Source organism: Halomonas sp. AOP27-A1-41, assembly GCF_052378605.1.
Lineage (GTDB): Bacteria > Pseudomonadota > Gammaproteobacteria > Pseudomonadales > Halomonadaceae > Vreelandella > Vreelandella citrativorans.
In genome coordinates this window covers 1-43,422 of sequence record NZ_JBQSXT010000026.1, presented here as the reverse complement: position 1 = coordinate 43,422, position 43,422 = coordinate 1, and the positions used below count along the sequence as shown (strand labels likewise).

Here is a 43,422-nt window from a genome sequence, read left to right as displayed (position 1 = left end):
CCCAGGCTTTGGGGTCACAAGCTTAATGGTGGTCTTTAATGAGGATTATTGGATGGAAATCCCCGAGGAAGATCAGGCAGTATTTCTCGAAATTGGCCGTGAACTCGAAGACGTCTCTCTCGCCCATTATGAGCGTTTGATTGAAGAAGAAACCGAGCTAATGGAAGAAGTGGGCGCTGAGCTCACTTACCTGGGCGATGAGCAGCAAGCAATGCTAGATCAAGCATTCGCAGATGGGTTATGGGAAGAAGCCATTCGAATCTCAGGTGAGCCTGCTGAACGTATTCGCGCACTCGCGCAAGAGGCTGGCCTTACTCCCTAATCACACGCCGCATCTTACCCGCTGCCGCTTATTAATGAGTAGCAGCGGTGTTTGACGTGTGTCTCGCTCTTAATTGTGCTGACTTTTCGGGGAGTACGATGAACAAGCTATTTTCATACAGCAGTAAAGTTCACGATGCTATTACTAGCATTGGATATTGGTTAGGCGTTCTGGCTTTGCTCGCTATTTTGTGCATGTTTTGCTACGAAATAACAGCTCGTTATTTCTTCCGCAATCCTACCCAATGGATCTCTGACTACACTGGCTACGCACTACTATTTTCAACGTTTCTCCTTGCCCCTCGCGTCACTAAAAATCGCGGCCATATTGAAATTACCTTTATCCGCGATGCTCTTCCACCACTCCCTCAACATATCTTCAATGCGTTGCTCTTCATGTTGGCGGCAGGCGCATGTATTTGGGCGGGCTGGTATGCCGTAGAAGAAGCAATGCGCCAATACGACCGCGGCATCCGCACCATGGCAGTTGTATCAGTGCCACGCTGGTGGATGAGTGCCGCTATTGCCTACGGGTTTATCAATTCAGGTCTCTATTTTATTCGCGCCAGCATTGAAGAACTTCGCGCCAGTAAAGTCGAGCAGGTGCCACGGGCTAATTAAGCACCTTTTAATGGAGAACGTTAATGGAATGGTTTCATACTCTACTGGCTGGCCTAGGCATACTGCTGCTTCTATTTATCTTAGGTGTGCCGGTATTTGTCGCGTTTTTAATTACCAACTTGCTGGGCGCTCTCCATTTCTTTGGTGGGCGCGGCTTCAGCATTTTCACTAACAGCATCTATGACACCCTTTCTTCAGCCTCGCTGGCAACCATTGCTCTGTTTATTCTAATGGGCGAGCTACTGTTTAGATCAGGCGCAACTGATGCGGTCTTCCGCTCCACTGATACTCTGATAGGGCGAGTGAAAGGTCGGGACTTCGTACTCTCAGCAGCGCTAGGCACAATCTTTGGTGCGCTTTCTGGCGCAGCGATGGGTGTTGTCGCAATGCTTGGCCGCTCCCTGCTCCCCCAAATGCTTGCCCGGGGCTGCGACCGTCGACTATCGATCGGCGCCATTCTTGGTGGCGCCAACCTTGCCCCGATCATACCGCCCAGCGTACTCATTATTGTCATCGGCATGCTGGCCAATCTCTCTATTTCACGCTTTCTAATCGCAGGCGTTATTCCCGGCATAGTAATCGCAAGCCTGATACTCGCTTATACAGGCATACGCATTGCCATTAACCCTGCCTTAGCAGGCAAAACCTCGCAGAGCGATATACCCCGTACCACAATGAAGCAAAAAGCCGTCGCTCTAGCACGGCTTATCCCATTTAGTGTCATCATCTTCTTTGTCATGGGCTTTATTCTACTTGGTATTGCCACGCCTTCAGAGTCGGCGGCTTCAGGTGTCGTGGGCTCACTTCTGGCAGCGGCTTATTACCGCAAACTATCATGGAAAATGGTCAAAGAATCTCTCGAGTCTGCAGCCGTGGTATCAGCTATTATTCTGATTATCATGGCAAGCTCCAAGCTATTTAGCCAGCTGCTTTCTCTGAGCGGCGCCACTTCTGCGATTGCTCAAATGGTCGTTAATGCCCCGTTCGATCCATTGTTAATGCTGCTGATCATGATGTTGATTCCTTTCATCTTCTGCATGTTCATGGATCAGATCGCCATTAGCATTGTGATTATCCCTATCTATGTTCCTGTAATCGCAGCGCTAGGCTTCGACCCACTATGGTTCTGGGTACTATTCCTCATCAACGTGACGATTGGCGGATTCTCCCCTCCCTTTGGTTACGTACTGTTCGCATTTAAAGCGGCAGTCCCCGAGCTACGGATCAGCGACCTATACTCAGCGGCATGGCCTTTTGTCGGTGTATTTATCATTGCCATGGTTATCATCGCTATTTTCCCTGCACTAGCCACCTGGCTACCCAGCCTCTTATAACGTGGAGATCACAATGACCGATACCAGTCTGCAACAGAACTACCAAGACACTTTTAAAGGCTCCACGGGGTTTGGCAGCAAGCCTGCTATTCTGGCCATAGATTTCATGAAGTCTTACACCACAGAGGGCAGCGGACTTTATGCGGAGGGTGTTGTCTCAGCGGTGAAGTATGCGGAAGAGCTCTATAACACCGCGCGGGGACTTAATGTTCCTATCATACACACTCGCGTCACTTATCTGCCTAGTGGTGATAACGGCGGTGTATTTGTTGAAAAGCTACCCATCCTACGGGAGATGATAGAAGACAACCCGTTAACTCAATTTGATGACCACGTTATACCCAGCGCTAACGAAGCGGTAATTTGTAAGCAATATCCAAGCGCTTTCTTTGGTACTCCCCTAGTTTCGATGCTTGTAAAGCAGGGTATTGATACCGTGATTATTACTGGTTGCTCTACCAGTGGCTGTGTACGCGCTTCAGTGGTAGATGCGATTTCATATGGGTTTAAAGTGATTGTACCGCAGGAGTGTGTGGGAGATCGCCACCCTGCCCCCCACGAGGCTAACTTGTTCGACATTAATGCCAAATATGGCGATGTAATGAGTATGCAGAATGTGATCTCCCACCTTCAGAGTAACAACCGTGCTTGACCCCCACTTCAACAATTCTGGCACGCCGCAAGGCGCTGCCAGTTCCACCTATTGGTTCCAGGCAGTTAGTGCTAACTATGCACACTATACAGGTGCGCCTGCTCACCCAGGAGATGTGGAGCGAACGGCAGCCATGCTAGCAACGGTGCTCCACGACTTAAGCATTAGTCGATTAAGGGCGGGCAGCACTTTTAATCATGATGAAGGCATGTTTGAAAGGCTCCTTTGTCGCTATCGGCCAACATCCCTGGAGCCATTATGACCAACCCTCGTCACTGGAGCATTCTGACAGCCCAGGAGGCTTTGCAGAAGAAAACCATTAGCCGCCAAGAACTGATTTATGACAGTCTATCCGCCATACGGCACGCTCAACCTAAAGTGAACTGCTGCATTAAAGTAACCGAGCAGCATGCCCAATCGCGTTTGAGCGAACTAGCGCGTACCTCTTTTTCAAGCCCCCTAGCGGGCTTACCTGTCGCCCATAAAGATATGTTTTATCGCCAGGGCGCGGTATGTACGTTCGGTACGGCTCCGCCAGGCCATCACATTCCCGACGAAACCTCACAGGTTCTGAGGCAGTTGGATAAAGCGGGGTCTATTCAAATTGCCACGCTTAATATGGCTGAGTTTGCATTTGGCGCAACAGGACACAATGAGCACTTCGGTGCCTGCCACAACCCATGGCATTTAGACTATATGACGGGAGGTTCCTCAAGTGGCTCGGCCGCAGCAGTAGCAGCCGGACTGGTTGTTGGAGCGCTCGGGTCGGACACAGGTGGCTCTATACGTATACCCGCTGCAGCCTGTGGTGTTGTGGGGCTAAAACCTACCAACGGCTTGGTGCCAACGCGTGGCGTAATGCCTATGGCGCGCTCTCTTGACTGCGTCGGCCCATTGGCTCGTAGCGCTAGAGATGTGGCGATAATGATGGACTGTCTAATGGAAGAGCCAACTACTACCGGCTACCAGTCAAGATTAGGGCATTCGCTACAGGGTCTTAAAATTGGCATACCCAACAATTATTACTACGACGATATCGATAATGAAATTGCCCAGTTAATGCAGGAAAGTCTTGCCCACTTTGAACGCTTAGGATGCGAGCTGGTCGAGGTCACCGTTCCTGATCACGATATTCTTACCAGCTTAGCCTATATAGTACTAGGCAGTGAGGCGGCGGCCTACCACGCGGAGTATCTGGAGGAAGTGCATAGTTACTATGGAACCCAAACCCGTGCACGCCTGCTCAATGGATATTTACTGCCTGCAAGCGCCTATGTGAATGCTAAGCAATTACGCGCCTTTCATACAAAGCGTTTTTTAGACGCAGTTTATCAACACTGCGACCTACTGCATGCACCTGTTCTTCGACAGCCTGTACCCACTCTAAAAGCAGTGGACATGCAAGCAAATCCACAAATGAGTCAAATGATTACTGCACTTAGCCACTGTACTCGGCTGACTAACTACCTAGGGCTTCCGGCTATTGCTCAACCCTGTGGTTTTAGCCGTTCAGGCCTACCTGTTGGGCTTCAGCTTATCGGCAAACCATTCGATGAACGAACTCTGCTGAGTGCTGCGAATGCATTTGAGCAGGCTACTAATATTACCAATCTCGTAGCGCCATTTTAAAGGAAACCAGCTATTTATTCACCGAGTACTACGACGAACGATGGGCACTACTGAGAGTAATTTACTTTCACCCGCTACCAGACCTGTATCGATTTGGCCCAATAGTAATCGGATGGCTTCAATCACCATCTCCTCTAACGGCTGCTCAACAGTGGTGAGCTGATAGCTCGGCCAACTCGCAATAGGCATATTATCAAACCCGACCACCCCCACATCTTCAGGAACACGCAGTCCTAACTCGGCTCTTAGCGTGTCGATAACGGCCACGGCCATGTGGTCGTTAGCAGCAAAGATGGCATCTGGATATGGAGCATTAGCAAACATCGTACGGGTAGCTGCCTGGGCCGTCGCAAACTGATAGTCGCCCTGTGCTTCAGCCCAACAGTGGCTACCATGATCGGCAAGGGCCGCTAAAAAACCTTGACGGCGCTGGCTACTGGTCGAGGATTCCGGCAAGCCTGCAATGAATGCAATTCGCTCGTAGCCGCGCTTAACCAGTAGTTCCCCGACCCAATAGCCACCGCGATAATTATCACTAGCTACTTGGCTCACGCCCTCAAACGCGACGGTGCGATTTATTAGTGTTACCGGAATGCCGCGTTCAATGCACTCCTGAGCAAACGAAGACGAGAGCCTAGCCGCCAGCATCAAAATACCGTCCGCTTGGCTTTGTAAAATATTCGCCATAATACTTGCCGACTGCTCTTCGTCGCTACTCATAAACAGCAGCAAATGATAGCCATACTGCTGAAGTTGGTGGGCAGTACAATTCAACATCTGTGCGTAAAACGGATTATCGAGCTGCGACATAACGACCGCTATCGTGCGAGAGGAGCGGGTGATGAGCGATCGCGCGATGTGGTTGGGCCGATACCCAAGTTGCTTCGCGGCCGCTAGCACCTTTTCACGCGTTTTAGGCGCAATACTGGCATCCGTCGAAAAGCAGCGGCTCACCGCCGACTGCGACACTCCCGCTAACGCAGCCACCTGTTGCGATGTCACCGGCCGCTTTTTCATTTACACCTCATTTGCGTAATAGGGGAAATGCTGGGGTCTAGCATTGGCCAACTACATATCTGGTCATTTCTTTATTGTTAATCCTTCACTTGCTGCTTGTGCGCCATTAATGCCATAAGGCGACGGTCTCTCCATATCTGACGCTCATTCAGCTGACTGACTGGCAGCGCCCTACGACGTTCATCATCTAACTGCTGGAGCGTTTCTGTCGCCCAGGGGTTCGATGTACTCCTCTGGTTATCGACGTCGCGGTAAAGAGGACCATAGCGGCCAGCGTAGTCAACGACACCACTTGGAGCGTTCAGATCTATTGTTTCAAAGGGGCCCATGAATGACCAGCGCAAACCCAATCCATGCTTAACTGTCTTATCGAGATCCTCCGCCGACACGTAGCCGTCACGGAAAAGCCGTAACGCTTCATTAAGCAACGCCCCTTGTAGACGATTCAAAATAAATCCCTGCACCTCTTTCTGTACCAAGATTGGCTCCTGTTGGATCTCTCGCATCAATGCTAGGGTACGCTCCACGACCTGAGGACTGGTCTCAGGGGAAGGAACAACTTCAACTAACGGAATGAGATAAGGCGGATTAACCGGATGTGCGACCAAGCAGCGCTCTGAATGGCGCAAGTGCCCACTAAACTGCGAGGCCACGATCCCCGAGGTAGAGCTTGCAAGAATGGTATTTGGGTCAGATGCGGCTTCAAGCTGCGTATACATCGTTTTTTTAGCGCTTACGTTTTCCGGTCCACACTCTTGAACGTAAGAGACGCCTGCAAGCGCAGCCTCTAAATCAGGCTGTACCGTGATACGCGATAAAACTAACGCAGGCTCATCCAGCAAACCGGCACTCTTTAAATCTTGAAGCGACTTGTCTATTCGGCTGATGACTTGGCCAAGTTGCTCTGCGTCGACATCGTACAACCGTACATCAAGCCCAGCTCTGGCGAACACTATCGCCCAGGCGCGTCCAATGAGCCCCGCCCCAACTACTGCAATTTGCATAGCCATTATGTACCCCTCTTAGTTTGCGGTATTACAAACGTGTAATACGAAAAAAACTTACATGACACATACTATAGCACTCACAAAACTTTTTGCATTCGTATGCAAAAACACCTAGCCTAGTTTTATCTTGCCAGTAAGGTTCGATTCCTTATCTCAAGATTGCCCAGCAAAAACAACGCCAAAGCCAAGATGGAGTTTTTAAAATGATTCGTCACCTCAAGATAGGCGCTTCGGTTGAAACACGTGCTGAAGCTGATCGCCAAGTTCGTGAAACAGTTGAAAAAACCCTCGCCAATATCGAAGCTAACGGTGATAGAGCGGTACGCGAGTTATCGGAAAAGTTTGATAATTGGTCGCCTAACTCTTTTCGCTTAAGCGACGAAGACATTGCTAAAGCAATGAGTGAAGTGCCTGAGCGCGATCTTGCAGACATTCGTTTTGCGCAAGCTCAGATTCGTCGTTTTGCAGAAGCGCAACTCGCCTCAATGCAACCAGTAGAAATAGAAGCTCACCCTGGTGTAGTGCTAGGTCATAAACACCTGCCAGTAAACTCTGTGGGTTGCTATATTCCTGGCGGTGCCTACCCAATGGTAGCATCGGCTCATATGAGTGTGCTTACGGCCAAGGTGGCGGGTGTGAAACGTGTGGTTGCTGCCGCCCCTCCCTATAAAGGTAAGCCCCATCCGGCCATTGTGGCGGCCATGCATTTAGCCGGTGCCGATGAGATCTTGGTGCTTGGGGGTGTACAGGCGGTTGGTACGATGGCAATTGGTACTGACACGATAGAGCCTGTCGATATGTTGGTCGGCCCTGGGAACGCTTTTGTAGCCGAAGCCAAGCGCCAGCTGTTTGGCCGTGTCGGTATTGACCTATTTGCAGGCCCCACAGAGACGCTGGTAATTGCCGATGAAAGTGTTGATGGCCTGCTATGTGCTACCGACCTGCTAGGCCAAGCAGAACATGGGCCAACATCACCGGCGGCACTACTAACCAATTCGGAGAAGCTCGCCAACGATACTTTGGCAGCCATTGAAGAGCTGCTTCAGAAGTTGCCGACAGCCGAGATAGCTCGTAAAGCATGGGAAGCACATGGTGAGATAATTATCTGCGATAGCCACGACGAAATGTTGCAGGTCGCCAATGAGATGGCCTACGAGCACGTTCAGGTAATGACCGAAGATCCCGAATTTTATTTAGAAAGAATGACCAACTATGGCGCACTTTTCCTAGGACCACGCACCAACGTAGCGTTTGGCGATAAAGTAATCGGCACTAATCATACCTTGCCGACCAAAAAAGCCGCCCGCTACACTGGCGGCCTGTGGGTAGGCAAGTTTCTTAAAACGTGTACTTACCAACGTGTACTAACAGACGAAGCTTCGGCGGAAATTGGCAGCTATTGCTCACGATTATGCGCTTTAGAAGGGTTTGTAGGACACGGCGAACAGGCTAATGAACGCGTGCGCCGCTACGGCCATAAAGATGTCCCTTACGCGTCTGCGGTGGAATCATGAAACTACCACAAACACCCAATCAACGATTAGACGGTAAGCGGGCGCTTGTAACGGGCGCAAGCCAGGGGATCGGCCTTGCCGCTGCCTGCGCGCTAGCGCAGGCAGGCGCCAACGTCACATTGCTGGCACGTGGAAAGCAAACGCTCAATGAAGCAGTGGCTGCCCTGCAAAACGCAGGTCACAACGCGGAGGCCTTGGCGTTAGATGTTGGTGATCAAACAGCAGTTACGCAGCATCTAGCCGAACAGACGTTTGATATTTTGGTCAATAATGCAGGCACTAATCGCCCCAAACCGCTTAATGATGTCACCACTGATGACTATGCCGCCGTGATGGATCTCAATGTGCGCGCCTGTTACTTCATAACTCAAACAGTAGTAGCAAACATGCCCGCTGGCGGTAGCGTTATTAATATGTCCTCCCAGATGGGGCATGTAGGAGCGACCAATCGCAGCCTTTATTGCGCATCAAAATCGGCAGTAGAAGGCATGACACGCGCTATGGCAGTAGAGCTTGGTCCGCGTCATATTCGCGTAAACTCTATTTGCCCAACATTTATTGAAACCGCAATGACGCGATCCTACTTTGATGAACCTGGATTCCTAGAGAGCGTCATCGCCAATATTCCTCTAGGAAGATTAGGTCAGGTCGAAGATATGATGGGCCCCGTTGTTTTTTTAGCCTCACCTTCGGCTGCTTTGATAACAGGCAGCGCGTTAATGGTGGATGGTGGTTGGACGGCTCGATAAAAACACAATAATGTACCCGCCATGCTTGACCTGCCAACTCCCCGCTCTCACGCGGGGGGTTTTATATGGATAACGGGTTAGCTGCAGCTGCAGTGTCCAAGTGATACTATTTGCAGCCGTTACTTTTTCGCATTGACGAATGTCAGCGCTGTCCGCCTCGCTCCAGGAGACAACGACGTGCCAATTCCCGCTCGCCGTTCACGATTGGCTCTATTTTCAGATGGTATTTCCCGCTTTACGCTATCACTCACACCCTGGTCATGTGCGTTGTTCTTGATTGCGCTGACGGTGGCATTGCCGATTCTGGTTGTCTTGAGCTATATCTTTGTGCCGACGGAAGGCGTCTGGCAGCACTTGGCGAGCACCGTGTTGAGCCGCTATCTGTCGAATACCTTTTGGCTTGTGCTCTGGGTGGGGCTGGGCACGTTAATCCTGGGCGCCGGTAGCGCCTGGCTGGTGGTGATGTGTCGCTTCCCGGGCAAACGAATCTTTGAATGGGCACTTTTATTACCGCTGGCGGTGCCCACCTATGTCATCGCCTACGCTTACACGGATTTTTTGCAGGTGGCAGGGCCGCTACAGAGTGCGCTTCGCGGGTGGTTTGACTGGCAGTACGGCGACTACTATTTCCCCAACGTGCGCTCGTTAGGCGGCGCCGCGACGCTGATCACGTTTGTGCTGTATCCCTACGTTTATTTGCTCGCCCGCGCCTCCTTTCTTGAGCAATCGGTATGCGTACTCGATGTAGGGCGCACGCTGGGTCGTGGCCCCTGGCACCTGTTTGCAAGCGTTGCCCTGCCGCTGGCGCGCCCCGCCCTGGTGGGCGGCGTTTCGCTGGTACTGATGGAAACCCTCAACGAGTTTGGCGCGGTGCAGTTTTTTGGCGTAGATACCTTTACCACCGGCATTTACCGCACCTGGTTTGGGCTGGGCGAGCCCGCGGCAGCCGCTCAGCTAGCCGCCTGCCTGCTAACGTTTGTGATTGTGCTGGTGCTGCTGGAGCGCTTCTCGCGCGGGAAGCGGCGCTATTTTCATACCACCAACCGCTACCAACAGTTGCCCGAGTACCGCCTGCATGGCTGGCGCGCCCTCGGCGCAACACTCGCCTGCTTGCTGCCTATCGTCATCGGCTTTTTATTGCCGAGCGGCATCTTGCTGAACCTTGCCATTCAGCAGGGTGACGCCCTGCTGGGCACGCGCTTTATCCGCTTCGCTACCAACAGCCTCAGCCTTGCCATGGTCGCGGCGCTGATTGCCGTGGGCCTGGCAGTACTGCTGAGCTATAGCGTTCGGCTACATAACTCACCCGGTGCCCGGCTATTTACCCGAATCGCCGCGATGGGCTATGCCATTCCCGGCTCGGTGGTTGCGGTAGGTATCTTGATTCCCTTTGCCTGGCTGGATAACACGCTGAATACGTGGCTACACGCCCACTACGGAAAAATTATCGGCCTGGTGTTTAGCGGCTCGGCGTTTATTTTAATTTATGCCTATGTCGTGCGCTTTTTGGCCGTGTCATTTAATGCGGTTGAGGCAAGCCTGGGCAAAGTGACTCCCAATATGGACGCCGCCTCGCGCACTTTAGGCCAGACCGCAGGTGGCACGCTGCGCCGTATTCATACGCCGCTGATGCGCAGCAGCCTGCTGGCCGCAGGAATTCTCGTGTTTGTGGATGTGATGAAAGAACTGCCTGCGACGATTATCCTGCGGCCGTTTAACTTCGATACTCTGGCGGTGCGTGCTTATAGCCTGGCGTCTGATGAGCGCTTGGCTGAGGCCTCCACCGCGTCGCTGGCTATTGTGGTGGTCGGCATCTTGCCGGTGATTCTGCTTAGCCTGGCCATGCGCCGGGCGCGGCCCGGCAGCCATACTCAGTAAATCTACGGGGAAGTCTACCTAGGCTTCATCCTGAAAAACAAACACCTGAGAGTGGTCCAGGTCGATATCAATCGGCTGGCCCTCCTGGGGCAGAAAGACGCCAGGCACGCGGGCATGTAGATGCGCCTCCTGGCCATCAGCCCCGTGGGCGCACAAATGAATGAGGCTGGAACGCCCGAGTAGCTTTGCCATGACCACATGGCTATGGCGGTGGGCGGCTGCGGGCAAGTCGCGTTCCTGAAGCCGCAGCGCCTCAGGGCGAATCATAATCCGCGCCTTACTGCCTTCGGGCAGCCAGCTGGCATCTATTTCACCTACCGGGGTCTGCACACGGCCCTGCTTAACCGTGCCGCTGAGTTCATTTACTTCACCAAAAAAGGTCACCACAAACGGGTCGACCGGCGTGCAATAAAGCTCGCGCGGCGTGCCCGTTTGAATAATTCGGCCATCGCGCATGAGGGCAATTCGGTCAGCCATAAACATGGCTTCTTCCGGGTCGTGGGTCACCAGTAACGTGGCTGACCCCAGTTTTTTCAGCACGTGCAGCGTGTCGTCGCGAATGCGGTCACGCAGCCGTGCATCCAGGCTTGAAAAGGGTTCGTCGAGTAGCATCAACTTGGGTGTTGGCGCAAGCGCCCGGGCCAAGGCGACGCGCTGCTGTTGCCCGCCAGACAGCATGTGCGGGTAGGTATCGATGTAATCCGCCATCCCCAACTGAGTCAACAGCTCCACCGCGCGTTCGCGGCGCTGGCGCGCGGGCATCTGTTTGAGCCCAAAGGTGACGTTTTCCAGCACACTTAAGTGAGGGAAAAGCGCCGAGTCCTGAAATGCCAGGCCGACATTACGCTTTTCCGGCGGAAGGTGACGCTGGCCAGGTGATGCGACGGCCTGCCCTTCCAGGCTAACGCTACCTTGTTGAAGGGCTTCCAGCCCTGCGGCAATACGTAATAGCGTGGTTTTACCGCATCCCGATGGCCCCAGCAGGCACACGACTTCTCCAGGGGAAATCTCTAACGAGACACCTTTCACCACTTGGTTTGCTGCATACGTATGGTGGACATCGTGTAGCGAAAGCGCCTGTAACGTGGCGTTATCGGGAGCTGATACGGTTACTGCCATAATGTCACCATTACCTCATTTAATCAGCGTCTCACTTAGCCAGCACTTTTGGCGTGCTGCTAGGCAGGCTGCGTTGAATATCAACACCATTGTATTTTTCATTCGCTTGATATGCACGCAGGGTTGCACAACCACGAACACCTTGTTCTTTTTTCCCTTGACGCGGGTACTGCGAAAGTATTCAATACTAAAACTTAATGCAACTTATTCTCATAATCATTTAGGACGCTAACTATATGAAAACAACACGTCTTTCAGTCTCTATCGCCGCCATTCTTGCGGGCGCTGCTGTATCAAGTACAGCACTTGCCGATGCGGTTAACATTTACTCTGCCCGCCACTACGATTCGGATGAAATCCTCTATAAAGCGTTCACCGACGAGACGGGCATCGAAGTGAACGTTCTGGAAGGCGACTCCGACCAACTGATGGAGCGCATGCAGCGTGAGGGCATTGCCAGCCCCGCCGACGTCATGCTGACGGTCGATGCGGGCCGTTTATGGCGCGCCGAGCAGGACGGCCTGTTCCAAAGCGTGGATTCTGAGGTACTGAGCGAGCGTCTGCCGGAGTCAATGCGCCAGCCTGACAATTTATGGTTTGGCTTTAGCCAGCGTGCACGGGTAATTTTCTATAACCGCGATAACTTCGACCCCAGCCAGATCGAAAGCTACGAAGATTTAGCCGATCCTCGGTTTGAAGGCCAGTTGTGCATTCGCTCCTCCAACAACATCTATAACCAGTCGCTGCTTGCGTCCATGATTGAGCATCACGGTGAAGAGGGTGCAGAAGAGTGGGCCCAGGGCGTGGTTAACAACCTGGCGCGCAACCCGGAAGGTGGCGATACTGACCAGATTCTTGGGGTCGCCAGCGGCGAGTGTGACTTGGCCGTTGCCAACCACTACTACTATGTTCGTATGCTCCATTCCGACAGCGAGTCTGACCGTGAAGCAGCGCGCAAGGTGGGGGTAATTTTCCCCAACCAGAACGACCGTGGCACCCACGTTAACGTTGGCGGTGCTGGCCTGGTAGCCAATGCGCAAAACCCGGAAAACGGCATTAAATTCCTGGAGTTCTTATCGTCTGATGGCGCCCAGGAAATCTTCGCCGAGCGTAACTATGAGTTCCCGGTCGTCGACGGTGTCAAGAAAGACCCGGTATTAGAGTCATGGGGTGACTTCAAAAAGGATGAGCTGAATATTAATGTGCTGGGTGAGAATAACCCCGAAGCCATTCGTATTTTTGACCGCGTCAGCTGGCGCTAAGCCCTCCCCACGCATACAAAACGGCCCGCCACTTGGCGGGCCGTTTTCATGTGAGCACTATTTACTTTTTAATGCGCTTCATCCCAATTAACCCCGCTTTCGGCTTCAACAATCAGCGGTACTTTAAGCTCGGCGGCGGCTTGCATACGCGTTTGCACTTCACCAATAAACGCTTCCACCTGCTCTTCTTTCACCTCAAACACCAGTTCATCATGTACTTGCATGACCATCAGCGCATCGAACTCGCCCTCTGCAAGCCAAGCGTCCACGTCGATCATGGCCTGTTTGATGATATCCGCGGCGGTGCCCTGCATGGGCGCGTTGATCGCGGTACGCTCAGCGCCCTGACGGCGGTTGCGGTTTTGCGAGTGGATTTCCGGCAGGTACAGGCGGCGCCCCAGCACGGTTTCCACAAACCCATCTTCCGCGGCTTGGGTGCGAATCCGGTCCATATAGCGAGCTACGCCTGGGTAGCGGTCAAAGTAGCGGTCGATATAGGTTTGCGCCTGATTGCGCTCGATATGCAGCTGGCGCGCAAGGCCCCACGCGCTCATACCGTAAATCAGCCCGAAGTTAATCGCTTTAGCACTACGCCGCTGATCACTGGACACTTTGTCCAGCGCGGTGCCGAAGACTTCCGCGGCAGTGGCCGTGTGGATATCGCGATTCTCGGCAAACGCTTCCAGCAGGCCCTTGTCTTCTGAAAGGTGCGCCATGATGCGCAGCTCAATTTGCGAGTAGTCGGCGGCAACGATGCGATAGCCAGGCCGAGCAATAAATGCCTGGCGAATCTTGCGCCCCTCTTCGGTGCGAATGGGGATGTTCTGCAGGTTCGGGTCCGATGAAGAGAGACGACCGGTGGCGGTGACCGCCTGGTGATAACTGGTGTGTACTCGGTTATTTGCCTTGTTGATCAAGCGCGGCAGCTTATCGGTGTAGGTGGACTTCAACTTGGAAAGCCCGCGATGCTCCATGATGACCTTGGGCAGCGGGTAATCCAGTGCCAGCTCCTCAAGCACCGCTTCGGCCGTTGACGGCGCGCCTTTGGGTGTTTTCTTGAGAACAGGGATCTTCAGCTCATTAAACAGAATTTCGCCTAACTGCTTGGGCGAGCCCAGATTAAACTCACGCCCGGCCAGGTCAAACGCCTCAATTTCCAGTTCACGAATGCGCTTATCCAGCTGTTGGCTCTGCGCGTGTAGGCGCTCAGCATCTATCGCCACGCCGTTACGCTCAATGCGGGAAATCACCTTGATCAGCGGCAGCTCCAGGTGATCCAGCACCTGGGCCAGGCGCCCCTCTTTATCTACCTGCGGACGCAACACATCGTACAAGCGCAGGGTAATATCCACATCTTCACAGGCATAAGGTGCTGCCTGCTCTAACGCTATCTGGTTGAAGGTCAGCTGCTTGGCGCCTTTACCAGCGATCTCTTCAAACGAGGTGGTTTTCTCGCCCAGGTACTTAAGCGCCAGCGAATCCATGTCGTGGCGCGTTGCCGTGGAATTCAATACATAAGAGGCCAGCATGGTATCGGCCAGCGTTCCAGCAACGATAATGTCGTAGTTGGCCAATACGGAAATATCGTACTTGAGGTTCTGGCCAATCTTGATGGTCTTTTGATCTTCGAACAGCGGTTTAAGCGCAGCTAAAACCTTGGCTCTATCCAACTGAGCGGGAGCATCCAAATAGTCGTGGGCCAGCGGAATATAGGCCGCTTCACCGGCGTCGAGCGCCAGGCCAATTCCCACAATTTCGGCTTCCATGTAATTCAGGCTGGTCGTTTCCAGGTCAAAACAGAACCGCTTGGCGCTTTTTAAGCGCTTGAGCCAAGCGTCCAGTTCGCTTTGCTCAACGATGACATGGTCCTGGCGCTCTTGAGGGCTGGCTGACTGCGCATCACTGGTTTCCTCAGCATCGTCAGATACCGGTTCGCCGCCTTTTACGTCATCCACGCCTTCATCTTTTCCCTCCAGCAGTTCAGCCAGCCACTGCCTGAATTCAAGCTCTTTATAAAGCGCAACCAGCTGTTCGCGATCCGGGTGCGCAATATCTAAATTATCCAGCCCAACCGGCAGATCGCAGTCGACTTTGATGGTGGCGAGCTGATAGGAGAGATAGGCCTGCTCACGGTGCTCTTCAAGCTTTTTGGATAACGTTTTGGCCCCACGAAACGAGAGCGTTTTAACCCGCTCTAAATCCCCGTAAATGGTATCCAGCCCGCCGCCCATTCCCTGCAGCAGCCCCAAGGCGGTTTTCTCGCCCACACCCGGCACGCCCGGGATGTTATCGACCTTATCGCCCATCAAGGCGAGGTAATCGATAATCAGAGCAGGCGGCAAACCAAACTTGCCTTCCACACCGGCCTCATCCAAGGTTTCATCTTTCATGGTATTGACCAGCGTGATATGCGCATTCACCAGCTGCGCCATATCTTTATCGCCGGTGGAGATCACTGCATCCCGACCCGCCTGCGTGGCACGGTGCGCTAACGTACCTATCACGTCATCCGCCTCCACGCCGTCAATGCATAAAAGTGGCAAGCCAAGCGCCTTTACGCAGGCATGCAGTAGGGCGACCTGGCTGCGTAAATCATCCGGCATCGGTGGGCGATGCGCCTTGTAGTCTTCAAAGAGCTCATCACGGAAGGTTTTGCCCGGCGCATCAAACACCACCGCCATTGGGCTTTGCGGATAATCCTTTATGAGCCGTTTGAGCATGTTCAGCACGCCCTTAACGGCTCCCGTCGGTTGGCCATTAGAGGTTGTTAACGGCGGCAGCGCGTGGAAGGCACGATACAAGTACGAGGAACCATCGACGAGCACGATCGGGGCACGGGCCATAACCAATATCCATTGCAAAAAAAGTATAGGGTCATGATACGCGCTAAGCGCCAGCGGCTGAAATAAACTGGCGGATACAAATACGCTTAAGCGCTTAACAACGCTGCCAACTCAGCCAGCAAGCCGCTACAATAATCAGCTTAGCAACCTGGGCGAGACTTTCATGGCTGTATTCACCCCGCTTAGCGACGCACAGGTCGCTACGTTTTTAGACAACTTTGATGTTGGTGGCTTTGTATCTCTGCAAGGAGTCGCGGGCGGCACCGAAAATTCAACGTTTTTTGTTACCACGCAGCGCCGAGAACTGGTGCTCACCCTGTTTGAACAAGGTGAACATGAAGAGCTGCCGTTCTTCGTCGACCTGCTGGACTACCTGGATGAACACCGTTTGCCAGTGCCAGGCCCGGTTCATGACCGCGATGGCATTGCACTGCACAGCCTGGCGGATAAACCGGCCCTGCTATTTCCGCGTATGCCGGGCCGTCATCCCGTCGCCCCCAACCTGGCGCAGTGCCGGGCGCTTGGGGACACGCTGGGGCGTTTGCATGTGATCTCACAGCACTTCTCCGGCCATCGCCCGAACCCCCGCGACTTGCACTGGCTACAGGCCATGCACCATAAAGTATTGGCGTACTTAAGCCCTGATGATCAGGCATTAATGAAAAACGAAGTCGAGGATTTTGAAAGCGCCTTCAGTCAGTACGCCAAGCTGCCCCAAGGGGCTATCCATGGTGACCTGTTTCGCGACAACACGCTGTTCGATGGCGATCAGCTTGGCGGCATCATTGATTTTTATAATGGCTGCACTGGTGACCTACTGTTTGATCTCGCCATCGTGATTAACGACTGGGCATCAAATGAAGACGGCACGCTCAATGCAGAGCGCTATAATGCCTTGCTGGGGGCTTACCTGGCACGCCGACCACTCACCCACGAGGAGCGTGACGTATGGCCGATAATGCTGCGCATGACGGCGCTACGCTATTGGTTATCGCGCCTGCTGGTCGTCTACGTTGACCCACCGGCTCACGATTTAACACCTCACGACCCCGAGCGTTTTCATACCATCTTAAACGCGCGCATTGCGTATGGCGCCTTACCTCTTCCTGAGGCTGACTTATGAGTGCAACGCAAAGTGGGTCAGCACTAAGTGCTCGCCGCACATGGAATATCGACCAATGGGGCAGCGGCTACTTTGATGTAGACGACCACGGCCAAGCGCTGGTGCGCCCCTTGGGCAGCGACGCCGAAGGCCCTACCCTGCCCCTGCGTGAGCTGGTTACTCAGTTGCAGGAGGCGGGCCTACGCTTGCCTGTTCTGGTGCGCTTTAGCGATATTCTGCACGACCGGGTTGAACAGCTGTGCGGCGCCTTTGATGCTGCCATGAGTGATATTGACTACCAGGGCGGCTACACGGCGGTTTACCCCATCAAGGTCAACCAACAGCGCCGCGTGGTCGAGGAAATTCTGGCGACTTCCGAGCGCGGTAATGGCCGAGTAGGCCTGGAAGCAGGCAGCAAGCCCGAGCTTCTTGCCGTGCTTGCTCTCTCGGGCGGCGGGTCATCGCTAATCGTGTGTAACGGCTACAAGGACCGTGAGTACGTGCGCCTTGCCCTGCTGGGTGAGAAGCTTGGCCACCGTGTTTACCTGGTCGTGGAAAAGCTCTCCGAGCTTGCGATGATCATGGAAGAGGCCCGGGAGCTGGGTGTTACACCGCGTATTGGCCTGCGTGCGCGCCTGGCCTCAGTGGGGAAAGGCAAGTGGCAAAATACCGGCGGCGAAAAGTCCAAGTTCGGCCTAACTGCCAGCCAAATTCTGGAAGTGGTGGAAACGCTGCGCGCCCAGGACGCCTTGGCAAGCCTGCAACTGGTGCATTTCCACTTGGGCTCGCAGATCGCCAATATTCGCGACATTCAGCGCGGTCTGCGTGAGTGCGCCCGTTTTTATGAAAACCTCATCACTCTGGGTGCGCCCATTGATACGGTCGATGTGGGCGGCGGCCTGGGCATTGACTATGAAGGCACTCGCTCGCGCAGTTACTGCTCTGCCAACTACTCGATGCGCGAATATGCCCGTAACGTAGTGAGCGCCTTTGCTCAGCTGTGCGAAGAGTCCCATTTACCTCAGCCCCATTTAATCAGCGAATCGGGCCGAGCATTGACGGCCCACCACGCGGTGCTTATTACCAACGTGATTGGCGAAGAGCGCATTGATGATACGCCGCCCGAGAAGGCGCCTCAGGACGATATACAGGTTGATGCCCTGTGGCGCGTGTTCGACCAGCTTGCCACGCCTCAGGAGCCGCGCATGCTGGTCGAGGCCTGGCATGACCTCTTGCAGGCAGTAAGCGAGTTACAGGACAGATTTGTGCTGGGCCTGAGCGATATCAATGCCCGTGCCGAAGGCGAGCGCCTGTATTTGGCCGCCTGTGCGCGTTTGCGCAGTCAATTGGATACTCGTAATCGGGCACACCGCGAAATTATGGACGAGCTGGCCGAGAAGCTGGCTGACAAGCTGTTTGTTAACTTTTCGCTGTTCCAGTCGGTGCCTGATGTGTGGGGCATTGAGCAGATTTTCCCGGTGCTGCCATTAAGCGGGTTGAATCAACCCCCAACACGCCGTGCTGTCATTCAGGATATTACCTGCGATTCAGACGGACGTATCGACAGCTACGTTGATGGACAAGGTGTAGAAAGCACCCTGCCCCTTCCCGAATGGCCCTCGGAAGATGAGCGCTGGCTAGGCTTTTTCCTGGTGGGGGCGTATCAAGAAATTCTGGGTGACTTGCATAACCTGTTCGGCGATACCGACTCGGTTGACGCCGCATTAAACGAGCACGGCGAGTGGGTGCTTTCCAATCCGCTGGCGGGTGATACCGTTGCCGATGTACTGGCCTACGTCAACTTTGACACCAAGGAACTTATGCAAAAGCTGACCGAGCAGATCGTCAATAGCGATTTCTCAGAGCAAGAGCAGGAAAGCTTTGCGGCAAGCCTGCACGAAGGACTGGAAGGCTATACGTATTTAGAGTAACGCTATCGCCTTACTTTTTTGCCTTACTTTTCAGCACCAATAGAAAGCGTCCCCCCTGGACGACCAAGGGGCGCTTTCACTATGCAACGCTGGCTTATTCAGTAACAGTGGTTGTCACTTCCAGACCGCCGGTCAGCGTTAAGCGCAGTGATGTGCCTCGAGTTAACTCACCGACACCGGCGGGGGTGCCAGTTAAAATGACATCGCCCGGCTCAAGCGTGAAATGACGGCTCATTTCCGCGACCAGCGAGGGAATCGCAAAGATCATATCCGAACCTTCCCCATGCTGGCGCGCTTCACCATCAACCTCCAGCGTAAAGGCCAGCGCATTCCAGTTGGGTACTCGGCTTAGCGGCAGGAATCTGGATAGCGGGCAAGACCCATCAAAACCCTTGGCAATCTCCCACGGGTGGCCCTTCTCTTTCAGCTTCGTTTGTACATCGCGTAGTGTTAAATCGAGCGCTAAACCAATACCCACAATCGCACGTTCCGCTTCATCCGGCGTCGCGTGGGTGAGGGTTTCCCCAACTAACAGGGCCAGTTCGGTTTCGTAGTGTACATCGCCTTGAGAAAAAGGCGGGCTCAGCGGCTGCTCTATATCCACGACACTCGTCGCAGGCTTAATAAATAACAGCGGCTCGCTGGGAACGGGATTATCCAGCTCTTTCGCGTGATCAGCATAGTTGCGGCCAACACATACGACTTTGCCCAATGCATGGGGAAATGCCTGACCGTCAGTAAATTGTGGAACAAGACGCATGGCGGGTACTCTCCTTCTCATTATACGTGCCGCGTTCTTAACAACAGACGCAACAGTTTACCCTACCTATGTGCATGTTCCACAACCTAATACGAGGTTATCGTTCATCCTCCCAATCACTTATCGACTCGCCACTCTTGGCCTGGGTCATGGGCCAGAAAGTCCGGACGCTGCTGCGGGGCCGCATACGGCTCGCGGCAGCGATTATCGGGGCGGTTAAAGACGAAGAACACGTTACTGCGCGGGTCCGGCGACAAGTTAGCGTTTGAGGCATGCAGTGTATTGCAATCAAACAGCAATAGCCCACCGGCCTTACCTTTCGGCGCTTCAATACCGTGCTCGGCAACCAGTTCAGTGAGAGCCTCTGGGCTTGGCACGCCCACTTCCTGCGCTTTCAACGAACGCTTATGGTTATCCATTGGCGTCTCCCCCATGCAGGGCACAAACTTCTTGTGCGAGCCAGGAATCAGCATCAGCGGGCCATTAAATTCGTGATTATCGGTCAGGATCAAGGACGCACTCACTGCATGCATGCCAGGCATACCATCCTCAGCGTGCCAGGTCTCAAAATCCGAGTGCCAGTTAAAGCCCTTACCAGCGAACCCCGGCTTGTAGTTAATGCGTGACTGATGCACATAAGGATCATCACCAATCACCTGCCGAGCGGCACCTGCCACGCGCTCATCTCTGGCCAGTGCGCCCAAGCGTTCGGAAAGGTGGTGTACCGCAAACAGTGAACGAATTTCGTTACTTTCAGGCTCAGTAATACTGAAGTCTTTATCGCGGTAAGCATCCGTACTCATAAGTGCCTGCATCTCAGCACGTAGCTCATCAAGCTCACTACCGCTAATCAGATTCGGGATAAACAAAAAGCCTTTACGTTCAAATTCATCCAGTTGAGGTTCGCTTAAAGGCCCTGACAGGTGACGCCCTTTTACAACGGCGTCCTGACGCGCCTGCCAAAGTGCTTGAGGAGGCTGTGCCAAGCGCGATGGATAGGGGTCATAAAATTTCGCATGTTGCGAAGAGGGCGAATCCGCTAACTCGCTGTAATGCTTATGGGCGGTCACATTATGAAAAGATAGATTGCTGACTGTCATCTAATCCACTCCTTGTATGATTAAATTTCAGATCAATGTCATTGCCATAACAAGGTAGCTAACTTATACGTCTCTGCAAGGCATAACACAGCCTTTATAACGTGGATTAAACCAACATCGCTTAAGCGACTTTTAACGTCTCAACCTTCTTAATGGGTTAAAATTTCATCAAACTCGTCAATTACTTACAACACCCAACCAAAGTTGACTAAAAACGCCAACCCTAAAGATAACAAACGTTGAGCTTTCACGAATTATAAAAAAGATCGCTTATTGCTCTATTAAAAGCCGTCTTTCGCTATTAAATGTCTGACCTGCTTTCATACTTGGACTGTGGCGATGGAAAACATCCTTGCCACCACATTGACGCTTTAAGGGATTATTAGCACTGACTTTAAAACACTTTACCAACTCAAATCAGCCATGCGGTTTCATGCTATCCAAGCCATGCCAACAGCCCTCTCCAGTGGAGAGGGCTTTAGAAAGTGGCAATTTCATTCTCAACGACCAACATTCAAACCAAAAAACAACTACGACAACAGCTCAACAAAACCAACCAAAAGAAAATACGACTCACTGATCATTTATCGTAACTCTTTCATTAAAAACCCGTAATATATAGCTACTCAAATACGGATACAGCGCTACTCTATAAGAACATGACCATAAATAAACTCACTATCAAAACCTGTTGCTGCCGCCATTTCCTCCGGCTTAAGGAGCTTAATACTACTCCTCGTTTTACGTATAAACTTCTTTTGCTCCAGCGCGGTCATGCAGCGGCTAACATGGACACTAGTAATGCCTAATAGCTCGCCTACCACGTCCTGAGTAATAGGAAATGCGTAAATATTGGTCTTCAACAACCCTTTAAAGCAGAATCGCGTATAAATTTCTAATAAAAAATGGGCAACACGCTCTTCAGAACGGTGGTGCGTACAGCTTCTTAATCGTTCAATCGTAATATTGTCATTGACCATGATATAGGACATTACCGCTTTTCTAACGTCCATATCGGTTTTAAAAAGTTTATGTATATCTTCGATCGATATTTTTTCAAACTTACAGTTAGTAAGCGCTAGTATAGTAATATCGTGGTTGTCAAAAAAGCTTTCTCGAACACCGATGATATCGCCAGGCATAAATACATTACATATATCCTGGCCTCGCTTATCGGTGGTATGACAAAGGCTCGCCCATCCTTCTTTTACTAGAAACATATCGGCCCGACCATCACATAATGAGAGCATCTTTTGATTTCTCTTTAATTCGACCGGTTTTTTGCGCGTTGACCGCAAGCTTTCTAAAGAGTCGCTGCCCAAATCTCCATACAACCCCAGAACACTCTCTAGTGTTATATCAAAACTCAAGGCATCGAAATCATCAGTGCCACCATTAAAGCTAAAGCTTTTTTTGTCCATAATATCGTAATTTCCTGCCATTACCTTATCCATTTCTACACTCCTTTGTAGTTAGACGTAAGCTATACATGATAGCCAAAAGGTAAAAAGTTTATATAACTAAAATAGGTAAGAGGCAAAAAAATATAGTCAACGAAAAAAAGATAAACAAGGATTATTTATTTGCCCCACTTGGATAAAGGATGCTACTAAACTATTAAGCGATAAAAATTAACAATTGTTAACTTTTTTATATTAATTTGTATCATCAATCATCGATTTACGTTTTTCAGGTAACACAGGTTTGAAAAAAAGCGTTACGTTTACAAACAAAATGAAACTTACCGGGTCATAAACAAAGGTCAGCTAACAATAAGACAACTTATAAGCAAGTTAACTAATAAAGTCAGAGATTGATCTTTAATAAATTACATATATCAAGGATAAACGCTACCAGCTGTCTTACGCTAATGATGCGGCATTAGGAGAACAACCTTATTCACGGAGAGAATAATGATGAAACGTAATATTTTTGTAATTGCTCTAGAAGATAAGCAGCGTCATGCGATGGAGACCTTGCGTGAGGCAAAAGCATTAAATATTCATGAACTGCTGAGTGTGGATACCGCGGTTGAGGCTGAAGAGCTATCGTTTAATCAGCTTTTTGAAGAAATCAAGGCGAAACTAGACAGCTTCTCAGGATCAATAGATGGCATTATCGCGCAGTGGGATTTCCCCACCAGCGTACTCGTTCCTCTCCTCTGCCAGCATTATGACCTTCCTTCTCCTTCTATCAAGAGCGTTTTAACGTGTGAACATAAGCTCTGGAGCCGCCTGGTGCAGCAAAAGGTGATTCCTGATGTGGTGCCTGCCTTCTGTGGTGTCGATCCTTTCAAAGATAATCCGATTGACCAGGTAACCCTCGACTTTCCCTTTTGGATAAAACCGGTAAAGGCCTTCTCTTCTCACTTGGGATTTAGGGTGGAGAATCAGGCGCAGTTTGACCATGCGATTGAAGAAATACGCATGGGTATTCGTCAATTGGGCGACCCTTTTAACGAAGCGCTTGCGTATGCTGACCTGCCCGAGGAGATTCAAGCGCTGGATGGTAACTCCTGCATTGTTGAAGAGATCGTCAAGGGTGTACAAGCCGCGCCTGAAGGTACGGTTTTTAAGGGCGAGTTCAACGTGCACGGTATTATCTCCCAACCTAAATCGGATGGGTCACAAACACTTTTTGACCGCTTGGAGTATCCAAGCAACCTGCCTGAACATGTTCACCACAAAATGGTAGAAACGGCCAAAATGTTTCTTACCCATATTGGCTACGATAATGGCTGTTTTAACGCTGAATTTATGTGGGACGAGGCGACTGACAATCTTTGGCTGATTGAAGTTAATACACGTATTTCTCAGTCACATAGCGAGATATTTGTCCTGGTTGACGGCATGTCCAACCATGAAGTAGCTATCGATATTGCCTTAGGGCAACGTCCTTCACTATTAAACCGCCAAGGCGTGGCGCCTGTGGCGGCAAAATGCTTTATTCCCTACGCCCATGAGGATGGCATCGTGACGCGGGTGCCTAGTCAGGAAAATATACAGGCGCTTCAACAACGCTTACCGCACACCGATGTCTGCCTTGATGTTGCTCCAGGCCAACGCCTTGGCGATTTACTGCATCAGGACAGCTTTTGTTATCGACTAGGCACGCTTTACATCACCGGCAATAACCACGAGGAGATCGAAGAAAACTATAAATTTTGTTTGGATTTTTTAGATTTTGAGATCGAAAAAGTGGATCTTTAAAAGGAGGTAGCATGGAAGTTATCAATGACTTTCCTTATAACGTCCGCGAGATAGAAAACGTCTTTATTCCTATGCGTGATGGCAAGCAGTTGGCCGCGCGTATCTGGCTCCCCGAGGCAAGCCTGGCGTCGCCTCTTCCCGCGATTATGGAGTACATCCCTTACCGCAAGCGCGATATTACGCGAGGCCGCGATGCCTCCAACCACCCTTACCTTGCTGGTCATGGCTATGTGTGTGTTCGTGTGGATATGCGCGGTAGCGGTGACTCTGATGGTGTATTAACGGATGAGTACACCCAGCAAGAGCAGCTTGATGCGGTGGATGCGATCGAGTGGATTGCCCACCAGGCCTGGTGCGACGGTAATGTCGGCATGATGGGTATTTCCTGGGGCGGCTTTAATAGCCTGCAAGTCGCTGCTAAACAGCCGCCTGCTCTTAAAGCCATTATTAGCCTCTGTTCAAGCGACGACCTGTATGCCGACAATATGCACTACATGGGTGGCTGCCTACTGGGAGACAATTTGTCGGAAGCGACCGTAATGCTAGCGTTTAACGCCCTGCCCCCGGATCCTTTGATAGTGGGCGACCGCTGGCGGGACATGTGGCATGAACGCATGGAAGACAGCGGCCTTTGGATAGACAAGTGGCTTCGCCATCAGCGCAGGGATGCGTACTGGACCACCAGCTCAGTGTGTGAAAATTATGATGCTATTCGGTGTCCGGTTTATGCGATTGGTGGTTGGGCCGATGGTTTTACCAATACCGTCTTCAGATTAATGGAGCATCTTGATGTTCCACGTAAAGGTTTAATTGGCCCCTGGGGTCATAAGTACCCTCACCAGGGGATACCCGGGCCCGCCATTGGTTTTTTACAAGAAGCACTGCGCTGGTGGGATTATTGGCTGAAAGGTGATGATAACGGCATCATGGATGAACCCATGCTGCGTGCCTGGGAGCAGGATAGCGTACCACCTGACAACGCTTACGAAGACAGGCCCGGCCGCTGGTTAACAGAGTCCGAGTGGCCATCAAGTAATTTGCAAGAGCAGTGTTTTGTCTTGTCGCCTTACCGGCTTACTCCCCAAACCTGCTCAGTTGGTACGTCTGAACCTAACGTTGAGCCTGTCACGATGGGGCTACAGTCGCCGTTAAGCGTTGGCTTGTCAGCCGGCAAATGGTGCTCCTACGCCGCAACACCTGACTTACCCGGCGACCAGCGCGAAGAAGACGGCGGCTCCCTTATTTTTAGTACAGATGCATTAACCGAGTCGTTAAATATCTTTGGCACGCCTTCTTTAGAGTTGGAAGTTTCCAGTAATCAGCCACAGGCCATGCTGGCTGTCAGGCTTTCTGATGTGGCGCCGGATGGGAAAGCAACTCGCGTCACTTATGGCCTGTTAAACCTTACCCACCGTGATAGCAATGCAGAGCCAACGCCGCTTGAACCGCATCGCACCTACCGGGTGACGATAGAGATGAACGGTATTGCCCAGAAATTCCCCGCAGGACACCAATTACGGCTTTCTATTTCAACCTCTTACTGGCCCCTTGCCTGGCTCCCTCCCAAGCCTGCCCAAGTGGATATGACCTTTAACCAGTGCGTGCTTAAACTACCGGTGCGTACCACAGACCATCATGGGGATGGCTTAACGCATTTTGGAGCGCCCCAGTCGGCACCGCCTCTTGAGATCACTCACTTGGCACCCAGCAGGCATAATTGGTTGCTGCATCAAGATCTGGCGGCCAAGGGCTCAACGCTGGAAGTCATCAATGACCAAGGCTGCTTTCGCATTAACGATATCGGTACCGAGATTCATCGGTGCGCCCGCGAATATTACACCACGGTAGGCAATGATTTTACGTCAGCACGTGGCGAGACGATGACGGAAAGCTCGTTTCAGCGGGATGACTGGCATACAGAAGTGTATACCCGGACCGTGCTGAGCTGCACTGAAACGGACTTTATTATTCATGCCCAGATGGATGCTTATGAAGGGCAGTATCGGGTATTTTCCAAAAACTGGGAGTCTACAATTCCACGCGACCTGCTGTAGAAAAGTTGGCATGGAAAGAAGGCGGGGATTAACAAACCACCTTCCCCAACCGAGCAAAGCCGCCTACATGCATTAGGCGGCTTTTTTTGTGCATTCAAAAGTAGCAGGTTAAACGAATTTCGATAGGTAGCGCTTAACGTTTAGCGCGCTGGCCATCATCATCAGCACGCTGCAAAAATTGTGTGGTCGTAGACTCCAGATGATCGCCAGCCAATCCGCCATGGCAATCTCTTCCTGAAGGATCTCTTTGCATACTTGAGCGACGCCCGCATGGCCCGCGCTTTCCGCAGCCTGAATCAAAGCTTTATAGTTGGCGATTTCAAAGTGCTCAAAAGCGTAACAGGCGATACTTCCTTTCATGACTTCATCGCCCATCATCATGCCGCCAAGCGCTTGACCAAAGGCGGTTATCTTACCGCCCAGATCCTTGAGAGCTGAGGTATCAATATCCAAACCAGCCATGGCCTGCTCCAAGCGATCCGACTGATGGCGGGTCTCATTTAAGTGCTGCTCAATACGCGCCTTAAGCTCAGGGTAATCAACTAACCGTTCTGCCTGCTTTTCCAGCATTTCCTCAGCTTGCTTTTCCATAGCATGCGCATCACGTAACCAGTTTTCCAAATACTGGGTTTCCAGAGACAGGGTTTCCATCGTGCTGACTCCTTTTAAATAACTGAGTTATGTATAACGACTTATTTTGACGGATCAATCTGCTCTTTCTGAGCGCCCGATTTCTCCTTTGCCATGCCGAGCGTAGGCGCCTGGCCTTCCGGCTCTGGCTGTTGGCGTGCCGTGAATTCGCTACGACCGTCAAATGAGGGGCCTTCCGCCCAGCGGCCTTTCGGCGCATCTTTATCCAGCAAGGTATTGAGGTAGTAGTACGAATGCTGCATGGCTTCGTGATCTTCAGGGGTAGCGTTCGGTATCGGAAGGTGTGCTCCAAGTCCGCCTAACTCTTCAATGACGGCTAACCACTGCTGCTGATGGTAGGTATCACGCGCAATCAGAAAAGAGAGGAAGTCTTTCATGCCATGGTCGTCCGTCCAATTATAAAGACGCGATGCCAATACTCGACCACTTGCCTCCGCGGTCACGTTAGCGAGCATATCTGCCGCCACATTACCCGTGGCATAGATGTGGCTCATATCGAATGGCACGCCATTAGCATTGACCGGCATGGCAGAAAGCCCAGATGACAACAGGTGGCGTGGGTTCGCTCCGCCTAGAATGGCATTCATGACGGGATCTTCTGCGGTAGCCTCCTGGTAAGAGACGGGCGCACCTTCCAGGTTAAGCGCAACCGCATGACCAAGCATTTCGATATGCGCAAGCTCTTCTGTAGCCGTCGACATAAGAAGATCGCGAATGCGATCATCGCCCCGCGCTCCCATTGCCTGGAAGAAATATTGCATTGCTACCCGGATTTCCCCTTCTACACCGCCGATAGCCTGTTGGAGCAACATGGCAAATTCAGGATTAGGTTTATCGACTTTAACCGGATATTGCAGCTTTGCAGAGTGGTGGAACATAGTACAGCCTCCTGGATTAACTGCCAGGAAGAAAACTTCCTGGCAGCAGACTTAAACGTTACGCAGTACCAACCTCATTACTAACGGTTCCTTCTAAACAAAGCGCTTCCTTGCAAGCCCATCAAATGAAATATCTGATCGCGTTTAGTTAAGTATTGAAGGCCTCTGCACACTCCCCTTAAGCAGCAACTTGCTTAGATGCTATTACTGACATATTTACAAGGGGCAACGTTTAAGCTAAGTGGTTATGTAAAACCTAATCGACCTGACCGGCCACCATCAGGAATTACCACCGTGGCTGTTCTCTCCACCTTTCTTACCGGCTTCGGAAGCTCGCTCCGGATCATTAGCGAAGTTACCTCCGCTCTTTTGGCCACCTTTATGGCCGATATCTTCATAAAATTCTTTACCATGTGTTTTTGAGGTGGCTTCACCACCTCTCTGTCCTGCCTGTTCGCGACTCATTCCATTATCTTTGCGATCATTAGCCATGATTCATCTCCTTTTCATGCTTTCGGCAAAAACATATCAATCATTAACTCGATTAACCAATCGAGTAATTTGAGCGTAGCTAACCCCAAAGCCATTTCAAGAGATACGACAGATAATGGAAATCTTTAACCTTTGTCACCACGTTGTTTTGTTGTTATTAAAATACAGCACTAAGATAAAACAACACGGGATTAACAACGCTTGCTTCTACCGTAAGCAGAGACATAAAGAGAACATATCCCCTTACTATTTAACTTACGTAATTTTTCCGTATAACTATTTTTTAGATCAAGCTGGAAGTAATAGAGTGAAAGCGATGGTTAAAACAATCTTCTTGCATACTCACGAGAATTAGTTGGGCCATGGTGCCTCCTGCTCCTGTTTTTGCAACTGCGGGTCGCCAAGGTGAGAAAAATGAATACCGGCGCTGCCCAAGCCAGAAATAGTGATCAAGCCGTCATCATAATGACTATTTTTTATTTATCGAAACCCAGCGTAACGATTACAAGCCATTGAAAAAAACACTATACAGGTTTAATGCAAGAGAATGCTTACAAAAATATCAGCGATAGACTACATCATTCCCTACTAAAGCCGTTAGAATCGTACCTGCTACGGATCGCAGTAGCTCACTTGAGTCGCGCCAGCCCATGGAAGGGTTTCGGAAAGCAATATGCGAAAGGATCAAGGACGCGCGAAAGGCCACGGACGGCCTCATCATCCATGTTAGATAACCTCTGCTACATCGTTTTATCCCGCCATTTTCAGCACCAACCTTACTCATATTTTTACCAGTTCTCATCGCGCAAACTAATAGACGTTATGCCTGCCTTTATCGTTACTTCTTTATGTTTATTTTTATAGCACGCACAAAAAAGCCGCCCTTTCGGACGGCTTAATCTAATTCTCTAATGTGTTGCTTTTAACCATCTTCTGATGGTGCCGACACCAGGAGTCGAACCCGGGACCTACTGATTACAAGTCAGTTGCTCTACCAACTGAGCTATGTCGGCGCTTCACATTTTCTTGAGAAAATGATTGCTTTGCTGTTAGGCTCTACAATCAACAAGAAATCTTGTTGGCAATGGCTGGGGTACCAGGATTCGAACCTGGGAATGCCGCTACCAAAAAGCGGTGCCTTACCACTTGGCGATACCCCAACGTTTGGTGGCCAGAGACGGAATCGAACCGCCGACACGGGGATTTTCAATCCCCTGCTCTACCAACTGAGCTATCTGGCCGCTGCCAACGGTGCGTATTAAACTAAAAACTCAGCTTTTCGTCAACACCTTTGTGAAACTTTCTTTTCTAACCGTCGCTTAGGATAACTCTACGACTAACGGCGCAGGGCTGAAACGCCCGTAATTCGTGGGGCTTCCGCCTGCTTGAGCCGTTGATTAAGCCTGGGTAGGCGGCACATAGCCCTCGGCCTGATCGGTGGTTTCGTTATTCAGAAAGCGTTGCATTTGATCCATCAGGTAGGCGCGTGCTTCCGGGTCGAGCATATTCAGGTGCTTTTCGTTGATTAAACGGGTCTGCAGCGCCTGCCACTCTTCCCACGCCTGCTTGGATACAGTGGTTTGGATTTCCTGGCCCTGCTTGCCGGGTAGCGGCGGGAACGGAAGCGCTGGCAGCTCTTTTTGATACTTACGACAAAAAACCGTATTACTCATTGATAACTCCTTGGTGAACAGTAACGCCGAAGGCCTTATACACGCCCGGGCGCTAAGTTAAGGGTAAAAGATGCCAGTTGACCCAGCAGCGCTTTGACAGGTGCCGCCAAGCCAAGCTCCCGGGGGTGGTTAACATCAAACCACACCCCATGCTCTCTTACCTCACTCAGCCTATCGCAGGAAACCGGCTGAGGGGTAATCTCAAGACGAAAATGGCTAAAGGTATGCTGAAAGCCTGGCATGGCCGTCTCACGTTTAGGCGATACGACGTGTTGTTCAAGCCAGTCGTTCAGTTCTCTGTGCGTGTCGAATTGCGGCAAGCTCCATAGCCCGCCCCACAAACCGCTAGGCGGGCGTTGCTCCAACCAGACGCGCCCTTGGGAATCGCGTAGCAGGAGCATAATCGTACAGCGAGTGGGCAACGCTTTCTTGGGTTTGGATTCAGGATAGCGCTGTGGCTCACCCTGAGCGTACGCCAGGCATACATCATTAAACGGGCAGCATGTGCAGTCAGGCTTACTGCGCTTACATAAGGTGGCACCAAAATCCATCATCGCCTGCGTGAAATCCGCTAAGCGTGTGGACGGCGTGTAGTAGTCGGCCAACGCCCACAACGTTCGTTCGACAGCAGGCTTACCGGGCCAGCCAGGGATAGCGTGTAATCGCGTTAGCGAGCGTTTTACGTTGCCATCTAAAATGGCGGCTCGGTTGCCGGTACTCTGGGCGATAATTGCGCCTGCCGTTGATCGCCCAATGCCAGGCAAAGCGACTAGCGCATCGACACTTTCAGTGGGCAGTTCGCCGTTGTGCGCCTCCAGCGCCAGTTGAGCGGCCTTATGCAGGTTGCGCGCCCGGGCGTAATAACCAAGCCCGGTCCATAAGTGCAACACCTCATCCTGAGGAGCGAGAGCGAGCGACTCAAGCGTTGGGAAGCGAGCCATAAAGCGCTCAAAGTAAGGGATCACTGTCGCCACTTGGGTCTGCTGAAGCATAATTTCCGAAACCCACACTCGGTAAGCGCTACGGGGCGACTGCCAAGGCAAGTCGTGCCGACCATACTGGTCAAACCAGGTAAGCAGGCGGCGATAAAACTCGCTTGCTTCAAGCCTTGGGGTTGGCATGTCAGCCATTGGGACTCCTTCGCTAGCGTGTTCGTAACGTCTTTGGCTGAATGAGCCAATCAGCGTATACCAATAAAAAAGCGCCGGCATTTAGCCGGCGCAGACTGACTTATAGGAATGCTCAGTTGAAGAGGCGGCGAATACCTTCGCGAAGGTTTTGGCCGGCGCCTTCACCCAAGCGCTCATCCAACTGATCCAACGAACCGCCTACGCGCTCCTCAAGCTCCGTAGTCACACGGTTTCCAGCTTCGTTACGCAACAGGTTAACCACGGCGGTCTGAAAAGCGTCTCGATCAATGCGGCACCATTCGCTGGTTGCATCGCCAATGTGGCCCTCACAGCGAACGGGCAGCGGCAACTGCTCCAGGCGAGGGTTCACTTCACAGGCAGCATCGGCGGTATTCGCTAACCGTGCATCTGCACGCGTATCAAAGTTCAGGCTGTTGAAATTCAGCTCGCCCTTTCCGTTAACTTCGATCCCCGGCAGAGTGATGTTCAGGTTGTCACTGCTCATGACGCCATTACGTATCTGGAACGTCGCATCAAAACGCTCGAAGCGCGTATCGTTATGCCAGTCGCGGACGGCTCCTTCGCCTTCTACCTGGGCTGCCAGCTCACACATCTGCTGAGAAATATTAATATCTAAAATCGCACCTTCATTAAGGCGCCCATCCAACTGTCCATTCAGGTTGCTGACCAACGCTTCACGGGTATTGCCACGGGACGTTAGCTCGCCATCCAGATGCAAGCGTCCTCTCAGCGGAGAAGGCTCGTCCTCATCACTGAGTGCTTCAATCAACGATGCCATTTGCACATTATTAATGGTCGGGGCCAGCGCCCACTCCATTACCCGCTCGCGGGCATCCAACTGGCCTGAAGCACTAAGTTCTCCGCCATAAAAGCGCGCGTCAAAGGCGGTCAGTTGCTGAAGGCCTTCCTCACCTTGTAGCTGCAAGCGCGTGTCATTAAAGGTAAGACCTCCCAGCAGAAGTGTATCGACACGTAGGTCGCCCTCCATTGACAACTCACTGAGCCATGCTTGCGGCAGCAACGTCTCTGCACTCTGGGCAAACGCCCTGCGCAATAAGCCTAAACTTGCCTGCTGAGACGTTGCGGGACCTGGAAGATAATGATCAACATTCAGGTTATCGCCTTCCAAATCAAACGTTAACTGCGACCCATCCAGCGCGGCAGCAACTTGCCCTGTAAAGGTGCTGTCATCGACAACCAGCGATAGCCGAGGTAGCGATACGTGCTGCTCATCCCCTTCAATGGGGCTGGTCATGGCGATATCGCTAAGCGCTGCCTCGCTAGTGGTATTCAATTCAACGCCTGTACGAGTCAACCACGGACGCAGCGTAAAAGGCGCGGCGGTCATCTGGCCACGATATTGAGGTGCATCAAACATCTGCTCGACATTCAGGTGGCCACTCACGCGCAGACCATCAGGCCCGGTCAGCTGTAGCTCCTTTAGCTGTGCGGTTTGCGCCTGCCAGTTACTTTCCAAACCAAAGGCTAGCGCCAACGCTAAACTGCCCTGCCATTTTTCAGGGTCCTGCAGGCCTGCTTCTAGTACGCCTTCGGTAATACTTAACTGCTTCTCTTCCATACGTGCGACGATTTCAGCCGCCCTTAAACCAAGCCGCTGGGGCTCACTGTCTGGGTGCAAACGTGTGTTTGTACTTAAACGGGTATTTTCCAGTACCACGCTGTCTCCTGCGAGCTTAAGGCGCATGCGTGTTTCAAGGTCAATATCAGTGGTTAAATCCGGCGTGCGCTCCAGCACTTCAGCATCCAAACGATTATGTTTGGTTAGCGTAAACATGGCTTTTAAAGGGAAAGGACTTACCGGATTGACGTTGCTGCCGGAAACATTCAGCGACTGCAGGCGCCACAGCGCTTGGCTTTGCGCATCGCGAAAACGAATATCGGCGTCTTTTACTTCAACACTGGCGATGTTCAATACAACGGAAAGATTGCCCGCATCGGCATTCGGCCCTGCACTTGCTGGCGCCAGCACAGTTTGTGCTTTTTCATCGCTACCTTCAGCCAAACGCTCGACCAACGGCTCCCAGTTGCCTTCACCTGCCTCGTCCCGCTCAAGGTTTAGGCGCATGCCGTCCAGCGTTAAGCCGTCAACTGCAATTTCGCCGCGCAATAATGGCGCAAAAGCGACGCTGACCTCGGCGCGCTGTATAGAAGCAAACGATGTATCTTCTTCCGATTGCTCGGGCAGCCAGGCACGCGCTTGCTCAACGCTTACCCCAATGCGTGGATAGAAAGACCATGTGATCGGCCCATCAAGCGCCAGGTGCAGCCCCGTATGCTCTTCCACAACGGACGTCAGGCGTGGCTTGAAATCTTCGGGGTCAAGAAAGGTGGTCACATAAACCACCGCCGCCACCCCTACAATGGCGAGAATGCCGACAGCAGCCAGCAAAATACGTAATAACTGTTTCATAACCCTTTCCCTTGTGGGTCTAACTCAACAAAATTGCTGGTAAGAGGTTGATCCGATGTGGGTCTTTCGGCACTGGTGCCAGGGCGATAGCCAAGCTTGGAGAGCAGCACCTGGTCGGCCAACGGTAGCGATGAGATGTCAATACGCAGTTTACGCCCCTCTTGCTTGGCCTGTTCACCCAGCAGCGCCATTAGCCGCGAGCCAACGCCGCGGCGGCGTGTGGTTTTGCGTACACAGAGCTCTGAAAGCCACCATGCCCGGTCTTGTCCTTCTTGAATAGCCACCGCCCCCAACAATCGATCATTAAAGTGCGCGCAGGCAAAAAAGTGCTTCGCTTTTAGATGTTGCTCTATAAAAGGCAGGACCGCTTGAGCAGGCACTCGCTCTTTCGGTGCATCCTCATAAATGCGCGTCAAATCGAGACGCACTTGTTCATCGTTCTCCCAACAGGCTTGGTCGACGCGCTCCAGTGTCACCGGCATGATGAACTCCTCTTCGCCAAAGCAGCAAAACTGCCATTTTTAATGCCTAAAAGGGCGGCTACATTGCGCGCATTGTAGCGGATGGGGGCGCCGATTCTCTATAATGTTCGCTTTGCCGCAGATATATGTCCTAATAACAGAGCGATGAAACAGTGCGACCCATCGCCTTCCCTTCAGAATGCGCTAGAGCGCAGGAGATGCAACATGGCAGCGCGTATTGCCACGGTTAGCCGTGATACCAATGAAACCCAGATCACCGTCAGCGTCAATCTGGATGGCGAAGGCCACCTTCGCTGCGAGACGGGCGTTCCCTTTCTGGATCATATGCTTGATCAGGTTGCACGCCACGGGATGATAGACCTTGATATCCTCGCCAAAGGCGATTTGCATATTGATGAACACCATACCGTTGAAGACCTGGGCATTACTCTAGGCCAGGCGTTTAATGAAGCGATTGGCGACAAGCGCGGCATTTATCGCTATGGCCATGCGTATGTGCCGCTGGATGAAGCACTCTCCCGCGTGGTGATCGACTTCTCTGGTCGGCCCGGCCTTTATATGGATGTCGAATTTACGCGCGCCACCATAGGCCGTCTTGATACCCAGCTGTTCTGGGAGTTTTTTCAAGGGTTCGTTAATCATGCGCGCGTCACGCTGCATATTGACAACATGAAAGGCTTTAACGCTCACCACCAAGCCGAAACAATTTTTAAAGCCTTTGGACGCGCCCTACGCATGGCGGTGGCAGAAGATCCACGCATGGCGGGGCAGATGCCTTCCACCAAAGGGAGCCTGTAATGGCGGGCTGTCGTACCTATATCAGTGCATATATCAGTACAGTAAACAGCTCAGGTAACCGTTCGTTCACTCGATCAAGGAGCGCTTCATGACTATTGCGGTAATCGACTACGGGATGGGTAATCTACATTCTGTCGCGAAGGCGCTTGAACATGTAACGCACGAGAACGTCATTATCACCCGTGATTCGCGGCGCATTTTAGGCGCCACCCGCCTGGTACTGCCAGGCCAGGGCGCTATTCGCGACTGTGTGAGTGAGCTTGAACGCACGGAGCTGCGTGGCTTGGTTGATGATGTGCTAACGCGTCAGGCGAAACCGTTGCTGGGCATTTGCGTGGGCCAGCAAATGTTAATGGAGCGAAGCGAAGAGAACGGCGGCGTCGACTGTCTGGGCTTCTTCAAGGGCAGCGTGGATCGCTTTCCAACCACGATGCGCGACGCACACGAACAGCGTTTAAAAGTGCCACATATGGGCTGGAACCTGGTGGAACAAAGCCATGACCATCCGCTATGGGCAGGCATTGATAACAACGAGCATTTCTACTTTGTGCACAGTTATTACGTGAATGCTGCCGACGATGCCCAGGTTTTTGGCACCACGCATTATGGCGATGTCAGTGCCCACGTGGCGATTGGCCGCGATGCCACCTTTGCCGTACAGTTCCACCCAGAAAAAAGCTCCCGAGCAGGCCTACGCTTACTCGAAAACTTTGTCACCTGGACACCCTAAGAGGTTTAGTTATGTTGGTAATTCCTGCGATTGATCTCAAAGACGGCCAGTGTGTGCGGTTGAAACAGGGGCGTATGGATGATGCAACCTCTTACGGCGATGACCCGGTCGCTATGGCCGCGCGCTGGGTAGAAGCTGGCGCACGACGCCTTCATCTGGTCGACTTGAACGGCGCGTTTGAAGGTAAGCCGGTCAATGGCGATGCCGTGACAGCCATCGCACGTGCCTACCCCAACCTGCCCATTCAAATTGGTGGCGGCATTCGTACTGCTGAAACCATTGAGCACTACCTGAATGCAGGCGTATCCTACGTGATTATCGGCACCAAGGCGGTTAAAGAGCCCGCGTTTGTGGGTGAAATGTGCCGTGCTTTCCCAGGTCGCGTGATTGTTGGCTTGGACGCTAAAGAGGGCTTCGTGGCCACCGACGGCTGGGCAGAAGTTTCAAGCGTTAAAGCCGTCGACCTGGCAAAACAGTTTGCTGATGACGGCGTCTCCAGCATCGTCTATACCGACATTGCCCGTGACGGCATGATGCAAGGCGTTAACGTTGAAGCAACGGCTCAGTTGGCTCGCGAAGGCGGCTTGCCGGTCATCGCCTCTGGGGGCGTGACCAACCTGGATGACATTAAAGCGCTATGCGATGTCGCCGATAGCGGTATTTTAGGCGCCATTACCGGTCGTGCCATTTACGAAGGCAGTCTGGATGTGGCTGAAGCACAACGTCTTAGCGACCAGCTAACAGGAGGCGGTGCGTGAGCTTATCCAAGCGTATAATCCCCTGCCTGGACGTTGATGCTGGGCGAGTGGTGAAAGGCGTCAACTTTGTCGGCATTCGTGACGCAGGCGACCCGGTCGAGATTGCTCAGCGCTATAACCAGCAGGGTGCCGATGAAATTACCTTTCTGGATATTACCGCTAGCCACGAAGGCCGCGATACTACTGTCGAAATGGTCGAACGCATCGCAGGGGAAGTGTTTATTCCGCTGACGGTGGGTGGCGGTATTCGCAGCTGTGACGATATTCGTACAATGCTGAATGCCGGCGCGGATAAAGTGTCGATCAACACCGCCGCCGTTACGAATCCTGAATTTGTTCGCGAAGCTGCGGAACGCTTTGGCAGCCAGTGCATCGTAGTGGCGATTGATGCCAAGCGCGTCTCCAATGAAGGCGAGCCGCCGCGCTGGGAGATTTTCACGCATGGCGGCCGCCGCCCAACCGGGCTTGATGCGGTGGAGTGGGCCAAAAAAATGGTCGAGTTTGGCGCGGGCGAGCTGCTGCTCACTAGCATGGACCGTGATGGCACCAAAATCGGCTTTGACCTTGGCGTGACCCACGCGATTTCAGAAGCCGTGAGCGTGCCAGTGATTGCATCTGGCGGCGTGGGCAATCTGGATCACCTGGTGGACGGCGTATTGAAAGGTGGTGCGGATGCGGTGCTGGCCGCCAGTATTTTCCACTTTGGAGAGCATACGATCCCTGAAGCAAAGCGCTATATGGCAGAACGCGGTATCGAGATGCGTCTGTAACATTTTTGTTGCCCAGTCCCTTTTTAGGAGTATTACATGCCCCGTTGTTTCCCATGGTTGGGAGGGCTAACTGGTTTATGGCTGAGTGCATCTGCCTCAGCCTTCACCTTACCGGACTGGCCTCCGACGCTTGAGCTGGACCATACGCTGGTGCAAACCAGCCTGTTAACCCGCCACTTTGATCCACAGCCGGATCATAACAACCAGCAGAATTTGATCGGCATTGAGTTACATAACCCGGACCGTTGGCTGGCAGGTACGGCGTGGTTTAAAAACTCGTATAATCAGCCCACCTGGTACGTTTATGCCGGGCGCGAATTCCCCCTTTGGCAGTTCAAAGAGATTAACGTCAGGGCCAAACTCACCGGTGGGCTCCTGCATGGCTATAAAGGTGAGTATCGGGACAAAATCCCTCTCAACCACCTTGAAACCGCACCCGCCCTGCTGCCCAGCATTGGGATGCAGTGGGGGCGCTTTGAGTCTGACCTCATCATTTTCGGCACCGCGGGCATGATGGTAACCGCAGGCCTGCGCTTTTAGGCAGGCCAAGCCTCACTCATCATCTTCCTCAAGGCTAAGGCCCAGATTACTGATACCGCCGTTACGCCCTAGCGTGCGTATTTCCTTAAGCGCGGCTTTGTTTAGCGGTTCACTGACCGCTTCCAAAACCGCGTCCTGAAAATCATTTTCGTCGGCCATTAACGGATGATCCCGAATCAGTAAAGCAAGCTTTTGGGCATCCTCTTCGCCTTCAGTAAGTTCGATAAAGGCACGTACCCCGGCACGTGACGTACGGCTCACATCCAGCACGGCTTCTGGCGAGTCGCCTTGCAGTGTGTCCAACAACGCCGACAGGGAAACCACCGCGTCCAGCGCACGACGCGCACCAAAGCTTTCATCATCAGCAGGCGGTTCGCACTCCGCCAACTTTTCCGCCTGACGCGCAAAATCAATGCTCGCGTTGGGCACGCTTAAGCGCTCCCAAACCAGGCTAATTACGGTACGCAGCGTGTGAATATCCCCTTGGCCAGTGGTCTGCTCGTACAGGGCGTAATTAGGCAGCAGGCGCTCACATAATGCAGCCATAAACGCTTGCTGAGCCGGTAGCGGAAGCAGTTGCAACTGCTGATAAAATCCTGGGGGCTTGGACGCCATACTGATTTCCTAACGCGTGATATTGGTGAAATGGGGGCAATACGTTATGGTCGAACTCGCGCTGTCATTAACACTGACAGCCTTTACTGTGTACGGCCGGCGAGGAGATTACCATGCATATTCATTTGCTACAGCACAGTGCTGATCATGCTCCCGCCCGCTTAACGGATTGGTTAAGCAGTATGGGACATAGTTACACCATTTTTCATCTTTATGCCGGCGAGTTAACGCCTCGTCCGGCAGAAAGCGATGCGTTAATCGTGCTGGATGGCCCTGAAACGTTTATAGATCAGCCGCCTGCCTGGTTTAAAGCCGAAAACAAATTGATTAACCGTTATCTTGATGGTCAAAAGCCCCTGATGGGCATTGGCCTAGGGGCCCTGTGGATCGCTCAGGCACTTGAGGCAATCATCGCTCCAGGTACGTATCCCGAAAGAGGTTGGCATACCGTATCGCTGGCTCCAGAAAGCCCGTTTGACTTACCCGAGCAGTTTGACGCCTTTATGTGGCACCGTTATGTATTTAGCTTGCCCGATAATGCATTGCCGTTGGGCGGCAGTGCGGCGGCACCGCTGCAAGGCTTTAGTTGGGACAGTGGCCGTGTCATCGGTTTGCTGTGCCTTTTTGAGGTAACACTTGCCAATGTGAAAAAGCGACTTGAGCATGCCGAGCCCACTACACCTACCTCTTCCGCGGCAGACCGCTTTCGCCAGGAAAGTAGCCAGATCCTTGAAGACGCAACGCGCTTTCATCGGCTGGCACCGCTGCTTGATCGCGTCATGACTCAATGGCTTAGAGTGAGCTAACCACGCCGAAAGATAGCCGCCAAGCGCTCCACTGCTTAGCGGCCTCCCAACAGCTGTCCCAATCCCCCACGTGAAGTTCTGGCGCCGCTGTCGCGCGCTGTTTCAGGCACTCTCTCAAGCACTATCCCACCACCTCGATCAGCGCCTCGCTCTCACGGGCTTTCATGACGCCAAACGGCTGAAGCGATAAGCCGAACTCGCGACCAATGCGTTCAACATCATCTTGCCAAGCAGGGTCGACACTTAGTAGTAAACCGCCTGACGTTTGCGGGTCGCATAGCCACTGCCAGTGAGCTTCATCCATATCAGGCAAGCTTTTACCTAAGGCATCGCGGTTGCGCCGTGTGCCGCCGGGAACGGCCCCTTGACGACGATAGGTTTCTGCCTGAGCCAGCCGAGGTAGGCGGCGAAAATCTATCTGGGCCATGACGTTGCTTGCGCTGCATATTTCCGACAAATGCCCCGCTAAGCCAAACCCGGTAACGTCGGTCATGGCATTAAGGCCTTTTACATCGGCAAGCTTGACGCCGATACGGTTGGATTTAAGCATGGTTTCCCGAGCCAACCCGTGATGCCCTGCTTCCAACAGGCCTTGCTTCTCTGCGGTGGTCAGCAGCCCAACACCTAACGGCTTGGTCAAAAACAGCAGATCACCCGGCTTAGCGCGGCTATTGAGCTTTAGCTTGTCCAGGTCGATCAGCCCATTCACTGCCAGGCCAAAAATGGGCTCGGGCGCATCAATCGAGTGGCCACCCGCCAAGGCGACACCCAGCTCACGGCAAACGCCCTGGGCGCCGGCAATGACATCGCCGGCAATCTCCGGGCTCAGTTTGTCTAATGGCCAGCCAAGAATGCTTAGCGCCATGACCGGCGTACCGCCCATGGTGTAAATATCACTGATGGCGTTCGTGGCAGCAATTCGCCCAAAATCAAACGGGTCATCGACAATCGGCATGAAGAAGTCGGTAGTGGCAATCATGCCTCGCCCATCGCCTAGGTCATAGACAGCGGCATCTTCGCGTCCTTGATTGCCCACAATGAGCTGCTTATGCCCGGCTAGTGGCCCCGCTTTGGCGAGAATGCTGTCCAGTACATCAGGGGCTATTTTACAGCCACAGCCTGCGCCATGACTGTATTGGGTTAGGCGAATTGAGCTCATTGTGTCTCTCCTTGGCACTGCTTGTCTTTAGAACAGTTGTTATAACAGCCTTAATAACAATTCTTATAGCGTAGCCTACTTAAAGCGCCTCTAGCGCGTCGCTAAGCTTATCGACGACAATGACTTCCATCCCCTTGGGTGACTGCTTGGGTGCATTCGCACGAGGTACAATGGCACGTAAAAAACCGTGTTTGGCGGCCTCGGCAATTCGCTCCTGCCCACTGGGTACCGGGCGTATTTCACCAGAAAGCCCCACTTCGCCAAACACTACCAGCTCCTTGGGTAACGCGCGGTTTTGTAGACTGGAGACGACCGCGAGCAGTACGGCTAGGTCCGCGCTGGTCTCCAATACTTTCACCCCGCCCACCACGTTCAGGAAAACATCCTGGTCGCCGGTAAAAAGGCCGCCATGGCGGTTGAGCACGGCCAGCAGCATGGCTAAACGGTTTTGGTCTACCCCAACCGCCACACGGCGTGGATTCCCCAAAGCGGATTCATCAACCAGCGCCTGTACTTCGACAAGAATAGGGCGAGTGCCTTCCCACACCACCATGACAAGGCTGCCTGGCGCTTGCTCTTCCTGGCGCGAGAGAAAAATGGCACTGGGGTTTTTAACCTCTTTTAAGCCTTGCTCCAGCATGGCGAAGACGCCCAGCTCATTCACCGCACCAAAGCGGTTCTTCTGACCACGCAGGGTTCTAAAGCGGGAATCGGCACCACCTTCCAGCAAAAGCGACGCATCGATCATGTGTTCCAGCACCTTGGGGCCTGCCAGCGTGCCATCTTTGGTGACATGGCCCACCAGTAACAGCACCGTATTGGTTTGCTTGGCAAAGCGGGTAAGCGCAGCGGCGGACTCACGTACCTGGGCCACCCCGCCCGGCGCCGAGCTAATATCCTCCAGATGCATGGTTTGGATAGAGTCGATCACCAATATTTCAGGCTTCTCACGCTCAGCCACGGCCAGGATAGTCTCAACGCTGGTTTCCGCAAGCATTTTCAAGCCGTTGGTAGGCAGCTGCAGGCGATGGGCGCGCATGGCGACCTGAGACAATGACTCTTCACCGGTGACATACAAAATGCGCCGCTGCTGGGCCAGCTTACAGGCCGTTTGCAGCAGTAGCGTGGACTTACCCGCACCTGGGTTACCCCCAAGCAGTACCGCAGAACCCGGCACCAAACCACCGCCCAATACACGGTCAAACTCATTAAAGGTAGAGCTTAGCCGCGGCACTTCACTTAGATCGACATTGCTTAAATCAACCACATCTCGGGAGAGATCGCCCGCATAACCTCCCCGACCTGACCCACTGCTTCCGCTTCCGGGCCGCGCACTGGTCAGGCGAATTTCGCTCAGCGTATTCCACTCGTTACAACTGGAGCACTGCCCCTGCCACTTGCGATACTCCGCGCCGCACTCGGTACATACAAAGGCACTTTTGGCTTTAGCCACCGCGCTGATACTCCCGTTGATGTTAACTCTTTGTCACTATTACCAGACTATAAAATACAAAAGGCGGCCAATGGCCGCCTTAGGATGTTACTGCTTACTTACTGACGCTGTAGCTGTAACATTTCGCCATTTTCAAAGCGACGACGCTCTGGATCAATTAGCTCCAGCGTACGTTCATCAATACGCTGAAAGTAGTAAATTTGGCCGTCGCCATTGGGCGTCAACTCGTACACAGAGGCATCGGGATCAGACGGCGTGCCGCTCAACACTTCCCAGTTACCTGCGTAGTTTTCAGGCGGAGGCGTTTGAGGGTGATTGCGATACGTCGCATCCAGAGTGAAAGTACGCTCATCAGGTGTGCTTGTTTCTTCGCCCACCATGGTAACGTCCAGATCAATACCATCACAGTTACGGCAAGGCAGTGTGCCTTGGTAGCGCTGTTGTGACGCACTAACGCCTGCGTCACTTTCCTGGGCCGAAGGGCCGCCGGTCGCACAGCCTGCCAACAATGCCAACATAGCCGAACCGGCTAGCAAACTCCTGAATTGCATGGGGTGTCTCCTTATCGTGTTGGTCATACATTTCTTTCGCGCGATTATGACAGCATAACCGTTACAAGGTGCAACGCACACCCCTGATTGCTAGGGGAATGCTTGCGCTTAAGCGAGCATCAAGCGACCATGGCCTATTATGCAAGGATAATCAGGTTACCCACATGAGCCAATACTGGAGTCCCGCTGTTAAAGCGCTAACCCCTTATATACCCGGGGAGCAGCCGCGTGAGCGTATTATCAAGCTCAATACCAATGAAAACCCTTACCCGCCAGCGCCGGGCGTCGGCCAGGCACTGCGTGACTACGCGACCGACCATTTGCGTCTCTATCCCGACCCAACGTCTGCCGCGCTGCGTTCAAAACTTGCTGAAACGTATGGCGTTGAAAGCCAGCAGGTATTTGTGGGCAATGGTTCAGATGAGGTGCTAGCGTTGGCTTTTCAAGCCTTCTTCTGTCACGGCGCACCGCTTGATGCCCCATCGATTACCTATAGTTTTTATCCGGTATACGCCAACCTGTATAACGTTGAGCTACGCACTCATCCACTCAATGAGCAGTGGGAAGTTGATCTGGAGGCACTGGGAACCGCGTCGGCGCGTAGCGGAGTGATTTTTGCCAATCCGAATGCGCCTACCGGGCATGCGCATTCGCTTGAGGATATTGAAACACTACTCAAGCGAGTAACGGATCGCGTTGTATTAGTTGATGAAGCGTATGTCGACTTTGGCGCCGAAAGCGCGATTGCATTAATTGATCGCTATCCGAATTTGCTGGTGACGGGCACATTCTCCAAATCACGCAGCCTGGCCGGCTTACGCTTGGGCTACGCCATTGGCTCAATGGAGTTGATTGATGGCCTGCACCGCGTTAAGGACTCGTTTAACTCCTACCCGGTAGATAGCCTGGCAAGCCTTGTAGGTATTGCTGCACTTGACGATAAAGCGCACTTTGACGCAAGCCGGGAGCACGTGATTACAACCCGTGAACGCACCCGTCAGCGTCTTGAAGCATTAGGATTTGAGGTATTACCCTCCAAGGCTAATTTTGTGCTTGCCCAACATCCTGAGCATGCAGGCGCTCAACTATTTGCGGGCCTTCGCGAGCGCGGTATTCTCGTACGCCACTTCAATACCCCTGAACTTAATAACTTCCTGCGCATTACCATCGGCACTGACGATGAGATGAATAGCCTGATAGAGGCGCTGGAAGCGATCTGCGGCTAGTTCGCTCGCCATACAACGTTTTAAATGCCCTGTAGCGCGAGACGCGGCAGGGCATTTTTGTAAGCATAGCTTTGTAAGCATAAGCTTCAGCCACCGCTTTTCATTTTCCACGCATAAAAAAATCCCCCGCGGCCTAAGCCCCGGGGGATTTTTGGT

General features: G+C 52.5%; 38 protein-coding genes and 3 tRNA genes. 20 read left to right on the top strand and 21 right to left on the bottom strand.

The genetic code is table 11. The features are described 5' to 3' along the window. The 5 genes from ACT3TC_RS14990 to ACT3TC_RS14970 all read left to right on the top strand — a co-directional run. Positions 1 to 322, top strand: a 322-nt coding sequence (locus ACT3TC_RS14990) for a hypothetical protein (RefSeq protein ID WP_444640644.1), incomplete at its 5' end; no start/stop codon positions are given. Between the two features lie 98 nt (positions 323 to 420). Next, positions 421 to 942: a TRAP transporter small permease gene (locus ACT3TC_RS14985; protein ID WP_444640643.1), complete on the top strand. Its 522-nt coding sequence runs from the start codon at positions 421 to 423 to the stop codon at positions 940 to 942. A 23-nt stretch (positions 943 to 965) separates the two neighbouring features. After that, positions 966 to 2,276, top strand: coding sequence for a TRAP transporter large permease (locus ACT3TC_RS14980; protein WP_444640641.1), 1,311 nt, complete (start codon positions 966 to 968; stop codon positions 2,274 to 2,276). Between the two features lie 13 nt (positions 2,277 to 2,289). Further along, entirely contained in the window at positions 2,290 to 2,928 is a 639-nt protein-coding gene (locus ACT3TC_RS14975) for an isochorismatase family protein (protein ID WP_444640639.1), read from the top strand. A 258-nt stretch (positions 2,929 to 3,186) separates the two neighbouring features. After that, positions 3,187 to 4,557 carry an amidase gene (locus tag ACT3TC_RS14970; protein WP_444640638.1) on the top strand — a complete coding sequence of 457 codons (1,371 nt, stop codon included), beginning with the start codon at positions 3,187 to 3,189 and terminating at the stop codon, positions 4,555 to 4,557. An 18-nt stretch (positions 4,558 to 4,575) separates the two neighbouring features. Here ACT3TC_RS14970 and ACT3TC_RS14965 read toward each other — a convergent pair whose 3' ends face one another. Both ACT3TC_RS14965 and ACT3TC_RS14960 read right to left on the bottom strand, forming a co-directional pair. Then, a complete protein-coding gene (locus tag ACT3TC_RS14965) occupies positions 4,576 to 5,574 on the bottom strand; it encodes a LacI family DNA-binding transcriptional regulator (protein ID WP_444640636.1) in 999 nt (332 codons plus the stop codon). A gap of 77 nt (positions 5,575 to 5,651) precedes the next feature. After that, positions 5,652 to 6,584 (bottom strand): 3-hydroxyacyl-CoA dehydrogenase, encoded by a 933-nt coding sequence (locus ACT3TC_RS14960; protein ID WP_444640635.1) that lies wholly within the window; start codon positions 6,582 to 6,584, stop codon positions 5,652 to 5,654. Between the two features lie 200 nt (positions 6,585 to 6,784). On the opposite strand from ACT3TC_RS14960, the gene hisD reads away from it, so the two are divergent. The 3 genes from hisD to ACT3TC_RS14945 all read left to right on the top strand — a co-directional run bounded on the left by hisD (position 6,785) and on the right by ACT3TC_RS14945 (position 10,722). Beyond that, positions 6,785 to 8,095, top strand: a complete 1,311-nt coding sequence (hisD, locus tag ACT3TC_RS14955) for a histidinol dehydrogenase (RefSeq protein WP_444640633.1) — start codon at positions 6,785 to 6,787, stop codon at positions 8,093 to 8,095. Further along, positions 8,092 to 8,844 carry an SDR family NAD(P)-dependent oxidoreductase gene (locus ACT3TC_RS14950; protein ID WP_444640631.1) on the top strand — a complete coding sequence of 251 codons (753 nt, stop codon included), beginning with the start codon at positions 8,092 to 8,094 and terminating at the stop codon, positions 8,842 to 8,844. Before hisD ends, ACT3TC_RS14950 begins: the two co-directional genes overlap by 4 nt. Positions 8,845 to 9,021: 177 nt before the next feature. After that, positions 9,022 to 10,722 carry an ABC transporter permease gene (locus tag ACT3TC_RS14945; protein WP_444640629.1) on the top strand — a complete coding sequence of 567 codons (1,701 nt, stop codon included), beginning with the start codon at positions 9,022 to 9,024 and terminating at the stop codon, positions 10,720 to 10,722. A gap of 18 nt (positions 10,723 to 10,740) precedes the next feature. Here ACT3TC_RS14945 and ACT3TC_RS14940 read toward each other — a convergent pair whose 3' ends face one another. Beyond that, positions 10,741 to 11,841, bottom strand: coding sequence for an ABC transporter ATP-binding protein (locus tag ACT3TC_RS14940; protein WP_444631184.1), 1,101 nt, complete (start codon positions 11,839 to 11,841; stop codon positions 10,741 to 10,743). A 236-nt stretch (positions 11,842 to 12,077) separates the two neighbouring features. Here ACT3TC_RS14940 and ACT3TC_RS14935 point away from each other — a divergent pair, with 236 nt between their 5' ends. Next, a complete protein-coding gene (locus ACT3TC_RS14935; RefSeq protein WP_444640627.1) occupies positions 12,078 to 13,103 on the top strand; it encodes a Fe(3+) ABC transporter substrate-binding protein in 1,026 nt (341 codons plus the stop codon). A gap of 68 nt (positions 13,104 to 13,171) precedes the next feature. Here the strand turns inward: ACT3TC_RS14935 and polA are convergent, their stop codons facing one another. After that, the gene (polA, locus tag ACT3TC_RS14930) at positions 13,172 to 15,946 is read right to left on the bottom strand and encodes a DNA polymerase I (protein ID WP_172117348.1); all 2,775 of its coding nucleotides are present in this window, start codon (positions 15,944 to 15,946) and stop codon (positions 13,172 to 13,174) included. A gap of 163 nt (positions 15,947 to 16,109) precedes the next feature. Here polA and ACT3TC_RS14925 point away from each other — a divergent pair, with 163 nt between their 5' ends. Continuing rightward, positions 16,110 to 17,069, top strand: coding sequence for a homoserine kinase (locus ACT3TC_RS14925; protein ID WP_172117347.1), 960 nt, complete (start codon positions 16,110 to 16,112; stop codon positions 17,067 to 17,069). Next, positions 17,066 to 18,979 carry a biosynthetic arginine decarboxylase gene (speA, locus tag ACT3TC_RS14920; RefSeq protein WP_444640625.1) on the top strand — a complete coding sequence of 638 codons (1,914 nt, stop codon included), beginning with the start codon at positions 17,066 to 17,068 and terminating at the stop codon, positions 18,977 to 18,979. Before ACT3TC_RS14925 ends, speA begins: the two co-directional genes overlap by 4 nt. A gap of 94 nt (positions 18,980 to 19,073) precedes the next feature. On the opposite strand, the gene ACT3TC_RS14915 is transcribed toward speA, so the two are convergent. The 3 genes from ACT3TC_RS14915 to ACT3TC_RS14905 form a co-directional block, all read right to left on the bottom strand. Then, positions 19,074 to 19,739, bottom strand: a complete 666-nt coding sequence (locus tag ACT3TC_RS14915) for a fumarylacetoacetate hydrolase family protein (RefSeq protein WP_172117345.1) — start codon at positions 19,737 to 19,739, stop codon at positions 19,074 to 19,076. 116 nt (positions 19,740 to 19,855) lie between these two features. Continuing rightward, positions 19,856 to 20,839 carry an ectoine hydroxylase gene (gene thpD / locus ACT3TC_RS14910; RefSeq protein ID WP_193057393.1) on the bottom strand — a complete coding sequence of 328 codons (984 nt, stop codon included), beginning with the start codon at positions 20,837 to 20,839 and terminating at the stop codon, positions 19,856 to 19,858. 644 nt (positions 20,840 to 21,483) lie between these two features. After that, positions 21,484 to 22,293: a Crp/Fnr family transcriptional regulator gene (locus ACT3TC_RS14905; protein ID WP_444640623.1), complete on the bottom strand. Its 810-nt coding sequence runs from the start codon at positions 22,291 to 22,293 to the stop codon at positions 21,484 to 21,486. Positions 22,294 to 22,752: 459 nt separating this feature from the next. Between ACT3TC_RS14905 and ACT3TC_RS14900 the strand changes: the two genes are divergently transcribed. Together ACT3TC_RS14900 and ACT3TC_RS14895 are read left to right on the top strand one after the other, a co-directional pair. Next, positions 22,753 to 24,048, top strand: coding sequence for an ATP-grasp domain-containing protein (locus ACT3TC_RS14900; protein WP_444640621.1), 1,296 nt, complete (start codon positions 22,753 to 22,755; stop codon positions 24,046 to 24,048). A gap of 11 nt (positions 24,049 to 24,059) precedes the next feature. Beyond that, a complete protein-coding gene (locus tag ACT3TC_RS14895; protein WP_444640619.1) occupies positions 24,060 to 26,102 on the top strand; it encodes a CocE/NonD family hydrolase in 2,043 nt (680 codons plus the stop codon). Positions 26,103 to 26,210: 108 nt separating this feature from the next. Here the strand turns inward: ACT3TC_RS14895 and ACT3TC_RS14890 are convergent, their stop codons facing one another. The 10 genes from ACT3TC_RS14890 to ACT3TC_RS14845 form a co-directional block, all read right to left on the bottom strand. After that, positions 26,211 to 26,753: a ferritin-like domain-containing protein gene (locus ACT3TC_RS14890; RefSeq protein WP_444640618.1), complete on the bottom strand. Its 543-nt coding sequence runs from the start codon at positions 26,751 to 26,753 to the stop codon at positions 26,211 to 26,213. Between the two features lie 41 nt (positions 26,754 to 26,794). Beyond that, positions 26,795 to 27,631, bottom strand: a complete 837-nt coding sequence (locus ACT3TC_RS14885; protein WP_444640616.1) for a manganese catalase family protein — start codon at positions 27,629 to 27,631, stop codon at positions 26,795 to 26,797. Positions 27,632 to 27,910: 279 nt separating this feature from the next. After that, positions 27,911 to 28,123, bottom strand: a complete 213-nt coding sequence (locus ACT3TC_RS14880; RefSeq protein ID WP_444640614.1) for a general stress protein — start codon at positions 28,121 to 28,123, stop codon at positions 27,911 to 27,913. A gap of 937 nt (positions 28,124 to 29,060) precedes the next feature. Next, a tRNA-Thr gene (locus ACT3TC_RS14875) sits at positions 29,061 to 29,136 on the bottom strand. A 72-nt stretch (positions 29,137 to 29,208) separates the two neighbouring features. After that, positions 29,209 to 29,283, bottom strand: a tRNA-Gln gene (locus ACT3TC_RS14870). A gap of 5 nt (positions 29,284 to 29,288) precedes the next feature. Further along, positions 29,289 to 29,364: transfer RNA gene (locus ACT3TC_RS14865), tRNA-Phe, on the bottom strand. Between the two features lie 156 nt (positions 29,365 to 29,520). Next, positions 29,521 to 29,796 carry an oxidative damage protection protein gene (locus ACT3TC_RS14860; protein WP_172118873.1) on the bottom strand — a complete coding sequence of 92 codons (276 nt, stop codon included), beginning with the start codon at positions 29,794 to 29,796 and terminating at the stop codon, positions 29,521 to 29,523. Between the two features lie 35 nt (positions 29,797 to 29,831). After that, a complete protein-coding gene (gene mutY, locus ACT3TC_RS14855) occupies positions 29,832 to 30,926 on the bottom strand; it encodes an A/G-specific adenine glycosylase (RefSeq protein WP_444640612.1) in 1,095 nt (364 codons plus the stop codon). 112 nt (positions 30,927 to 31,038) lie between these two features. Then, positions 31,039 to 33,378 (bottom strand): AsmA family protein, encoded by a 2,340-nt coding sequence (locus ACT3TC_RS14850; RefSeq protein ID WP_444640610.1) that lies wholly within the window; start codon positions 33,376 to 33,378, stop codon positions 31,039 to 31,041. Beyond that, positions 33,375 to 33,860: an acetyl-CoA sensor PanZ family protein gene (locus ACT3TC_RS14845; RefSeq protein WP_444640608.1), complete on the bottom strand. Its 486-nt coding sequence runs from the start codon at positions 33,858 to 33,860 to the stop codon at positions 33,375 to 33,377. The genes ACT3TC_RS14850 and ACT3TC_RS14845 overlap by 4 nt, the downstream gene beginning before the upstream one ends. A 204-nt stretch (positions 33,861 to 34,064) precedes the next feature. Here ACT3TC_RS14845 and hisB point away from each other — a divergent pair, with 204 nt between their 5' ends. The 5 genes from hisB to ACT3TC_RS14820 all read left to right on the top strand — a co-directional run bounded on the left by hisB (position 34,065) and on the right by ACT3TC_RS14820 (position 37,456). Then, the gene (hisB, locus tag ACT3TC_RS14840) at positions 34,065 to 34,658 is read left to right on the top strand and encodes an imidazoleglycerol-phosphate dehydratase HisB (protein WP_172118877.1); all 594 of its coding nucleotides are present in this window, start codon (positions 34,065 to 34,067) and stop codon (positions 34,656 to 34,658) included. 88 nt (positions 34,659 to 34,746) lie between these two features. Beyond that, entirely contained in the window at positions 34,747 to 35,388 is a 642-nt protein-coding gene (hisH, locus tag ACT3TC_RS14835) for an imidazole glycerol phosphate synthase subunit HisH (protein ID WP_172118878.1), read from the top strand. Between the two features lie 11 nt (positions 35,389 to 35,399). Next, the gene (gene hisA / locus ACT3TC_RS14830) at positions 35,400 to 36,146 is read left to right on the top strand and encodes a 1-(5-phosphoribosyl)-5-[(5-phosphoribosylamino)methylideneamino]imidazole-4-carboxamide isomerase (RefSeq protein ID WP_444640606.1); all 747 of its coding nucleotides are present in this window, start codon (positions 35,400 to 35,402) and stop codon (positions 36,144 to 36,146) included. After that, positions 36,143 to 36,916 carry an imidazole glycerol phosphate synthase subunit HisF gene (gene hisF / locus ACT3TC_RS14825; protein ID WP_172118880.1) on the top strand — a complete coding sequence of 258 codons (774 nt, stop codon included), beginning with the start codon at positions 36,143 to 36,145 and terminating at the stop codon, positions 36,914 to 36,916. The genes hisA and hisF overlap by 4 nt, the downstream gene beginning before the upstream one ends. Positions 36,917 to 36,952: 36 nt before the next feature. Next, complete coding sequence (locus ACT3TC_RS14820; RefSeq protein WP_441679879.1) at positions 36,953 to 37,456, top strand: hypothetical protein; 504 nt, start codon at positions 36,953 to 36,955, stop codon at positions 37,454 to 37,456. 12 nt (positions 37,457 to 37,468) lie between these two features. Here ACT3TC_RS14820 and ACT3TC_RS14815 read toward each other — a convergent pair whose 3' ends face one another. Next, entirely contained in the window at positions 37,469 to 38,071 is a 603-nt protein-coding gene (locus ACT3TC_RS14815) for a YjaG family protein (RefSeq protein ID WP_172118882.1), read from the bottom strand. A 113-nt stretch (positions 38,072 to 38,184) separates the two neighbouring features. Here ACT3TC_RS14815 and ACT3TC_RS14810 point away from each other — a divergent pair, with 113 nt between their 5' ends. Next, a complete protein-coding gene (locus tag ACT3TC_RS14810) occupies positions 38,185 to 38,877 on the top strand; it encodes a type 1 glutamine amidotransferase (RefSeq protein WP_444640605.1) in 693 nt (230 codons plus the stop codon). A gap of 121 nt (positions 38,878 to 38,998) precedes the next feature. Here ACT3TC_RS14810 and selD read toward each other — a convergent pair whose 3' ends face one another. From selD to ACT3TC_RS14795, 3 genes are all read right to left on the bottom strand, one after another. Continuing rightward, complete coding sequence (gene selD / locus ACT3TC_RS14805; RefSeq protein WP_444640603.1) at positions 38,999 to 40,036, bottom strand: selenide, water dikinase SelD; 1,038 nt, start codon at positions 40,034 to 40,036, stop codon at positions 38,999 to 39,001. 79 nt (positions 40,037 to 40,115) lie between these two features. Continuing rightward, complete coding sequence (gene radA, locus ACT3TC_RS14800) at positions 40,116 to 41,489, bottom strand: DNA repair protein RadA (RefSeq protein ID WP_444640601.1); 1,374 nt, start codon at positions 41,487 to 41,489, stop codon at positions 40,116 to 40,118. 98 nt (positions 41,490 to 41,587) lie between these two features. Next, positions 41,588 to 42,040 (bottom strand): copper resistance protein NlpE N-terminal domain-containing protein, encoded by a 453-nt coding sequence (locus ACT3TC_RS14795; RefSeq protein ID WP_193057399.1) that lies wholly within the window; start codon positions 42,038 to 42,040, stop codon positions 41,588 to 41,590. A gap of 164 nt (positions 42,041 to 42,204) precedes the next feature. Here ACT3TC_RS14795 and hisC point away from each other — a divergent pair, with 164 nt between their 5' ends. Then, positions 42,205 to 43,266, top strand: coding sequence for a histidinol-phosphate transaminase (gene hisC, locus ACT3TC_RS14790; protein WP_444640600.1), 1,062 nt, complete (start codon positions 42,205 to 42,207; stop codon positions 43,264 to 43,266). Positions 43,267 to 43,422: the final 156 nt, after the last annotated feature.

What these genes read in the sequence shown, in the direction of transcription:
- ACT3TC_RS14980 (WP_444640641.1), top strand. Translation starts at nt 966, where the DNA reads ATGGAATGGTTTCATACTCTACTGGCTGGCCTAGGCATACTGCTGCTT.
- hisB (WP_172118877.1), top strand. Translation starts at nt 34,065, where the DNA reads ATGGCAGCGCGTATTGCCACGGTTAGCCGTGATACCAATGAAACCCAG.
- ACT3TC_RS14820 (WP_441679879.1), top strand. Translation starts at nt 36,953, where the DNA reads ATGCCCCGTTGTTTCCCATGGTTGGGAGGGCTAACTGGTTTATGGCTG.
- hisH (WP_172118878.1), top strand. Translation starts at nt 34,747, where the DNA reads ATGACTATTGCGGTAATCGACTACGGGATGGGTAATCTACATTCTGTC.
- hisC (WP_444640600.1), top strand. Translation starts at nt 42,205, where the DNA reads ATGAGCCAATACTGGAGTCCCGCTGTTAAAGCGCTAACCCCTTATATA.
- hisA (WP_444640606.1), top strand. Translation starts at nt 35,400, where the DNA reads ATGTTGGTAATTCCTGCGATTGATCTCAAAGACGGCCAGTGTGTGCGG.
- ACT3TC_RS14960 (WP_444640635.1), bottom strand. Translation starts at nt 6,584, where the DNA reads ATGGCTATGCAAATTGCAGTAGTTGGGGCGGGGCTCATTGGACGCGCC.
- ACT3TC_RS14795 (WP_193057399.1), bottom strand. Translation starts at nt 42,040, where the DNA reads ATGCAATTCAGGAGTTTGCTAGCCGGTTCGGCTATGTTGGCATTGTTG.
- mutY (WP_444640612.1), bottom strand. Translation starts at nt 30,926, where the DNA reads ATGGCTGACATGCCAACCCCAAGGCTTGAAGCAAGCGAGTTTTATCGC.
- ACT3TC_RS14880 (WP_444640614.1), bottom strand. Translation starts at nt 28,123, where the DNA reads ATGGCTAATGATCGCAAAGATAATGGAATGAGTCGCGAACAGGCAGGA.
- ACT3TC_RS14985 (WP_444640643.1), top strand. Translation starts at nt 421, where the DNA reads ATGAACAAGCTATTTTCATACAGCAGTAAAGTTCACGATGCTATTACT.
- ACT3TC_RS14940 (WP_444631184.1), bottom strand. Translation starts at nt 11,841, where the DNA reads ATGGCAGTAACCGTATCAGCTCCCGATAACGCCACGTTACAGGCGCTT.
- ACT3TC_RS14810 (WP_444640605.1), top strand. Translation starts at nt 38,185, where the DNA reads ATGCATATTCATTTGCTACAGCACAGTGCTGATCATGCTCCCGCCCGC.
- ACT3TC_RS14925 (WP_172117347.1), top strand. Translation starts at nt 16,110, where the DNA reads ATGGCTGTATTCACCCCGCTTAGCGACGCACAGGTCGCTACGTTTTTA.
- ACT3TC_RS14970 (WP_444640638.1), top strand. Translation starts at nt 3,187, where the DNA reads ATGACCAACCCTCGTCACTGGAGCATTCTGACAGCCCAGGAGGCTTTG.
- ACT3TC_RS14815 (WP_172118882.1), bottom strand. Translation starts at nt 38,071, where the DNA reads ATGGCGTCCAAGCCCCCAGGATTTTATCAGCAGTTGCAACTGCTTCCG.
- ACT3TC_RS14845 (WP_444640608.1), bottom strand. Translation starts at nt 33,860, where the DNA reads ATGCCGGTGACACTGGAGCGCGTCGACCAAGCCTGTTGGGAGAACGAT.
- ACT3TC_RS14885 (WP_444640616.1), bottom strand. Translation starts at nt 27,631, where the DNA reads ATGTTCCACCACTCTGCAAAGCTGCAATATCCGGTTAAAGTCGATAAA.
- ACT3TC_RS14900 (WP_444640621.1), top strand. Translation starts at nt 22,753, where the DNA reads ATGATGAAACGTAATATTTTTGTAATTGCTCTAGAAGATAAGCAGCGT.
- ACT3TC_RS14895 (WP_444640619.1), top strand. Translation starts at nt 24,060, where the DNA reads ATGGAAGTTATCAATGACTTTCCTTATAACGTCCGCGAGATAGAAAAC.
- thpD (WP_193057393.1), bottom strand. Translation starts at nt 20,839, where the DNA reads ATGACAGTCAGCAATCTATCTTTTCATAATGTGACCGCCCATAAGCAT.
- hisD (WP_444640633.1), top strand. Translation starts at nt 6,785, where the DNA reads ATGATTCGTCACCTCAAGATAGGCGCTTCGGTTGAAACACGTGCTGAA.
- ACT3TC_RS14935 (WP_444640627.1), top strand. Translation starts at nt 12,078, where the DNA reads ATGAAAACAACACGTCTTTCAGTCTCTATCGCCGCCATTCTTGCGGGC.
- ACT3TC_RS14965 (WP_444640636.1), bottom strand. Translation starts at nt 5,574, where the DNA reads ATGAAAAAGCGGCCGGTGACATCGCAACAGGTGGCTGCGTTAGCGGGA.
- ACT3TC_RS14950 (WP_444640631.1), top strand. Translation starts at nt 8,092, where the DNA reads ATGAAACTACCACAAACACCCAATCAACGATTAGACGGTAAGCGGGCG.
- polA (WP_172117348.1), bottom strand. Translation starts at nt 15,946, where the DNA reads ATGGCCCGTGCCCCGATCGTGCTCGTCGATGGTTCCTCGTACTTGTAT.
- ACT3TC_RS14860 (WP_172118873.1), bottom strand. Translation starts at nt 29,796, where the DNA reads ATGAGTAATACGGTTTTTTGTCGTAAGTATCAAAAAGAGCTGCCAGCG.
- selD (WP_444640603.1), bottom strand. Translation starts at nt 40,036, where the DNA reads ATGAGCTCAATTCGCCTAACCCAATACAGTCATGGCGCAGGCTGTGGC.
- ACT3TC_RS14890 (WP_444640618.1), bottom strand. Translation starts at nt 26,753, where the DNA reads ATGGAAACCCTGTCTCTGGAAACCCAGTATTTGGAAAACTGGTTACGT.
- ACT3TC_RS14905 (WP_444640623.1), bottom strand. Translation starts at nt 22,293, where the DNA reads ATGGATAAGGTAATGGCAGGAAATTACGATATTATGGACAAAAAAAGC.
- ACT3TC_RS14975 (WP_444640639.1), top strand. Translation starts at nt 2,290, where the DNA reads ATGACCGATACCAGTCTGCAACAGAACTACCAAGACACTTTTAAAGGC.
- speA (WP_444640625.1), top strand. Translation starts at nt 17,066, where the DNA reads ATGAGTGCAACGCAAAGTGGGTCAGCACTAAGTGCTCGCCGCACATGG.
- ACT3TC_RS14850 (WP_444640610.1), bottom strand. Translation starts at nt 33,378, where the DNA reads ATGAAACAGTTATTACGTATTTTGCTGGCTGCTGTCGGCATTCTCGCC.
- ACT3TC_RS14915 (WP_172117345.1), bottom strand. Translation starts at nt 19,739, where the DNA reads ATGCGTCTTGTTCCACAATTTACTGACGGTCAGGCATTTCCCCATGCA.